Source organism: uncultured Deefgea sp. (assembly GCF_947072475.1).
Taxonomy (GTDB): Bacteria; Pseudomonadota; Gammaproteobacteria; order Burkholderiales; family Chitinibacteraceae; genus Deefgea.
The window spans coordinates 1-56,076 of sequence record NZ_CAMTIA010000009.1 but is presented as its reverse complement, the minus strand read 5'-3'; the positions used below and the strand labels follow the sequence as shown (position 1 = coordinate 56,076).

The following is a 56,076-nucleotide window of genomic DNA, read 5'->3' as shown; positions in this document are numbered from 1 at the left end:
CGCTTGATCTGCATTGCTCGTTGCGGCGGATGAAGATTGTGCCGTATTTGCTGCTTGTGCGGCCAAAGTGCCAACATGAGCAATTGCATTGCTTAGCGTTGCACTGGCGTGACGGATATCATCTAATTGCAGCGATTGATTATGCGTATTTTGGCTAACTGCATTCGATAGATCGCTAATTCGCTGTGTATCAGCCCGAGTTGCCGTGGCTGCCATGCTCGCTTGCGTGAGTACTTGCTGAAGTTGCTGTAAAAATCGGTTGATGGCGACGCTTAACTCACCGAGTTCATCTTGACTTTCAGGCATTCGCAGCGTGATCTCACCTTCGTGCAATCGTTTGGCAATTAATCCCATTCTCTGTAAAGTGCCCTGCAAACGTTTGGCAAAACCGAGTTGAGAAATGATGATTATCAAGCCTGCGCAGCCAATTGGAATCAGTACGCCCCAGATGAGTTGCTGAATATCTTGCTGGATGGTGCTTTCGCTGTGCTGTGCATCACTCACAATTTGGCGCATTAATTGGCTGATTTGTTCAAGTAGTGGGGACAAATCATTCCGGTAAAGTTGCTCTGGAATGGTGATGGCATCTTCGGGGCTGGTTTCGGCGATTTTAATCGCGCTGCGAAATTGAGTTAAATAGCGCTGCCAATTTTGGCTGAGTACTTGCTGCAAAGATTGCTGTTGAATCGGTGTGAGGGTAGGCGTTAATGCTTGTTGTAGGCTGTGGATTTGCTGCTCGGCTTGCTGTAATTGTGGCGTAGCATCGGGCTCCATAACTTCGAGCCGTGATAGCGTGAGCATGCTTGATTTCATTTGTGCAAGCTGAGCAATGCTGGTTTGTTTTTGTTGGTTTTCTAAAAAATGCAATCTAAGAGTATGGAGTTTCCAGCTGCAAAATAGCGCCGCAGTGAGTAGTGCGGCCAAGGTGATGGCGCTAACATATTTAAGTTGTGTGGCAATCTTCATGTAACGGGCTTCGGCGTTCTGGCGTGAGGGTCCGTAGCATAAGTCGCTGGTGTTACACCAAAATGACAAATAGGTAGTTAATGCATGGGTATTTACATGTAGCCCTTGTTTATAAAGCGTTGCAGTCATATACCCTATAAAAAAGGCCGCATAAGCGGCCTTTTTCTACGTCATGATTGCTTAACCGAACTTACCTGTAATGTAGTCTTCGGTCGCTTTTACTTTGGGTGCGGTAAAGATCGTATCGGTTTCACCCATTTCAATCATTTCACCCAAATACATATACGCGGTGTAGTCAGAAATCCGTGCCGCTTGTTGCATATTGTGCGTCACAATGGCGATGGTGTAGTCTTTTTTGAGCTCATGAATGAGCTCTTCAACGTGCGCTGTTGAGATTGGGTCGAGTGCCGAGGTCGGTTCGTCGAGCAAGAGGATCTCAGGTTTTACGGCAACGGCGCGGGCGATGCACAGACGTTGTTGTTGACCGCCAGAAAGACCTAAACCAGATTGCTTGAGCTTGTCTTTAACTTCATTCCACAGCGCGGCTTTAGTGAGCGCCCACTCAATGCGATCATCCATTTCTGATTTGCTCAGTGTTTCATAGAGCTTTACGCCGAATGCCACATTGTCATAGATCGACATTGGAAATGGGGTTGGTTTTTGAAAAACCATGCCGACTTTAGCGCGTAGCATATTCAAGTCGACGCTAGACTCTAAAATATTTTGTCCATTGAGAATGATTTCGCCTTCGGCGCGCAATTTGGGGTAAAGGTCATACATCCGGTTGAAAGTACGAAGCAAGGTTGACTTGCCGCAGCCAGAAGGGCCGATAAAGGCAGTCACTTTGCCGGCTAAAATCTCTAAGTTGATGTTTTTAAGTGCGTGAAAGTTGCCGTAGTAAAAATTCAAATTTTTGACTGTCAAGCCAGCTTTATGTTGAGTGCTCATGAATGATTGTCCGTTCAAAGTCTAAATTAGTGTTGTTTGGGTTGGCGAAGCATGACGCGGGCAATAATATTCATGCCGAGAACAAACAAGCCAATTAAGAGTGCGCCTGCCCAAGCTAATTGATGCCATTCTGCGTAAGGGCTCATCGCAAATTGGAAAATCACCACGGGTAAGTTCGCCATAGGTTGATTCATATTTGAGTAGAACTGGTTATTCAGTGCGGTAAATAACAGCGGGGCGGTTTCACCCAAGATGCGAGCAACTGCTAGCAAGATGCCAGTGGCTACGCCTGATTTTGCTGCTTTGAGCGTGACAAATAACACCATTTTCCATTGTGGTGCACCAAGGGCATAGGCCGCCTCGCGCATGGCCGTCGGCACTAAAAGCAGCATGTTTTCTGTGGTTCTTAGTACCACAGGAATCACCAAAATAGCCAAAGCAAACGAACCGGCCCAGCCTGAAAAATGCCCAACTTGTGTGACGTAAATTTCAAATACAAACAGGCCAATCACAATCGATGGTGCAGACAGTAAGATGTCGTTGATAAAGCGAGTCGTCGGCGCTAACCAGCCTTTTTTACCAAATTCAGCAAGGTAAGTTCCGGCTAAGATGCCGATTGGCGTGCCAATCAAAACACCGACGGCGGACATCTGCAAACTGCCCAAAATCGCATTGGCTAAGCCACCTTGGCTGCCCGGAGCCGGGGTCGTTTGGGTGAATGTTTGTAATGTTAAGCCGGCAATCCCGTTGGAAAACAGCGTGTACATAATCCAAAACAGCCAAAACAAACCAAATGCCATGGCGATCATTGAGAGGATCAGGCTGACGTGGTTGATGAGGCGGCGGCGTAGATAAAGGCTAGGGTTTAAATTATTCATGACCGATCCTTAAGAATGTGAGCCTTCATTGCGGTTGAGGCGCAAGAGGAGCAGTTTAGAAAGGACCAAAACAACAAAGGTAATAAAGAACAGTAAGAGTCCCAGTTCAATCAGTGACGAGGTGTAAAGCTCGCCATGTGCTTCGGTGAATTCATTGGCCAGTGTGGCTGAAATGGTCGTGGCGGGGTCAAACAATGAATTCATGTCATTCATTGAGTTACCAATCACAAAAGTGATCGCCATGGTTTCGCCCAATGCACGGCCTAGACCGAGCATAATGCCGCCGATAATCCCGGTTTTGGTATAGGGAACGACGATATTCCAAACGACCTCCCAAGTCGTGCCGCCAAGGCCGTATGCGGATTCTTTGAGTAGCGGTGGTACCACTTCAAAGACGTCACGCATGACCGAGGTCACAAAGGGGATGACCATAATCGATAAGATTAAGCCGCCAGTAAACATACCAATGCCCATTGGAGGGCCGTCAAATAAAGGGCCTAAGATAGGAACACCGGCGGTGACCTCGGTAATCCAAGGTTGCACATGATCGGCAAATAAAGGCGCAAAAACAAATAGACCCCACATGCCGTAAATAATCGATGGCACGCCAGCGAGTAATTCAATACAAATCCCCAGCGGCCGGCGCAGCCAAACGGGTGAGAGTTCAGTCAGGAAAATGGCAATACCAAAACTGATCGGTACAGCAACAACCAAGGCAATTGCTGAGGAAATTAATGTGCCACGAATCGATGGCCAGGCACCAAATTGATCGGTCACTGGATTCCAGTCGCTGGAAGAAATAAATCCGAGGCCAAAGGCTTTGATGCTCGGTAGGGCACCATAGAGCAAAGAAATAATAATACCGCTCAATAGAGCAAGTACAAAAAAAGCAAAGAAACGGGTGCTATTGACAAAGAATGCATCTTGCAGTCGTTGTGTTTTCATCCGTTGCGACATATTAGACATCAGTAATTCTCCGGTCCTCCAAAACTTAGAAACTAACAAGCACACTACTTATGGGGCAGTGTGCTTGTTTTCTGCGCGCGAATTGTATCTCTGCGCAATTCAATCGGGGGAATTATTTCCAGATTGGATTTTTGCCATCACTGAGTTGTGTTTTCCAGTTGGACTTGATCATTGCAACCACATTGTCCGGCATTGGGATGTAGTCCAGTTCAAGAGACACTTTGTCTGCGTCCGCGCCATAAGCCCAGTCGAAGAATTTAAGCACTTCTACGCCTTGCGTTGGTTTGTCTTGTTTTTTGTGCATCAGGATGAACGTTGGGCTAGCAATAGGCCAAGCTTCTTTGCCTGGTGCATTAGTTGTTACAAGGAACATGCCTGGTGCATTTTTCCAGTCGGCGCTGGCGGCGGCGGCTTTAAATGATTCTTCTGACGGCTGAACAAATGCACCCGAGCTATTAGATAGTTGTGTATGTGAGAGTTTGTTTTGCTTGGCGTAAACAAACTCAACGTAACCAATAGCACCTTTAATACGTTGTACGTAATTCGCTACGCCTTCATTGCCTTTACCACCCACACCGGCTGGCCATTGCACTGAGCTATTTGAACCAACTTTTTCTTTCCACTCTGGCGACACTTGCGACAGATAGTTGGTAAAGAGGAAAGTGGTACCAGAGCCGTCAGAGCGGCGAACAACAGTAATGTTTTGTGCAGGCAAGGCAACACCTGGATTGAGCGCCGCAACAGCGGGGTCATTCCATTTTTTAACTTTGCCTAAGTAAATGTCGCTCAGCAAGGTGGCTGATAGTTTGAGTTGACCCGGTGTAATACCGGCAATATTGACGACAGGAACAACACCACCCAAGACGGTTGGGAATTGAATTAACCCATCTTTGTCTAGATCTGACGGCTTAAGGGGCATATCTGTCGCGCCAAAATCAACGGTTTTGGCTTGGATTTGCTTGATGCCACCACCCGAACCAATAGATTGGTAGTTCATACCGTTACCCGTTTTGGCTTTGTACATCTCGGCCCATTTTGCATAGAGCGGGTACGGAAAGGTTGCACCTGCGCCGGTAATGTCGGCTGCAATTACTTGGCTAAAAAGACCGGCAGTCAAACCTGCGGTAACGAGCATTTTGTGAACTAAAGTCATAATCAGTTAAATCCCTTGGGTTTGTCTGAGTGTGTATGTATTGAACAAGGCGCATCGTAATCGTTTAATGTTTCCGAATTATTACAAAAAGCAATGTGCTGGCGTGTTGCCTTAAATTTGATGTTTGAATTGGCGTGGCTTTTGCTTTGGCGCTAAAAACATGCGGGGATCTGAGGGCTTAGGCTGCTGGTTTGAGCGTGATTGTCTTTACGATGTTTGTGGTGTTTGGGTTTTAGCGTTTGACGTTGCTTGACTGGGAACGTTACCATTTCTACTGTTGATAGGGATAAAGTAAATATGGCAAAGCAACTTGTGGTGGGTAATTGGAAGCTGCATGGCAGTATTGGTCAGGTTAAATCGGTTTTGGGTGAGATCGCTCAAGCTAAGTTGCAGGCCAATGTGGGGGTTTGTGTGCCGTATCCATACGTGATGCTGGCAAGGCAAATTCTTCACAATACCCATGTGCAGTGTGGCGCTCAAGACGTTAGCCAGTATCACATTGGCGCATATACGGGTGAGGTGTCATCAGGGATGCTGGCCGATATTGGCTGTGAAATGGTGATTGTTGGTCATTCTGAGCGTCGACGATTATTTGGTGAGACGACAGAGCAAGCTGGTGTTAAAATGCGCGCTGCTCTAGATGCCGGTTTGTTTGGCATTTACTGTGTGGGTGAGTCCGCAGAGCAGCGACGTGAAGGTCGCGCAGAAGAAGTTGTTGCGGCTCAGTTACAGGTATTACAAAATTTACCAGTTGGTTTGTATGCTGTGGCGTATGAGCCATCTTGGGCTGTAGGTAGTGGCATGGTTGCCTCCAGTGAGCAGATTTCGCCGATGCACGCATTGATTAAAAATCAATTAGATGAACGAGTTAAAGTTCTCTATGGCGGCAGCGTGAAGTCGAATAATGCAGAGTCAATTTTGGCTGTGCAGCATGTCGATGGGGTGTTGGTGGGGGGTGCAGCACTCTCCGCCTTCGAATTTGTAGAGATTTGCAAAGCAGCGCGCTGATGGTACAATTCACGCCGCTCTTGAGATGAGAAAATAATGGACTTTATTACCAGTTTAGTGCTTACCGTAAATGTGATTTCTGCTATCGCTGTCATTGTATTGGTGTTGATGCAGCATGGTAAAGGTGCCGATATGGGAGCTGCATTTGGTAGCGGATCGGCCGGTAGTGTGTTTGGTTCGAGTGGCTCGGCCAATTTTTTAAGCCGTACTACTGGCGTTTGTGCAACAGTTTTTTTTGTGACGTCGATGGCCTTGGTTTTGTTGACGGCACCAAAACAAACTGCCTCAATTATGTCAACGGTTCAACCTGCTACGGTCGCATCTCAAGTTGAAGGGCAAAAAATTCCTGATTAAATCCATGCGATTGCATATGATTTTATTGGTATATCTAAGTTTAGTGACCACATGGCTGTGGACTTGCTGACTTAGAGCTTCAAATACGCTGGGAAATCCCAGCGTTTCTATGTAATAAAAATAACAATAAGCTGTCTAGCATTTTTGTAATACTCTGAACTGGGGATTTTCATGCTGCAAAACTATTTCCCCATCCTGCTTTTTCTGTTGGTTGGTTTACTCGTGGGCGTTATTCCACTGGTGCTCGGCTACGGGGTGAGTAAGGCTTTGGGAACGGCTCGGCCAGATACGGCAAAAAACTCACCTTACGAATGTGGTTTTGAAGCATTCGAAGATGCACGTATGCAATTTGATGTGCGTTATTACTTGGTGGCCATTTTGTTTATCTTGTTTGATTTGGAAGTTGCATTTTTAGTTCCTTGGGCCGTTGTGCTTAAAGAATTGGGGATGTTCGGCTTTTTGTCGATGATGATTTTCTTGGCCATTCTGGTGGTCGGCTTCGTCTACGAATGGATGAAGGGCGCTCTAGAGTGGGAGTGAGGCAAATGGAATCGCAAGAAAAAGGGTTTGTTACCACCACGGTGGATATGGTCATCAATAGTGCTCGTACGGGCTCTTTATGGCCAATGACATTTGGTTTGGCTTGCTGTGCGGTAGAGATGATGCACGCAGGTGCTGCACGTTATGACTTGGATCGCTTTGGTGTGGTGTTTCGACCTTCGCCACGGCAATCGGACTTAATGATTGTGGCAGGAACCTTGTGTAATAAAATGGCTCCAGCATTACGTAAAGTTTACGACCAGATGCCAGAGCCGCGCTGGGTGATTTCGATGGGGTCCTGTGCCAATGGGGGTGGGTATTATCATTACTCGTATTCTGTTGTGCGTGGTTGTGATCGCATTGTTCCGGTAGATATTTATGTTCCTGGCTGTCCTCCGACAGCTGAAGCGCTCTTGTACGGCATTATTCAGTTGCAAAACAAGATTAAGCGTACCAATACCATTGCGCGCTCGTGAGGTGAACTGTGGCGAATAAGTTAGAAACGCTCATGGATAGTCTGCGGACTGTTTTAGGTGAGGCAAAAATGGCTTCTCTAAAAAACGCGCTGGATGAAGTGACGCTAGAAGTACCGGCAAGCGAGTGGTCTGAGGTGGCTTTATTGCTACGCGATGATGCACTGTTGCAATTTGAACAATTAATTGATGCCTGTGGTGTTGATTATAGTACGTATAAAGATGGGGTATGGGAGGGCGCTCGCTTTGCGACGGTTTATCATTTTCTTTCTTACAAATACAATGTACGCTTACGTGTAAGGGTGTTTTGTATTGATGATGCCTTTCCAGTGGTGAATTCCGTGGTTGATGTTTGGCCTGCGATCAATTGGTTTGAGCGTGAGTCGTTCGACTTATACGGCATCATTTATCAAGGCCATCCAGACCTGCGACGCTTGCTGACAGATTATGGCTTTGTTGGTCATCCATTCCGTAAAGACTTCCCACTGTCTGGCTTTGTTGAAATGCGTTATGACGCTGAACAGGCACGTGTGATCTATCAGCCTGTAACCATCGAGCCGCGTGAAATAACACCGCGCATTATCCGCGAGGAGAACTACGGTGGCAGCTGAAATCCGTAATTACACATTAAATTTTGGTCCACAACATCCGGCAGCGCATGGTGTATTGCGTTTGGTGCTGGAGTTGGATGGTGAAGTGGTTGAGCGTGCTGATCCGCACATTGGTCTCTTACATCGCGGCACAGAAAAATTAGCTGAAAGTAAAACCTACATCCAGTCTTTGCCTTATATGGACCGTCTTGACTATGTGTCAATGATGTCCAATGAGCATGCCTACTGTATGGCAATTGAGAAACTGCTCAATTTAGATGTGCCAATTCGAGCTCAATATATTCGCGTTATGTTTGATGAAATTACGCGGATTTTGAATCATTTGTTGTGGATTGGTGCACATGGTATTGATTGTGGCGCAATGACTATTTTCCTTTACGCTTTCCGTGAGCGTGAAGATTTAATGGATTGTTACGAAGCAGTTTCTGGCGCACGCATGCATGCAGCATATTATCGTCCGGGCGGCGTCTATCGCGACTTGCCGGATGAAATGCCAAAATATCAAGCTTCGAAAATCCGTAATGCAGCGGCCATTAAGCGTTTAAATTCTAATCGCGAAGGCAGTTTGCTCGACTTTATCGAAGACTTCACTAATCGATTCCCGAAGTATGTTGATGAGTACGAAACTTTGCTAACAGATAATCGTATCTGGAAGCAGCGTACTGTGGGTATTGGTGTGGTATCGCCTGAGCGAGCATTGGCATTGGGCTTTACTGGTGCGATGTTGCGTGGTTCTGGTATTGAATGGGATTTGCGTAAAAAACAACCGTATGAAGTCTACGACAAGATGGATTTTGATATCCCTGTCGGCAAAAATGGGGATTGTTACGATCGTTATTTGGTCCGTGTTGAAGAAATGCGCCAATCGAACCGCATCATCAAGCAGTGCGTGCAATGGTTAAAAGAAAATCCAGGTCCGGTTATTACGACTAACCATAAAGTAGCGCCACCTTCGCGAGAAGGCATGAAGTCAAATATGGAAGACTTGATTCACCACTTTAAGTTGTTTACTGAAGGTATGCATGTGCCAGAAGGTGAGGCATATGCTGCGATTGAGCACCCTAAGGGTGAGTTTGGTATTTATATGATTTCTGATGGTGCAAATAAACCATACCGAATGAAAATTAGAGCGCCTGGTTATGTTCATTTATCTGCTTTAGATGAAATGTCACGCGGGCACATGATTTCTGACGTTGTTGCAATTATTGGTACGCAAGATATCGTATTTGGGGAGATTGATCGCTAATGTCTTTACACAATCTTCTGTCAGTAGATTCAATTGAGCAAATTGATCGTGAAGTAGCCAAATATCCAGCAGAACAATCTCGCTCTGCGGTGATGGGGGCTTTGCGAATTGCTCAAGTTGAAAAGCGCTCTTTATCTAATGAGTTGGTTGAAGCGATTGCGATATATTTAAATATTGCACCGCTCGCTGCTTATGAAGTCGCGACTTTTTATAATATGTACGACATGAAGCCGGTTGGTAAGTACAAGCTTACGGTTTGTACTAATCTGCCCTGTGCTTTGTCGGGGGGCTATACCACGGCTAATTATTTGAAGCAAAAGCTGGGTATTGGCTTTAACGAAACAACTGCCGATGGAAAATTCACTTTGAAAGAAGGTGAATGCATGGGCGCCTGTGGTTATGCACCTGTAATGCTGGTGAATAACCACAGCATGTGTAATCACATGACGCCAGAAGCCATTGATAAAAAACTGGCGGAGCTCGAATAATGACCGTCTATGTAAAAGGCGTCGTGTTCGAGGGCGTCGAATTTGAAGATCCAAATTGCTGGCACCTTGACGAATACGTTAAGCGTGGCGGCTATGCGGCGTTGAAAAAAATCATTAATGACAAAATCACTCAAGATGAAATCATTGCTGAGATGAAAACTTCAGGTTTGCGCGGCCGTGGCGGCGCAGGTTTCCCTACGGGGCTGAAGTGGTCTTTCATGCCGCGCAGTTTTCCAGGTCAAAAATATTTGGTATGCAATACCGATGAAGGTGAGCCTGGTACCTTTAAAGATCTCGATATTCAAGTGTATAACCCACATGCTTTGATTGAAGGCATGATTATTGGTGCTTACGCTATGGGTATTTCTGTTGGGTATAACTATATCCATGGTGAAATCTTTGAAGCCTATGAGCGTTTTGAAATCGCCCTTGAGCAAGCGCGTGCCGCAGGCTTTTTAGGCGACAATATTTTGGGCTCTGATTTCTGTTTCCAGCTACATGCGCATCATGGTTATGGCGCCTATATCTGTGGTGAAGAAACTGCTTTGCTTGAGTCATTGGAAGGCAAAAAAGGACAGCCGCGCTTTAAGCCGCCGTTTCCTGCCTCTTATGGTTTATACGGCAAGCCAACAACGATTAATAACACCGAAACGTTCGCCTCAGTACCATACATTATCCGCGAAGGCGGCCAGAAGTTCCTTGAGCTAGGTAAACCGAATAACGGTGGCACTAAATTATTCTCGGTTTCTGGTCATGTTAATCGTCCGGGTAATTATGAGATTCCACTCGGAACGCCATTTTCTGAATTATTAGAAATGTGCGGTGGTATGCGTGACGGCAAGAAATTGAAAGCGGTGATTCCTGGTGGCTCATCGGCACCGGTATTGCCTGCTGACATCATGATGCAATGCACCATGGATTACGATTCTATTGCTAAAGCAGGCTCAATGTTGGGTTCTGGTGCTGTGATCGTGATGGACGAAACAGTCAGTATGGTGAGCGCATTAGAGCGATTGTCGTATTTCTATCACGAAGAATCATGTGGTCAATGTACGCCTTGCCGTGAAGGTACTGGTTGGTTGTATCGTGTGGTGCATCGTATCGCGCATGGCGAAGGTCGTATGGAAGACCTCGATTTGCTATCGCGTGTTGGTGATAACATCGCTGGCCGCACAATTTGTGCGTTAGGTGATGCTGCAGTTTTCCCTGTGCGTGGAATGTTGAAACACTTCCGCCATGAATTCGAGGATTTGATTAATCAATCTCAGTCATCCAAGCCTTTGTAATTGGGTCGTCTGAAATTAGTCGAGTTTTCTTTTGAATTATTGCCTTTGAATCGAGTCGAGCATGTTGGAAATCGAAATCGACGGTAAAAAATTGACAGTCCCTGGTGGTAGCACTGTGATGGACGCAGCCAATTCAATTGGTGTGCACATCCCACATTTTTGCTATCACAAGAAACTCTCAATTGCCGCAAGCTGCCGTATGTGTCTAGTTCAGGTTGAAAAAGCACCCAAGCCTTTGCCGGCCTGTGCAACACCTGTTACTGATGGCATGAAAGTTTGGACCCATTCTGATCAAGCGGTTACCGCACAGAAAGGGGTAATGGAATTTTTGCTGATTAATCACCCATTGGATTGTCCAATTTGTGATCAAGGCGGTGAATGCTCTTTGCAAGATCTGGCTGTTGGCTATGGCCAAACTGGCTCTGAATACGCAGAAGAAAAGCGTGTTGTTGCCAATAAAGATCTTGGACCTTTGATTTCAACGGATATGACGCGCTGTATTCATTGCAGCCGTTGCGTTCGCTTTACTGAAGAAATCGCCGGTTTCCAAGAATTAGGCATGGCCAATCGCGGAGAGTTTACCGAAGTAATGCCATTTATTGGCAAAACGGTGAATTCAGAGATTTCTGGTAACGTGATCGATTTGTGTCCGGTTGGCGCTTTAACCAGCAAGCCATTCCGTTACACCGCGCGCACGTGGGAATTATCTCGCCGTAAATCGGTGAGTGCACACGATGGCTTGGGTTCTAACTTGGTTGTACAAGTTAAGAACAATAAAGTAATGCGTGTATTGCCGCTAGAAAACGAAGCAATCAATGAATGCTGGTTATCGGATCGCGATCGTTATTCGTACGAAGCGTTGAATTCGGAAGAGCGCCTGACTAAGCCGATGCTCAAGCAAGGCGGTGTTTGGCAAGAAACCGATTGGCAAACGGCACTTGAATATGTTGCTAATGGTTTAAAGCAAGTGATTGCTGAACATGGCAAAAACAGTGTTGCTGCTGTTGCATCGCCAAACTCAACGGTTGAAGAGTTATTTGCTTTACGTAAAGTGATGGCCGGTTTGGGTGTGGAGTCGGTGCAGGCATTGGCTCGTAGTGCTGATTTTTCGCTAAAAACGCAAGGCGCTCAATGGTTAGGGCAGTCATTGCTTGAGCTGTCACAAAATGAAGCTGTTTTGTTGGTGGGCTCCACATTGCGTAAAGAGCAGCCATTATTGGCGCAGCGTTTACGTCAATCGGTGAAAAAAGGCTTGCAGCTATCCGCTGTCAATGCGCATTCAGATGAAATGTTGACCAAACTGGTTGGCGAAGTTGTCGTGCGTCCGGACCAGCTGGTGGAAGGCTTATTACAAGTTATTCAAGCATTTGTTGAGTTGAAATCAGTACCAGTACCCAATGGCGTTGATTTATCGAATGTGTTGGTTTCTGATGCCGCACGTGCGATTGCTTTGAGTTTTGATGGCAAAGCCAAAACCGCCATTTTATTGGGTAATGTGGCCCAAACTAATGCGCGTTATGCTGAAATTTACGCCGCTGCAACTGCGCTAGCCGTGCTAACCGGCGCGACATTGGGTGTGCCAGCCATGGCCGCCAATAGTGTTGGTGCGCAATTAGTTGGCGCGGATCTCGGTGGGGATGTGTTTGGTGCAGGGTCATTGGCAGACGCTAAAAAAGCGTACGTATTTTTAGGTGTTGAGCCTGAATATGATGCACACAACGGTGCTCATGCTATGGCCGCAGCAAAAAATGCAGAGATGGTGGTGGTGATGTCACCGTTCCAAAGCTGCGCCATGGACTATGCCGATGTGATTTTACCGATCTCTCCATTTAGCGAAACATCAGGTACGTTCGTGAATATGGAAGGTAAAGCGCAAAGCTTTAATGGTGTAGTTCGACCATTGGGCGAGACGCGTCCAGCGTGGAAAGTATTCCGAGTACTCGGCAATCTATTTGGATTCTCTGGTTTTGAATACAACTCATCAGAAGAAATTCGCGATGAAGCGCTAGCTGGTGAAATTGCGCCGCGCTTAAGTAATGCCGTAGTAAGTACGCACGCTGTGCGTGCACAAGCTGCACAGGGTTTAGTTCGCTTCGGTGAAGTGCCTTTGTATCAGGTTGACGCTATGGTTCGTCGTTCACCAAGTTTACAAGCCACTCAAGATGCTTTGCTCGCCAGCACTTTACGTGCAAATACGGCGACACTGGCTAAATTGGGCTTGGTGGTTGATGGTCAAGCCATTGTTCAGCAAGAGCAGGGTAGTGCCACATTATTGGTGGCGCTCGATGATGGCTTACTTGACGATGTAATTCGCGTTGCTGCTTCGCATCCATTGACTCGTAATTTGGGTGATATGGTTGGCGCTGTTGAAGTGCTGAAGGCTTAAGGGGCAGAACATGGAATTTCTACAAAGTTATTTGGGTTATGACATCGCTTTTGTCGTTTGGACGCTACTCAAGATTGTTTTGATTGTGGCGCCGATTATGGGGGCCGTGGCTTATTTAACGCTGGCAGAACGTAAAGTGATCGGTTTTATGCAAATCCGGATTGGCCCTAATCGGGTTGGTCCTTTCGGTCTGCTACAACCGGTTGCTGATGGCGTAAAGCTGTTGTTAAAAGAAATTATTGCACCTAGCGCTGCTGATAAGAAGCTGTTCTTTTTAGCTCCCATCATGGTATTGGTTCCTGCGCTAGGCGCATGGGCGGTTGTGCCGTTTTACCCTGGGTATGTATTGGCCGATGTGAATGTAGGTTTGCTCTACGTGATGGCCATTACTTCAATGGGTGTTTACGGTGTGATCTTGGCAGGATGGGCGTCTAATTCGAAATATGCTTTCTTGGGCGGTATGCGTGCAGCTGCTCAAGTAATCTCTTACGAGTTGGCAATGGGTTTTGCGCTGGTTGGCGTGATTATGGTTTCAGGTAGTTTGAACCTCACCGCGATTGTTGAGCAGCAAGGTCAGGGTATGGCCGGTGGCTCGCTCTTATCGTGGAATTTGATCCCGCTGTTACCACTGTTTGTGGTGTATTTCATCGCAGGTGTTGCTGAAACTAATCGTGCACCATTTGACGTGACTGAAGGTGAATCTGAGATTGTTGCTGGACACATGGTTGAGTATTCAGGCATGGGTTTTGCGCTGTTCTTCTTGGCTGAATACGCCAATATGATTTTGATTTCAGCCATGGCTTCGGTGATGTTCTTGGGTGGTTGGTTATCACCATTCCCAGCGTCAATTCCAGTTCTTGGCGCTGCGAGCCCGCTGTGGTGGGTGTTGAAAGTTGCATTTTTGCTGTTCTGCTTCTTGTGGTTCCGCGCAACATTTCCGCGATATCGTTACGATCAATTAATGCGCCTAGGTTGGAAGATCTTTATTCCAGTAACTTTGGTTTGGATTGTCTTGGTGGGTGCTTGGATGCAGACCCCTTGGTCGATCTGGTAATGGAAAAGGACTTACGCCATGGATAAAATTTTATATTTCTTTAAAACCTTCTTGCTGGTTGAATTGGTGAAGGGCTTGTTATTAACGGGTCGTCACTTTTTCCAGCGCAAGATTACTGTGCAATTTCCTGAGGAAAAAACACCGTATAGCCCGCGTTTTCGTGGTTTACATGCCCAGCGCCGCTACGCCAATGGCGAAGAGCGTTGTATTGCTTGCAAATTGTGTGAAGCGGTTTGCCCAGCTATGGCGATTACGATTGAATCAGAGGCGCGTCCGGACGATAAAACTCGTCGTACCAGCCGTTATGATATTGACCTGACTAAATGTATTTTTTGCGGTTTTTGTGAAGAAGCCTGTCCGGTTGATGCGATTGTAGAAACGCATATTTATGAATATCACGGTGAAAAACGTGGCGATTTGTATTACACCAAGCCAATGTTGTTGGCAGTCGGTGATAAATACGAAGCTGAAATCGCTGAACGCAAAGCTGCTGATGCTAAGTATCGCTAGGAATAAAATATGACTTTAGCGCTTTTTTATATCTTTGCTGCAGTGCTGATTTTTGCCGCATTTCGTGTGATTACAGCTAAGAACCCAGTGCATGCCGTGCTGTATTTGGTATTGTCGTTCTTTAATAGCGCCGTATTGTGGATGCTGATTAAAGCTGAGTTTTTGGCGGTTTCACTGATTGTGATTTATGTCGGTGCGGTAATGGTGTTGTTCTTGTTTGTGGTGATGATGCTGGATATTAACTTCGAAGCGTTACGCAAGAGCTTTTGGAAGTTTTTACCGGTGGCAGGCACCGTTGCAATCATTATGTTGATTGAAATGGTGATGATTCTGTCGCATCGCGCAGCGCAAATTGATGAGTCTCGGTTGCTTGAGCCAAGTTTTAATACGGCCTCAGCTGAAACCTTGGGGATGTTAATTTACACCCAGTATTTCTTACCTTTCCAGTTGTCGGCAGTGTTGCTGTTGGTTGGGATGATTGCAGCGATTGCACTGACATTACGCAAGCGTAAGAATACCAAGTATATCAATCCGGGTGAGCAAGTTCGTGTCAAACGCGACGATCGCTTACGGATTGTAAAAATGGCGTCCGAGCCAAAAGATTCGGCAAGTGATGCCCAGTCTACCGATCAACCTGCAGCCTAATTGGCCTAGATAAGAGTTTAGGGAGGATATGTGCTTACACTGACTCATTACCTTGTGTTGGGCGCAATTATGTTTGCGACCAGCGTGTTTGGCATTTTCATGAACCGCAAAAATCTAATCGTATTGCTAATGGCAATCGAATTGATGTTGTTGTCTGTGAATATGAATTTCATCGCGTTTTCGCAGTTTTTGGGCGATACCGGTGGCCAGATTTTCGTCTTCTTTATCCTAACCGTTGCTGCAGCCGAATCGGCTATTGGCCTCGCTATCTTGGTGGTGCTCTTCCGTAATTTACGGTCGATTAACGTCGAAGATTTGGATAGCCTGAAGGGTTAAACCGGACAACATAGAATCGGACAAGAATACCAATGGATATGAAATCGATTTATCTGCTTATACCGCTAGCGCCATTATTGGGCTCGCTAATCGCTGGTTTGTTTGGCTGGGCGATTGGCCGTCGAGCGGCACATATTGCAACGATTGCAGGCGTTGCTGCGTCGTTTGCTTTGTCGGCGTATACCTTAAATTATTTGCTCAATGGTGGCGAATCTTTTAATGGCAATCTCTACACATGGCTTTCAGTCAATGGCGTGGATTTGAATATCGGCTTTTTGGTTGATAATCTCACCGCAATGATGATGTGTGTTGTCACTTTTGTCTCGCTGATGGTGCATATCTACACCATTGGTTACATGAAAGATGACCCTGGTTATCAGCGTTTTTTTAGTTACATCTCATTGTTTACTTTCTCAATGTTAATGCTCGTCATGAGTAATAACTTTGTGCAGCTGTTTTTTGGCTGGGAAGCGGTGGGTTTAGTATCGTACCTGTTGATTGGTTTTTGGTTTAAACGGCCAACTGCTACCTTTGCAAACTTGAAAGCCTTTTTGGTTAATCGCGTAGGTGACTTAGGTTTCTTGCTCGGGATCGGTTTGGTATTGGCTCATTTTGGTACTCTGGATTACGCCGAGGTGTTTGCAAAAGCGCCTGAACTTAAAGATGCGACGATTAGCTTGTTTGCTGGTACGCCATGGTCATTGATGACGGTGACTTGCATCTTGCTGTTTATTGGTGCGATGGGTAAATCAGCGCAATTTCCTTTGCATGTTTGGTTGCCAGATTCAATGGAAGGCCCAACACCAATTTCAGCATTGATCCATGCCGCAACAATGGTGACTGCCGGTATCTTTATGGTTTCACGGATGTCTCCGTTGTTTGAGATGTCTGATACCGCGCTCAATTTTGTATTGGTGATTGGTGCAATAACCGCGCTATTTATGGGTTTCCTCGGGATTATCCAGAACGATATTAAACGAGTTGTAGCGTATTCGACGTTGTCGCAGCTGGGCTATATGACGGTGGCCTTGGGTGTTTCGGCGTATTCAGTGGCGTTGATGCATTTGATGACGCACGCATTCTTTAAGGCTTTGCTATTCCTTGCTGCGGGTTCGGTGATTATGGGTATGCACCATGACCAAAATATCCGCAATATGGGTGGTTTGCGTAAATATATGCCGATTACGTGGATCACGTCGTTGATTGGGTCATTAGCTTTGATTGGCACGCCATTTTTCTCGGGTTTCTATTCAAAAGATTCAATTATTCTTGCGGTTGAAGCGTCTAAATTGCCTGGTGCTGGATTTGCTTATTTTGCTGTCGTTGCTGGCGTATTTGTTACGGCATTTTATTCTTTCCGGATGTATTTCTTGGTTTTCCACGGCAAAGAGCAGTGGATGCAAAAGAAAGATACGCACCATGGTCATGATGCCAATGATGATCACGATCATCACCACGGTTTGGGGCCGAATGACAAGCCGCACGAGTCGCCATGGGTTGTTACTTTGCCATTGATTTTGCTGGCGATTCCTTCGGTGATTGTTGGGTATATCGCAATTAGCCCGATGTTGGCCGGGGACTTCTTTAAAGATGTGTTGACGGTTGATCTTGAAGCGCACCCAGCAATGTCGGCGGTGGTTCACCATGCGCATGATGCGATGGGTATGGCGACTCATGCGTTTGTCACATTGCCATTTTGGTTGGCTTTTGCTGGTGTGGCTACTGCATGGTTGTTCTATATGAAGGCACCGCAACTTCCTGCTGCATGTGATCGATTCTTTACTGCGATTGGCGTTAGAAAACTGCTTGAAGAAAAGTATTACATGGATCATTTGTACATCAATGTGTTTACTGCGGGTGCCCGCGCGCTGGGTACGGTGCTTTGGAAAGTGGGTGATACATTGTTGATTGATGGTCTGTTGGTGAATGGGACTGCAAAGCTTGTTGGCGTGTTCTCGGGTCTTCTTCGTCGCCTGCAAACTGGATACATCTACCATTACGCTTTTGCAATGATTATTGGCGCCTTGCTGCTGATGACTTGGTGGTTGGGTGGCGTACTCACTTTGCCGTGATTGGTGTTGCTTCGCTTTTTTTGATGACGACAGATTTAATACATAACAAGTAGGTTAAATATGACGGGTAATCTCCTCAGCCTTGCAATCTGGCTGCCCATTGTGGCAGGTTTGATTGTACTTGCTACGGGTAGCGATAAAAATGCTCCCGCAGCGCGCTGGCTGGCGCTGATGGGCGCTTTGGTTTCTTTTTTGGTTACGATTCCGCTTTACACTGGCTTTGATACGTTTCACGGCGGTATGCAATTCACGGAAATGAAGCCGTGGGTTGAAAGCTTGAATATTAACTATCACCTCGGCGTAGATGGTTTATCTATGCTGTTTGTGATTTTGAATAGTTTTACCACTTTATTGGTGGTATTGGCTGGCTGGCAAGTGATTCAAAAGCGTGTAGCGCAATACATGGCTGCATTTTTGATCATGTCTGGCTTAATCAATGGCGCATTTGCGGCCATGGATGCTATTTTGTTTTACGCCTTCTTTGAGGCCATGCTGATCCCAATGTACTTGATTATTGGTGTCTGGGGTGGTGCTCGTCGTGTGTATGCATCGGTTAAGTTCTTCTTGTATACCTTGCTGGGCTCTTTGTTGACTTTGGTAGCGTTTGTTTATCTGTACTATCAAAGTGGCGGTAGTTTTGAGATTGCTGCATTCCAACGCTTGCCGTTGACAATGGGCGCGCAAACCATGCTGTTGATTGCATTCTTTTTTGCCTTTGCGGTGAAGGTGCCAATGTGGCCAGTGCATACCTGGTTACCAGATGCTCACGTTGAAGCGCCAACAGGTGGTTCGATGGTGTTGGCTGCAATTACTTTGAAGCTGGGTGCTTACGGTTTCTTGCGGTTTGTATTGCCGATTCTGCCCGATGCTTCACGCGAATATGCCTGGCTCATGGTTACTCTGTCATTGATCGCCGTTGTTTACATCGGTATGGTGGCTTTGGTTCAAACAGACATGAAAAAGCTAATTGCTTATTCATCAATCTCACACATGGGTTTTGTTACGCTGGGCTTCTTTATGTTCGGCGGTGCTAGCGGTAATCAATTGAATTCATGGGCCGTTGAAGGCGCATTAGTGCAAATGATTTCTCACGGTTTTATTTCTGCGGCAATGTTCTTCTGTGTTGGCGTAATGTATGACCGTGTTCATAGCCGTAAGATTGCTGATTACGGTGGTGTAGCTAACAAAATGCCAATTTTTGCTTCATTCATGATGTTGTTTGCGATGGCTAATTCAGGTTTGCCAGCGACTTCGGGATTTGTGGGTGAGTTTATGGTGATCTTGGGCGCGGTACAGGTTAATTTCTGGTATGCCGTTGCTGGTGCTACAACTTTGATTTTTGGTGCTGCTTATACGCTTTGGATGTACAAACGCGTTCTGTTTGGTGAAGTTGCAAATCAAAATGTAGCTGAGCTTAAGGATGTCAATAAACGTGAATTTTTAATTCTAGCGGTGTTAGCCATCGCCGTTTTAGGAATGGGTTTATATCCTGCGCCGTTTACCGAGGTGATGCACCAGTCAGTGAATGATCTGATTTGGCAAGCTTCACAGACCAAGCTTAATTAATCCTTATTATAAGAAATAGGCTAGAACCATGACCTGGACCAGTCTTAATGCATGGGTGGCGGCACCAGAAATTTTCCTTCTGTGTGCAACTTGCGCCATTCTTTTGCTTGACCTTTTTATTAGTGATGCCAAACGGCATCTGACTTATGTAATGACCTTGGCGACTTTGGCAATCACTTTTGCTTTAGTGTTAATGGGGCATGAGCCGCAAGCGCGTCTCGCATTTAATGGCTTGTACTTAGTTGATCCAATCGCAGATTTTGCAAAATTGGCAATGATTGTCGGTGTGGCTTTAGTGCTAATCTACGGTCGTAGCTATGCAATGGCGCGTGGCTTGTTTCGTGGTGAATTATTTACCCTCACCTTGTTCTCATTATTGGGAATGATGGTGATGGCGTCATCGGTTAATTTCTTGGCGTTGTATGTAGGCCTAGAATTAATGTCTTTGTCGGTGTATGCCTTGGTGGCTTTAAATCGTGAGTCATTTGCCTCGACAGAAGCCGCGATGAAGTACTTCGTTTTGGGGGCTTTGGCTTCAGGCATGCTGTTGTATGGTGTGTCGATGTTGTATGGCTCTACGGGCTCTTTGGATATTTTTGCCGTGTCGCATGCAATTCAAACGGGGCAGGCGAATAATTTATTAGCGGTATTTGCCATTGTATTCATTGTTACCGGCTTAGGATTTAAGTTTGGTGCGGTGCCATTTCATATGTGGGTTCCTGATGTTTATCAAGGAGCACCAACGCCGATTACTCAACTGATTGCATCGGCACCTAAAGCCGCAGTGTTTGTGTTTTCTCTGCGTATTTTAGCGCAGGCTTTAGAGGGCTTTGCGCCGGATTGGCGTGGTATGTTGATGGTGTTGGCGGTATTGTCGATGGGCTTAGGTAATATTACGGCCATCTCTCAAACCAATATTAAACGGATGCTTGGCTATTCGACCATTTCACATATGGGCTTTGTCTTGTTGGGTCTATTGGTGGCCAGTCCGGCCGGTTATTCAGCGTCATTTTTCTATGTCGTTTCTTATATATTAATGAGTGCTGCCGCATTTGGTGTCGTTATGTTGCTGTCTCGGCAAGGGTTTGAAGCCGATCAGATTGAAGATTTGAAGGGCCTAAACCAGCGTAGTCCGTGGTTTGCTGCAATGATGTTGTTTACCATGTTCTCTATGGCGGGTATTCCGATTTTCTTGGGCTTTTTTGCTAAGTTAGCCATCTTGAAAGTTGTTGTGGATATGGGCTTGGTTCCGCTGGCTGTGATTGCCGTAGTGTTTTCTCTGATTGGTGCGTTTTATTATCTGCGAATTGTTAAAGTGATGTACTTTGATGATGCTGTTGATCAATCGCCACTGATTGCTGGGAATGATGCCAAGCTCGTATTGTCGATCAATTGTTTGTTACTTCTCGTGCTAGGGTTTATGCCTGACGGCCTGATGAACTTACTTTCTGATGCGGTGTCACAATCATTCACTTCGCTACCATACTAATGCAATGCAAAACTTCTTGTTAATTGTTGGGTTGGCTGCTTTGGCGGCTAACCTGCCTTTTTTCTCTGAAAAAGGGTTCTTTTTTTGGAAATTTAAGGCTGAGGCCAAATCCTTTGGCTGGCGTCTATTAGAGCTTAGCGTCTTTTATGTGTTATTGGCTGGGGTCGCTTATCTTTTAGAATCACGTGTCAGCTCGGTTCACTCACAAAACTGGCCGTTTTATGTGAGTACCTTTGCGCTGTTTGTGGTTTTTGCTTGGCCGGGCTTTGTTTGGCGTTATTTTTGGCGAAAACCAGGCATTTAGTCATAAATAATGTGGTTCTTTGCTTGCCAAAACGTTAAATGATATTTATTATGTTGCTTCTTTAGGCGCGTAGCTCATCTGGTTAGAGCGCTTCCTTGACATGGAAGAGGTAGTTGGTTCGAATCCAATCGTGCCTACCAATAATTCGAGATCAAATCTATGCAATTCGTTACTACGATACCCGGGTGTATTTTGGGGTAGCCGTACATAGATTGGATATAAAAGTGCGGCTAGGCCGCACTTTTTTTTTGGTTTTTTTGAGTAAATATTGTCTCGGCTTGCCGAGTAACTGATTTAGGCGATGAATATGCCAGCGATTACACTTCCTGATGGTTCAGTGCGTCAATATGATGATGCAGTTTCTGTATATGATGTGGCCCATAGCATTTCCCCGGGCTTGGCTCGTGCCGCACTCGCTGGCAAGGTGAATGGCCAGTTAGTTGATACGCGTTATGTGATGGAACAAGATGCTTCACTGCATATCATTACAGATAAAGATGCAGAAGGGCTTGATGTGATTCGTCACTCGACTGCGCATTTGTTGGCCTACGCCGTTAAGCAGCTCTATCCAACAGCACAAGTCACGATTGGTCCAGTGATTGAAAATGGTTTTTATTATGATTTCGCTTATGAGCGTCCGTTTACACTGGATGATTTAGCGGCGATTGAAAAGAAAATGACCGAGCTGGTCAAAAAAGATATTCAAGTTGAGCGCTATGAATTAAGTCGCGATGACGCGATTACGTATTTCAAAGGCATTGGCGAAAACTACAAGGCTGAAATTATTGAATCTATTCCTGCAGATCAAGTGTTGAGCTTGTATCGCGAGGGGGATTTTACTGACCTTTGCCGTGGACCTCACGTGCCATCAACTGGAAAGCTCAAAGTATTTAAGTTGATGAAAGTGGCCGGCGCTTATTGGCGCGGTGATAGTAAAAATGAAATGCTAACCCGGGTATATGGCACTGCGTTTGCTAAGAAGGAAGATCTAGCGCAATACCTTCATATGCTCGAAGAGGCTGAAAAGCGTGATCACCGTAAATTAGGCAAGCAGCTTGATTTGTTTCATATGCAAGATGAAGCACCGGGCATGGTCTTTTGGCATCCTAAGGGCTGGACGCTTTGGCAAATTATTGAGCAGTACATGCGTGCCAAATTAAATCGCCATGGCTATCAGGAAATTCGTACGCCGATGGTGATGGATCGTACGTTGTGGGAAAAATCAGGGCATTGGGAAAACTATCACGACGGGATGTTTACTACCGAGTCTGAAAAGCGCGACTACGCGATTAAACCGATGAATTGCCCGGGGCACGTACAAGTCTTTAATCAAGGTTTGCGTTCATACCGTGATTTGCCGTTGCGTTATGCTGAATTTGGCTCTTGTCACCGTAATGAGCCATCGGGTTCTTTACATGGGATTATGCGGGTGCGTGGCTTTGTGCAAGATGATGCGCACATTTTCTGTACTGAAGATCAAGTTCAGCAAGAGGCGGCCGCATTTATTGATTTGCTTAAAGAGGTTTATGCCGATTTTGGCTTTGATGATATTTTGGTTAAACTTTCAACTCGACCTGAAAAACGCATTGGTACTGAGGCATCTTGGGATCGCGCGGAGGCCGCTTTGGCTGCCGCTTTAGATTCAAAGGGCTTGGACTTTGAGTACTTGCCAGGTGAGGGTGCTTTTTATGGTCCTAAGATTGAATTTACATTAAAGGATTGCTTGGGCCGGCTGTGGCAATGTGGTACTTTGCAGATCGACCCTAATTTGCCAGAGCGTTTAGGTGCTGAGTATGTTGGTGAGGATAACGCCAAGCATCACCCGATTATGTTGCATCGCGCGGTGCTGGGCTCTTTAGAGCGTTTTATTGGTATCTTGATCGAAAACCATGCTGGTGCATTTCCGGCTTGGTTAGCGCCTGTGCAGCTGGTAGTGATGAATATTTCTGAGTCGCAACGTGAATATGCGCAAAAAACGGCTGATTTATTGAATCAAAACGGACTTCGTGCATCAGTGGACTTGAGAAATGAGAAGATTACCTATAAAATCCGCGAACATAGCTTGCAACGTCTTCCTTATCAGCTCATTGTAGGGGATAAGGAACGTGAAGCAGGTTTGGTGGCCGTGCGTAACCGCAGTGGTGAAGACTTAGGGCAAATGACAGTGGAAGCGCTGATTGCGCTGGTAAAAGCTGATTTGCCTAAGGTTTAACGCTTGCAGGTGCACGGTTTTGTTTTTGAATGACTTGGAGTAATAACAATAGCTGCTCAAGATAAAGGCCCGCGTATTAATGGTGAAATCACCGCGCGTGAAATTCGTTTGCAAGGTGTGGAAGGCGAACAACTCGGTATCGTCTCCCTGAATCAAGCCCTTCAACTGGCTGAAGAGGCAGAGGTAGATCTGGTAGAGATCGCGCCGAATGCTCAGCCTCCGGTTTGCCGATTGATGGATTACGGTAAATTCCGGTACGAAGAGGCTAAGAAAAAGCACGCTGCCAAGCTCAAGCAAAAGCAGGTACAGGTTAAAGAAATTAAGCTGCGCCCGAGCACGGATGAAAACGATTATCAAGTTAAATTGCGTGGTGCAATTCGCTTCTTAAATGAAGGCGACAAGTGCAAATTTACTTTACGCTTCCGTGGTCGTGAGATGGCTCACCAAGAGATTGGTATGGCACAACTCAAACGAGTTGAGGCTGACTTGGCTGAATTGGCTGTAGTTGAGCAATATCCGAAGCTCGAAGGTCGCCAGATGGTGATGATGCTTGGACCTAAGAAAAAAGTATAACGGGTTGGCGACTACACCTGTTAAAGCCAATGTAGTTATTGGCTGGTAGTCGCGGTGGGGTGGCGGGTATTAAGTTCGATTGGCAACAATAGACGCCCTTTTGCCTAATCTAATAAGCTCATTTGAGCTAAGGCTAGTTGGAGTAAGTAATGCCTAAAATGAAAACCAAGAGTAGTGCTAAAAAGCGCTTCAAAGTACTTGGCGGTGGTGGTGTAAAGCGTAGTCACGCTTTCAAACGCCACATCTTGACCAAGAAAACGACTAAAACTAAACGCCAATTGCGCGGTACTTCTATGGTCGATGCGTCGAACATGAAGTCTGTTCGTGCAATGCTGCCATACGCTTAACCAAGGAGATAAACTATGCCTCGCGTTAAACGTGGTGTCACCGCTCGAGCTCGTCATAAGAAAGTCTTAGCCCTGGCTAAAGGCTATCGTGGTCGTCGTAAAAATGTCTATCGTGTCGCTAAACAAGCGGTCATGAAGGCAGGTCAATATGCATACCGTGATCGTCGTCAGAAAAAACGTCAGTTCCGTCAACTCTGGATTGCACGTATTAACGCTGCTTCCCGTGAGTGTGGTCTGGCATACAGCCGCTTCATGAATGGCTTGAAAAAAGCCGGTATTGAAGTTGACCGTAAAGTTTTGGCCGACATGGCAATCTTTGACAAGCCAGCTTTTGCTGCGTTTGTTGAACAAGCTAAAGCAAGCCTGACTGCTTAATCGGTACTGCCGGTAATGAGGGAGGCTTTCAGCCTCCCTTTTTTATTCACTGTTTTTTCGTGAAAAAATTAAATTTAATGGACTGCGTAGTCTATTTTGTTTAGCTTTTTCTCTCCTCACTACTTATCGGGCCTAAAACATGGTTGCAAATATGCAAGCCTTGCTTGACGCTGGTTTGGCCGCACTTGATGCGACAAATGATCCAGTTGAACTCGAAATTGTCAAAGCGCATTACATCGGAAAACAAGGTCAGATTACTGCCTTGATGAAACTGCTGGCCGCAATGCCTGCTGATGAAAAAAAAGCGTTTGGCGCGCAAGTCAATCAAACCAAGCAAGCTTTTGAAGCCGCACTGAACGCCAAGCGTGATGGTATTGCTGCAGAAAAATTAGCAGCACAACTCGCCGCTGAAGCTTTAGATGTCTCCTTGCCAGGTCGTGGGCATGCTAAAGGTGGTTTGCATCCAGTCACGTTAGTGCAGCAACGGATTGAGGCTTTGTTTGGTAGCATGGGTTTTGCTGTTGCCGATGGCCCCGAAATTGAAAATGATTTTCATAATTTCGAAGCCCTCAACATTCCAAAAAATCATCCTGCACGCGCGATGCAAGACACTTTTTATATTGAAAGTGAAGGCGAGCCTTTGGTCTTGCGCACGCATACCAGCCCGATTCAAGTTCGCTATATGCTGGATAATGAACCACCCATTAAGATTATCGCGCCAGGCCGCGTTTATCGTGTGGACTCTGATGCAACCCATTCTCCAATGTTCCATCAAATGGAAGGCTTGTGGGTAGAAGAGGGCGTGTCTTTTGCTGATTTAAAAAGTGTCATCGTTGACTTTTTGCGGCGCTTTTTCGAGCGCGATGATCTCGAAGTTCGTTTCCGTCCGTCGTTCTTTCCATTTACTGAGCCATCAGCTGAAATCGACGTGAAATGGTCGAAAGGCTGGATGGAAGTGGGCGGTTGCGGCATGGTGCATCCGAATGTTTTAAAAAGTGTGAATATTGATTCAGAAAAATATACCGGTTTTGCTTTTGGCATTGGTTTGGATCGATTTGCGATGCTGTACTACGGCGTGAATGATTTGCGGTTGTTTTTTGAAAACGACGTGTCTTTCTTGTCCCAATTCAAATAAGCGGAGCATCAATCATGCAATTTTCAGAACAATGGCTGCGTAGCTGGGTTAATCCAGCGCTTAATTCAGACGAACTTGCGCATTTGTTGACGATGGCAGGTTTAGAAGTCGAAGAAAATGAAGCCGCAGCACCCGCATTTTCTGATGTGTTTGTCGCAGAAGTACTGAGTGTAAGCAAGCATCCTGATGCCGATCGCTTAAATGTATGTAGCGTCAATGTGGGTGAAGCTGAGCCACTGCAAATCGTTTGTGGCGCACCGAATGTGGCCGCAGGCTTAAAAGTGCCGTGTGCCCGTATCGGTGCGGTATTGCCGGGCAACTTTAAAATTAAAAAAGCCAAAGTTCGCGGCATTGAATCATCGGGCATGTTGTGCTCGGGTGATGAGATGGGTATTGCTTCGGACATCGATGGTTTATATGAGCTACCGAGCGATGCCCCTGTGGGTATGCCGATTCGCGAATTTTTGGCGCTTGATGATCGTTTGTTGACCTTAAAACTCACACCGAATCGCACTGATTGCTTATCAATTCGTGGTATTGCGCGTGAAGTTGCTGCTTTAACTAAAGCAAGCTTAAGCCCTGTTGTCATTGAAACAGCTGCGGTTAATACCGATGCCACAATTGCCGTTGCATTGAACGCCGCCGAGGCTTGCCCACGCTATGCGGGCCGTCTTATTCAAGGCATCAACCAAGCTGCGGCAACACCTGACTGGATGAAGCAGCGCTTAGAGCGCTCGGGTATTCGTTCGATCTCGGCGATTGTTGATATTACAAATTACGTTTTGCTAGAGCTTGGTCAACCGATGCACGCGTTTGACGCGGCTAAGTTGTCCGGTGGCGTGCAAGTTCGCTTTGCTAAAGCCGGTGAATCCATCACCTTGCTGAACGAAAAAGAACTGAAGCTGAGTGATGATTTGCTGGTGATTGCTGATGATCGTGAAGTGTTGGCACTGGCCGGCATCATGGGCGGTTTGGCGTCGAGCGTGACCGAAAGCACCCAAGATATTTTCTTAGAGTCGGCCTTTTTTGCGCCAGACGTTATTGCCGGTAAAGCGCGTCGTTTTGGCTTTTCTTCAGATTCGAGCCACCGTTTTGAGCGCGGCATTGATTTTGGCAATGTGCGTCAAGCGCTCGAGCGTGCTACGCAATTGGTCGTCGATATTTGTGGCGGTCAAGTTGGCCCAGTGACGGAGCAATTAACCACCTTGCCTGCGCGGACACCGGTTGCATTGCGCGTGAGCCGTGTGGCTAAAGTGCTCGGTATTAGCTTGCCTGCAACTGAAATTATGGCGATGTTGCAAGGCCTTGGTTTAGCATGTGAATTGGCATCAGATGTCATTACCGTAACACCGCCGTCGTATCGCTTTGATATTGAAATTGAAGAAGACTTGATCGAAGAAGTGGCGCGTGTTTTTGGCTATGACAATATCCCAGTCAGCCCATCACTAGCGCGGATGAGTATGTTGCCGCAAGCGGGTGATCGCCGTAGTAAGAATGTTTTAAAATCAATTCTTGCTTCACGTAATTATCAAGAAACCATTTCTTACGCATTTGTGGAAGAAAAATGGGAAACAGATTTCGCTGCAAATAGCGCACCGATTCGCTTGATGAATCCAATTGCCAGCCAAATGAGCGTGATGCGCTCAACCTTGATTGGTGGTTTAGTCGCCGGTTTGCAACACAATTTAAATCGAAAACAAGACCGTGTTCGTTTGTTTGAACTCGCTCGCGTCTTTCAAGGCGTTGCGGCACATCAACAACCAGAACGAATGGCTGCGTTAGCATGGGGCAATCGTTTTGCCGAGCAATGGGGTGTAGCCAAAGAACGTGTTGATTTCTATGATATAAAAGCCGATGTGGAAGCACTACTTGCGCCACGGGTTGCTCAATATCGTCGAGTCAATCATCCTGCGCTTCACCCTGGTCGTTCAGCTGAAGTGGTGTTGGATGGCGAAGTAATTGGTGTGCTCGGTGAAGTACACCCGCAGTGGGTGCAGTCCTATGGCTTGGCCTTTGCACCGGTTGTTTTTGAGCTTTCGGTTGCCGCATTGACTCAAGTGGCGAAGTTGCAAGCAGAACCGATTGCTAAATTTCAAGTGGTACGCCGAGATTTGGCATTGTTAATGGATGAGTCCCTCGCTGCAGGCACCTTGTTGTTAGCATTTGAAAGTTTAAAATCACCGATTATTTCATCAGTAGAAGTTTTCGATGTTTATCGTGGTAAAGGTTTGCCAGATGGTAAAAAGAGTCTTGCATTCAAAATCTTGCTGCAAGATACTTTAAAAACTTTGACTGATGAAGAAATCGATATAGCAGTAGCAAAATTACTCCAGAAGGCAGAGGAATGCGGCGCGATCTTGAGAGCATAATGCAGTACGAAACAAGCACATTAACACTGACAAAAGCAGACCTTGCCGATATGTTATTCGACAAGGTGGGTTTGAATAAGCGCGAAGCCAAAGATATGGTGGAATCTTTTTTTGATGAAGTCCGTGCTTCATTATCAGAAGGCGATACCGTTAAATTATCTGGCTTTGGCAATTTCCAACTTCGTGATAAACCGCAGCGTCCAGGACGTAACCCTAAAACCGGTGAAGAAATCCCAATTTCTGCACGGCGCGTGGTTACATTTCATGCAAGTCAAAAGCTGAAGGGAATGGTCGAAATCCATTATGCAAAGCTCCAGCAGCGTTATTCCAACCAGTGATTTGCCATCAATCCCAGCAAAGCGCTACTTCACCATTGGTGAAGTTAGCGAATTATGTGGTGTAAAACCCCATGTTTTGCGGTATTGGGAGCAAGAGTTTACGCAACTTAAGCCGGTAAAACGGCGTGGTAATCGACGCTACTATCAGCATCACGAAGTGCTGCTAATTCGCCGAATTCGCTCTTTGCTGTATGAGCAAGGATTTACCATTAGTGGGGCGCGTAATCAATTGGGTGTGTCGATGGTTGAAGTTGGCGACTACGGTCGTGGTGAAGTCAGTTTGACCGAAGTTCGCCATGAGTTAGAGGATTTGCTGGCATGGCTTGAACAGTAAGTTTGTTTGGGTTAATATACGGCCTCTCGGAATATAGCGCAGCCTGGTAGCGCACTTGGATGGGGTCCAAGGGGTCGCGAGTTCGAATCCCGCTATTCCGACCAATCAAATCAATGGGTTACAGCTTTACGGCTGTAACCCATTTTTTCTTTGTGCCAATTCTGTGCGTTTATGGTTGCACTTGGCGTGAGCTAGGGTGAGCCAGTAATGCTCGATTTAAGTTTTTCCTCTGCTTTCCATCCGCCTTGTTATTTTCTCCATTCCTTTGCGTAGGACCCCCATCCTTGCTTCAAGGTGATTAAAGGCCTGTGCTGATTGCTGTGCTTGTTCTTGATAGAGTCGATTATAGGTTTTCCAGTGCATGCCTTTGGGCTTACCGCCTTAGCCGTTCATGTAGCCCGCTGGCAGGCCTAATTTCTTCCTAACTGTGTTTGCTCGCCTAAATTGCAGGCCGAAGTGCCTAGTCTTATTTTGCAATTTACGTCTTGCCATTCCCCATCGCGCTTGATGCGGTATTGCAGTGTAATCGCGTTCTCTGCAACGATGGCTGAGATGCTGGCTATACGTTCAGCGTTGCGAGTCCAAGACCAATCAAAGCCACTCCCTGTGAGTAGTCCATCACGTTGCCAACGGCGTATATCCACATAACGATAGTTTTGTGTTTTAGCTTTTCCGCTGTGTGAGTGCCAGCCACTGCCAATTCCACCCATTTTATTTCGCCGTTTTATACGAAATCATTTGTGAAATTTCTGTAGTACCTGTCCAATTTTACAGGAAGTTGATTGCATGGTTTGCTTGGTTGCTTCTGATGGCAACTAGGCTTGTTCCGTTGCGGCAAAGCGTTTTCAGTCGTTTTGCATAGCGTTTGAAATGCAGTAAATCATCATTTTTCTTGTGCTTGCTCTCTGGAATATGTTCTCCGAATTTGGCGAGAGCTAAAGGCATCAGTAATGTAGAGATGATAATGTCTGCGATTTGTAGCCCCACATGACTATTGCTATTGCCAAAAGTGGGCGGTAGGTGGAAGCGTGGAAATGTGTTTTTCTGCTCCCACATGGCTAAAGAAATAGGTTGTGCAACTTTGCCATTGATTTCTGTGCCCCTAAAGTCGGCTACGATCAGGCCATCACTCAATTCTTTATCCAAGAGTTGATGATAATTTTTAGCGATTCGCATCATCGCATCTGCGTATAGCTGGGTGCCATTAAACTTATCATCAGGCACTTTGATGATGACTTGGCCATACAGTTCTGCGCCGTGGGCGTTCAAAGTGTCCAGAAGTAGATGGGCGAGTTTATGTGCTTTGCCCGCGTCTAATTTATTCCCTTCGCGAATTGCCCGCCGCAGATCAGCGCCTTTTAGCTCGTTGAGTGCATCTTGATGACGGGAATTTGGCCTAGTTTCGCCATACAAATACAGCTGTTTGATTTTGATAAATTGACGACCAATCGAATCTAAAGCCTCTTTCGGTAGAGCAAGGCCAGCGATGATAAGGGCAGGTTGAATTTCTGTGTTATTTGCTGGCAAATAGCCTGGGCAGCCAGCTTCATCGATATAGCAGATGTGCATATTGAGTTCTCATAAAGTAATCGTTAGAAAGCAGCTAGTCGCTTTTTTTCAAAGCGAAGAAATGATGTGAAAACACACCAATTTCCTGCGCATGCCATCGCGGTCATGCACGATTACTCCACCAATATGCAACGCAAGCGTTGTGGAGCGTCCTTCTTAGGGACTGTCACTGTGCTCGCTTGAGTCATCAGTGCTGCAGTTTGCTAATGCAAAACTGTGCTTACCTCGTTGTTGCTGCGAGGTGTCCTTCTCAGGGACTGGTAGTGGTACATAACTGTAACCGAACTACTACAAATTGGCGTTTGCCAAATCTGCATTTCACTCGTACTTGCTACGAGTTGCCTTGCTTAGGGCTGGCGATGCTGAGTGATAAGTCAAGCAGAGCCGCACAAGATCTTAAATCATATGTGCGCAAGCATCATTCAAATCCGAAGAAAAAATGATGTGTCCTTCTTCAGAACTGCCATATCATCACAATTCGTGAATAAATATGGTGCGGGTTTTCTTATTGGAAAAACCACGAAACTAGCTGAATCGAACTATAAGCGAACTGAAACATAATCTGCAAGCGTATCTAATAAGACAGTGCGTAAACCGAACATAAGATGGCAATATCTAAGAGGGTGTACAGCAGGCGGAGTAAGTAAAATGCCAAAAAGCGGCTGACTGCCCCGGCTCGCGGGGTGGCGTTTGTGTTTTTAATTAGGCATGTATTGTTCCTCCAATACGATAACGGCACCTTGGTCGGGCGAACGTCTAGCGGTTTGCCTTTCTGGTGGTCGTCGATCTTGTAAAAGCTAAACGCGAACAAACTGCATTGATTGCGGCCACCGTGGCGGGTGCGAATGAGCCAGCCTTTATCCTCTAGCTCTTTCAGCGACTTGGCCAAGGTCGCTTTGCTGCGCCATCCTCTAGGCTGCATCAGCGTCCATGCTGCCGATAAATAGCCATTGCGATTCGGGTGCCACTGGCTGGCTAGATCGAAAATCAATTTCACGGCATAGGGGCTGAGTGCGGCAAATTCATCGGACGTAATCACGACCATCGGTAGGGGCATGAATAAACCTTTTTCACGCCCCTCCTTTAGATCGCGCAGCGCAGCAGCTTTTTGTTTGCTGCCAGCCATCGCTAACCCTCCAGCAAGCCAACAGGTAAGAATAAGCTTTTGAATATCGCCAGCTTGGCTTTGACTGCTTGATAGGCTTGTTTATGATCCGCGCCAGTCGCGAGGGCATATTGCACGCTCTCGGCTGCCAGTACATAGCAGCAGCCCAGCGTGGTGAGTTGCGCTGTACTGAGGTTGGAGCGCTGCCCTTTGTCGATGCCGATGGTTTTATTCACCAGCTTTTCAAGGTTGATATGGTACATCTTAGCGGGCGTGCTGCTGCCGTGTTGCTGGGCATATTCCGCAAGCTGGCTTGCTGCTTGGTGTGCATGGCGATACGAGGGCAGGTATTGCTGATCTCGTGCCGCGAGTGTGCGGCGTGCTTCGCCAAATGCTTGGATCAATCGGGTTTTCATGGCGCGAATCTCAGGCGTATTGCGGGTATAGGTCAGCACCAGCATGCCTTGATCTTCATTCAGCAATGCAAACCGTTCAGGTCTGCCGCCTAGCTTTTGAGCTTTTGCGCTTTCAAAGCGCATTACTCCTAATGCCATATAGTCGCTTTGGTGTAGCTCAATACGGCGTAATAGGTGGCGATGCTGCACGCCCAACTTGTTCGCCAATAGTCGCGAATCAATCAATGGCTCGATATTGCTGCCGATCAATTGCAAATCGTGCTCAGGTACAGGGATTAAATAAGCCATGATTATTGCTCCTTCTTTAGGCGGCGTTTGATGAGGGAGTAATGCGCAATGCCGAAATGCTCGCGCCCATCACGGTCGACGGTGCGGCGGCGTTCAACGTGGATTTCTGCGCCTTGGTCGACTAGCTCCATCACGCGGCCAGCGGGGTGCAATACGTTATACAAGTCACGCAATTCAAAGGTGTTTTTGGTGCCTGTCAGTAAAGCTTGCTCGGTTCGATCTTGTTGCGCGACTCGGTCGGTGCGCTTATGCTGGCGGTTTTGTTTTGGGTCGTCACTGCCGTTGAGGTGCTGGCGATTGCTCAAGTTTTAGCCCTCCCGTTTTGCGGGTAGGCAGCGGGCAAGATAAGCATGCAAGCTGACTGCGGGGATTGCGCTGGCATTGGTCGACAGTTTGACCAATTCGAGTTCGCCTTGTTTAACGAGGCGATAGATCGTGGCGCGGCTCAATCCGAGCGTGGTGACTGCGGCATTGATTCGGTACATCAGGGGTGTGGCTGCTAAGGGCATAAAGCCTCCATACGTTGGTTTAACGTGGTGCATCAGGGCGATGCATAGGAGGCATTTGAAATCAGGAAGGAATAATGAAGTGTAGAACTACTTTTCTAAGGCGTAGTTTTACGCCGTTATTTACTAATTCGTTCACTGCCAAGTTTTATATAGTCAGCGAGAATCGGGCTTGAAATTGCTTTGGGATAGCCCTTTATTTCTAGGTCCTTGATCAGTTTTTCGGCAGCCCCTCGTGGTTGTTTTAATTCGTCAAAACTTAAATTTAACCCAGCGAGTAATGCAACAGCCTCCAGTAACTTATTTTCTTTTTGCTTTGGAATTTTACGTTCCTCTGCTGATGCGTCGACTTGTTGCAGTCCTGCACTTTGTTCTTGATTCAATGCTTCACCGCTAGCTAGTCGATTAAATTCCGCAGCTGAAATATATAAATCTTCAGGGGCTATTTTCCTTTGATCGCTTGGAAAACTATAAGTTGAGTCCGGTACAGCTTCAAAGTCTTCGTTATATTCATATTTTAATGGTCTGAAGTATTTTGTTTGCTTTTGAGTTGTATATTTCGATAGTGCTACTAAGCCATTAAAGCCAATGACGTACATGTCACTAAAAAACAGGTGTTCATTTTTTAGTGATCTGACTTGTTTTGGGCGTAGAGGTAGAAAGTCCACATCGACGAGGCCTTCAGGTAACTCATTTACATTTAATTTAACATCAGCAAATGACATTTCTAGGTCTGAAATGCGCCATAAAATTTCAAGTCGTGAGGTTTCACCTAGATGAATTAAATACTCATAGCTCGTATTTAGCTTTTCAGCTGATTCATGAAGTGTGTAAAACCAGCGAGGGAAATTGTCTTCAAGCTTCTTAAGCGGCTTAGATTTTGTCATGTCATTTTTTACTCAAATGAATGGATTGATTAGGCGGCATGACGTCCAAACGAAATCACATTATTTGCCTCGGTATTGGCAAATAAGGACAGACGTTCACCCAGCAAAATAAACGCCTCCCTTTGCTCGGCTTCTTGCCGTTGCAGTTGGTAGGTGCGTTTGATTTTGTTTTCTTCTTTGTGATTTAAACACTTTTCGATGATATGCGGTGCAATACCGAGTTCGCCCATGAGCGTGGCGGCGGTGCGGCGTAGGTCGTGCGGTGTCCACTTGCCACTCGATAACACTAAGGCCTGCGTATTTTGACTGCGGGCACTCATGGTAGTGGTTTGGTTGTCGCTAATTTGCTTTTAAATGTCGCGGCAAAAATCATGCGAGCCGCATGATGGGCTGCTTCGGCTTCTTGTTCAAGCTCGGCCAGTTTTTGCTGCTGCTGTTGATCGAGGATGGACAGCTGATCTGCTGTGGCTAAGTCTTGGCGGGCTTTCGCTGGATCAATACTCTTGGCAAGTTGTAATCACACCAGCCTCTTGCGGTGCTGAGGCGACGCTCGTCAGACGTGGCTTCAAAACAATAAATAGAGCGCGTCATTCTGTGATTGCCCTTTGAAGGGGCGGTATCGCTTTGACTCGGTATAAAAATTGTATTTATTTAATCTGGCGCCACTTTAAGTGGTCGAGTTTTACTTGTTTGTCGTTTTTTAAATACATCATTACCGCGCATTCTAGCCCTTGGGTGAGCTGAAGTTTTTGTGGTTTATTGTCGTGATGTGTAAGTTTGAATCTGGATTAGTAAGATGCTGTAGAAATGAAATGTTCTTTATAAAAGAGATGAACTGGCTAAATAGGCCAATCTTGCGCTGATTTGCCATTGGCATAATAGAGCGCCAATTTCTTACTTGTTTCTGACTTGTGCCGATTGTTGAGTTGGTGCTGAGCTGACTTAGGGATAGCCCTAGGCTTGTTAAACATGAGTTTGATTCGTAGCATGAAGCTTGTTTCTCAACGACAGAGCATCGGGCTTTGGGTTGCGGTGAACCATAACAAGACGGGAGATTTACATGAATACTTCGCTGCCACGGGCTAGTTGTCCATTTGCTGTTTTGCTGCTGACCTCTTTACTCGCCGCATGCGGTGGCGGTAGTGATGTCAGCATCCCACCGGACACCCGCAATATTAAAGAAGTCGTTTCCTTTGGTGATAGCCTCAGTGATGTGGGCACGTATAACCCGACGACAGCCGACGCAGATACGACGAATGATCAGCCATTGGGCTTGCGATTTACCACTAAGCCCATCCTCAAAGTCGACGGTAAGCCAGATCAGGCTACTCCGGGCGTTGTTTGGACTGAAGTGCTGGCAAATGAATATGGTTTATATCTCATTCCAAATCGCTTGGTTAATTTTAGTGGCATTAACCCAGCGACTGGTGCAGCTGTCGGCACAGTTGGCTCTATGGGTAAGATTTATGATTTTGGTGGCACCGCTTATGCAGAGGGTGGTGCAAGAATTGAAACTGAGCTGACGGTCAATGCCAAAGGTCAGCCGATTAATAATGGCGTGATCACAGTGGCACCTGGCGTTACATACCAATCGGCAACGGCATTATCGATTAAAGGCCAAATCGCCAAATACAAAGCGGCGCGTACCAGCTTTAATCCGAGCCAGCTGGTATTGATTCAAGGCGGTCCGAATGATTTCTTTGCTTTCTTAGGTGGTGTGGCCGAAGGTAAGATCGATCCCGCGACGGCGCAAACTGAAATTAGCAAGAATGCATTGGCCATGGTCACTCAGGTGAAAACCCTGGTTGCAATGGGCGCGACCAAGGTGGTGTATGCCAATATGCCTGATTTGGGCGTGACGCCACAGTTTGCACCAACGCCATTAAAAGGCTTGGCCACTTCGATTTCGACGGCGTACAACCAAGCGGTTGCAGCGGGCTTAGCGAACGAAATCGCCGCGAAGCAAGTGCTGATTTATAACACTGCTGGATTAGTGGCTACGGCCATTTCTAGCCCGGCAAGTTTTGGCTTGGTTAATACCAGCGCCATGGCGTGTAATAACGATACCACGCCATCCGCTACGCCTTTGCCGCCGAGTGTTGATCCAAGCAAAGTCTCTGCACTGACATGTAATCCTAAAACCTTGGTGGCAGTGAATGCAGATATTAATTATCTGTTTGCCGATGGTGTTCATCCTTCGGTTGCTGGGCACACGGCTTGGGGTAAAGCCGCCGCCGCGACGGGGATTGCTTCTGGTTACGTTAAATAATTTTTAGCGTATAAAAAACCGCGTTAGGCTCAAGGCTTGACGCGGTTTTTTTACGTTTAGAATTTTGCTTATTAGGGTTTGTCTTTGCCTTGGAATGGGTAGCGATTAATTTGCCTAAAGACGGCCAGCAGCTTGGCGAGTGCAGCCGGTAAAATTGGGGTATGAGCCAATTGCATGCTCTGCCCCTAATGCCGTTCACTTAAGCCAAGTGAGCGGCATTTTTTTCCTCTATTTCATTGCTGGTGTCGCTTTTGACGCAAAGGTACAGAGAAAATCAATCGAAAAGCCCTGAATTTCCTCCGCGCCTCTGCGCCTCTGCGTCAGGTTTTCAGGGTTTGTCGTTAAGTGAACTGTATTTATGCTCTGCCCCTGCATTTTGCGGACCAGCTTTGCTGGGGTATGGGTAAATAATACCTCAGTGACTGATGCTGCAGCTTGCTAAGTATTACGCTGCAATTACGTGGATTTTTTGGCGCTAATCAGGGGTGGTATTTTGTCGCAAAAAGAGAGGTTGATGGCTTAAGCATTGATTTTTATCAATGTTGCAATGCAGCATAAAGAGGATCTTGGCGAGCTTGTCTTTATCTTTTTGGAAAGCATCATGTCGTATCACGAAGTAGAAAACCTCGCCCTCACGCAACATACTGTGCCGCAACCTCCGATCTGGATTGAACTTTGGTTGGCGTACTTAGATGGTGAGGTCTAAGGCTGTAATCCGTATCGACCTCACGCCGCATTAAGCTGCATGGTTTAACGTTGCAAGGACGTCTTGTCCACGGCGCAAGATTAAAGAAGTATTGATGCCACCAAAGGCAAAATTATTGCTCATCGCATATTGGCAATTGAGCTCACGCCCAGTCACCGGTAAGTAATCGAGTGCACCACAAGCGGGGTCAACGGTATCGAGGTTGACATTACCCGCGTACCAGCCCCGATTGAGCATTTCGATGGTCATCCATGCTTCTAGTGCGCCGCATGCACCCAAGGTGTGACCAAAATACCCCTTGAGTGAACTAAAGGGCATGTGCGCACCAAAAACGCGGTTAGTCGCTTGGCTTTCTGCAATATCTCCTTGATCAGTGGCCGTGCCATGCGCATTTACATAACCGATGTCGCCGGCATTGAGCCCCGCATTGGCCAGCGCCAGCCGCATCGCCACTTCCATCGTGGCGGTTTCAGGTCGAGTCACATGCGCGCCGTCTGAGTTACAAGCAAAACCGACAATCTCGGCATGAATTCGCGCACCGCGCGCGAGCGCATGCTCGAGTTCTTCCAAAATCAGCGTGCCCGCACCTTCACCAATCACCAGACCATCGCGATGCGCATCAAAAGGGCGCGGCGTGGTGTGTGGTGCATCGTTTTGGGTGCTGGTGGCATAGAGGGTGTCAAACACCATGGCTTCAGTTGGGCAAAGCTCTTCAGCACCACCGGCAATCATCATTTGCTGTTGGCCATATTTGATCGCCTCATAGGCGTAACCAATGCCTTGGCTGCCCGAAGTGCAGGCGCTCGATGTGGGGATGACACGACCTTTAAGGCCAAAATACACCCCAATATTGACCGCCGAAGTGTGACTCATCATCCTGAGGTAAGAGTTGGCGCTTAGGCCGTTGACATCTTTTTCGATCAGCGCATAACCAAATTCGCGCACCGCATCCGTACTGCCAATCGATGAGCCATAGGCCACGCCCATGCTGCCATTTTGAATTAAGGGATTGCCCAGTAAGCCCGCATCCGCCAGCGCGTATTCGGACGCCAATACGGACATTTTGGCAACGCGGCCCATTGAGCGGGTTTGCTTACGGGTATAGTGCGCGGGCAGGGCAAAATCAGGAATAGGGCCCGCCAATAAGGTGTTAAGGTCTTGGTATTGCGCCCAGTCATCCATACGGCGGATGCCGGTTTTCCCTGCACGCATCGCCGCAGCAATGGTCGGCCAATCACCGCCCAAAGAAGAGATGCCGGCCATGCCGGTAACAACAACTCGTTTCATTTACGTCTTACCTAGGTAGTTACTCGCCATACAAGGAGTGTACCGCGACTCAATTGATTGTATTGCGACTTAAAATCAACATAATCCGCCATTCACTGCAATCACTTGCCGCGTGGTATACGCGGCACCCTCGCTCATCAGATAGCTCACCGCAGCGGCAACTTCTTCGGGCCGGCCCATTCTGGCCATTGGGATCATTTTTTTGATGTCTTCTAGCGCCGGTAAGTCTTGAATTATCTCGGTCTCGATCAGCCCCGGTGCCACACAATTGACGGTGATTTTTCGGCTGGCCAATTCGAGTGCCAGCGCCTTACACGCGCCGATTAAGCCGGCTTTGGCGGCGCTGTAATTGACTTGTCCTCGATTGCCAATCAAGCCCGACACCGAGGCAATCGCCACGATACGCCCGGTTTGACGCCGACGCACCATGGGCATAGATAGGGGATGCAGCACATTATAAAAGCCATCCAAATTGGTGCTGAGCACCAGATCCCAATCGTCGTCGCTCATCGCCGGAAACGCCGTATCCCGCGTAATGCCCGCGTTGATAATCACGCCGTATGGCGCGCCATGTGCGGCCACATCGGCTTCAATGGCCATGCGAGTTTGCGCGCGATCGGTCACATCAAAGCAGATCAATCGGGCCTGACGGCCTAGCGCGACAATCTGTTGTTGCAGCGCAAGCACGCTGTTTTGATTACGGTGGTAATGCAAAATCAAATCAAAACCATCGCTGGCCAATTTGAGCGCCATGGCGCGGCCAAGGCCACCGCTGGCGCCGGTAATTAAAATCGTATGCATGGTTGTTCGCTTAATTGCTTAAAAAGTCGCTTGGGTTTTCGGGTTGAAAGCCATTAATCCGCGCGTTCACTGCAATGACTTGCCCGTCGGTTGTTACGCCGTTCACGCTGGCGGCAAACACCGCCATGCCATTATCGCCCTTGATCACTTCGTTAACGCAAATCGTGAGCTGCGTGCCCGGTTTAAAGCAGGGCACATTGCTTGCAAAGTGCCGCGTGCCCAACAAAAAACCAATTTTTGGCGCTTGGCCGCTGCGCCGCGCATGGCAGCCATCAAGGGCGGCAATCGCTTGGGCCATGTATTCAATGGCGACATAAGCCGGCACACCGCCCAGTATCGGATCATTAAATAGGCTATCGGCTGGCACGGTCAGCGCCGCAGTCAGGCTGTGTGCATCAAATTGAATAATGCGATCGAGCAAAATCATTGGTGCGGCATGGGGCAAGACCTCATGCGGTAAATAGTGTGGGTGGTTCATATAGGGACTCGCTGCAAGATCAGGCTGACATTATTGCCGCCAAAGGCAAAGGAATTACTCATCGCCGTGTGCAGCGCATAGCTTTGTCCCGCTTGAGCCCAGTTCAGTGGGGGTAAGGCTGGGTCAAACCCGTTACCGTCATCATTGTTGCAAAAGGGGGCGGGCAGTTGTTGCAAAGGGTTGAGTGAGGGCTGCAACAGCAGCCAGCAAAACGCCGCTTCAATGGCACCAGCCGCCCCCAGGGTATGTCCTGTGAGCGATTTGGTGCTGCTGCTTGGCGGTAAATACCCAGCAAATACATCCCGCACCGCCACGCTTTCCATGGCATCATTTAATGGCGTTGCTGTGCCATGTAGGTTTAGGTAATCGATTTGCTTCGCGGGCAATGCCGCATCGTTGAGCGCGGCGCGCATGGCGGCGACTGCGCCATGTCCTTGCGGATGGGGCGCTGAAATATGATGTGCGTCGCTGCTGGCGCCGCAACCGAGTAGTTGCACAGGGCCACGCTCTCGGCTCATCAGCATCAGCGCAGCCGCTTCGCCGATATTGATGCCATCGCGCTTAGCATGAAACGGCTGGCATTGCGCTGCACTGATCGACTCTAATGCCGCAAAACCATTGAGTGTGAGCTGGCACAAGCTATCTACGCCACCGCAAATCACCACATCGACCAGACCCATGTTAAGCAGTCGGCGCGCGGCGATAAAGGCTCGGCCACTGCTGGAGCAGGCGGTCGAAATCACATACGCTGGGCCTTGAATTTGATACAGCTCGGCCAAAAACCGCGCCGGATCGGCCATTTCTTGGCGCAAATAACTGTAGTCTGCTGGTGCTGCTTCGCCACGCGCTAGCGCGGCGATGGCCGCTTCGCTTTCGGCTACGCCCGAGGTGCTGCTGCCTAAAATAATCGCCACACGCGCCGCGCCAAAGCGGGTAATGGCGGCGCGAATTTCGGCGTCAATTTGCTGGCTGGCGGCATACAGCAGTTGATTATTGCGACTGTGAAACTGCGCCCATTGCGGCGGCAACTTGGGTAATTGCGCCGACACCGCGCCAATCAAAGTTGGGCGATCAATCAGCGTACTTGGCGCTGGCGTCAAACCATGCTGACCGGCAAGCAGTGCGGTTATCGTTTCGGTGTGGCCAATACCGAGGGGGGATATCAGCCCAAGGCTGTTTAAATACGTGCTCATTCGGGCAATACCTCAATACTTAACCCATACTCGGGGCGCTTTAGCTCAATTTTTCCGGCGCTATGGCTGACTTCGGCGTATTTTTTGCCGCGATACCACCAATGCGTGACGCCGTTTTCGTGATGACGTTGCCAGTGCGCTGGCAGCACCGCGTTAATCGGCGCGTGGGTGATTTCAAAATCACGCCAAACTGCGTCCAGTGGCATGAACTTGGGCCACCAAGGGCCGGCCTCGGTGATGAGTTGATCGCCAACACGGGTGAGGCTAAATAAGCGTTGTCCGGTTGGGCTAATGGCGACCACGCGCAAGGTGTGGCCATCACTTTCGACTCGGGCGGTGAAAGCCAATGTTTGCTCGCCACTGTGGATGGTGAGTAACTCGCTTTGCGCGAGCGGCGTAAATTGCGCCACTGGCAGCAGGGGCGCGTGACTGCACGCCAGTAGCCAACTGCAAAGCCAAGCGATGCTCAGCCGATACCACCACAACTTGATGCTCGTATTCGCGGTGGACGCTGTCGGTAAATTGCGGTTAAGCGGCATGCGGTTTGTCGCCTTGCAACGGTAGTTCATCCGGATGACTGGCCGCGGTGGCCAGTCTGGCCATTGGTGCAAAAATAAACGCCAGCGTAACGCCAAATAACACCATCATGCCAAATGATTGCGCGGCCGGTAGGCTAGACATCGCCAACAGCCCAAACGACAGCAATGTGGTGCTTGAATCGAGTGTAACGCCGAGCATCGCTTGATGCGCTTCTTCGCCAGACTCGCGAAAAAAAATCGCGTAGTCGATACCCAGTGCCAGTACGATCAGCAAGGCAAAGGCCGAAAAGATGTTCAAGGTCATACCCAGTATGCCAAACAGCGCCAGCGCGCCCAGTGCCGCCAACACCGAAGGTAAAATAATCAGCGCAGCCCCGCGCCAGCCATGCCGTGGCGTCATCAATGCCGCCATCAGTAGCAAAGACAGCGCGGTGAGCAGCAAGGCAATATTGCGGTAGCGCGCCATGAGTTCGGATAAATCGTTCACTTTATCGACAAAGCGCACGCCATCGAGTGAAATACCCGCCAGCGCGGCTTTATCTTGGATATTGGACACCAAGAGCAAAGAGGCAAAACCGCGCTCAGTTTGCCCCAGCCAGAGCATCGCGTCGGCACGGCCTAAATCGCTATTGAGCCATTGCTCGATATTGACCGGCTGCGCTTGCGCCAATGCCGTTTGATCGGCGCGAATGGCCGTCTCAGACAAGCCCAGTTCGCGCAGCCAAGCGCTGTATTGCGGCGTGGAAAGCACGGTTTTTAAAACGTGCAGACGCTGCGCTTGGCTGGCGGTATCGGGTAGATGTTGCGATATTGAGCGGGTGGCGCTGATGGTGTTATTGGCCAGCAATGGATTGAGCTTGGCCAGTAGTGCTTGTTCACGCTGCAAAACTTGGTCTGCGCTGCGGCCTTCAATTAAGAAAAATTGACTCTCGGGCGCATGGCGAAACAAGTTTTTGATGCGCTGCTCCATTTGCCCCAGCGCCGGGTCAACCGTGTAAAAGCGCTGTAAATGATCATCGGCGCGCAATTGGCTTAAGCCATAGAGCAGGGGAATGAGTAAGAGTAAAAGATATTTTTTGCTGGGTATCAGCGTATAGGCTTTAAGCAATAAATCGGTAAGGCGCATACCCTTGGTGTTGGGGCGGTAGTTTTTTAGCAGGGTCGGGAAAGCCAGCACCACGGTTAAATAGGCGGCGATTAATCCACTGGCAGAAAAAACGGCAATTTCTCGCAAACCCGGAAAAGGCGCGATGGCCAGCGCCAAATAGCCGGTAACACTGGTTAACATGCCGTAAAACAGCGCTGGGCGTAATTGTTGGACGGCTTGGGCGATGGTCCAATCTTTGTCTGCGCCCAGACTGTCGGCAAAGCAATGCGTGCCGTAATCAATGGCGACACCAATCAAGCTGGCACCAAACACCAAGGTCATGACGTGAATGCTGCCCATGATCGACACGGTGGTAACAATGGCGACGCCAGTGGCAATCAGTAAGGGCAGTAAGCACAGCGCAATAGCCCAAACGCGGCGAAACGCCAACCACATTAATAAAATCGAGCCGATCCATGAACCGACACCAATGCGGCTGATTTCCGCTTTGGCTTTTTTGCTCGCCAGATCGCTATGCAGCGCAACGCCGGCGGCAAGCGCCTCCACGCCGCTGGCGGTTTGGGCGCTATGAATTGCAGCATAAATCGCTGTGGCGGTTGGTGCGGGGCCGGTTTTTTGTGGCGCTGTCTCATTTGACGCAGCCTCATCTGACGCGCTGTCGTCAAAAGCGCGGGTGTTGCTTTTGGCTTGAATCAGCACCCAAAATTTGTTTTCCCCGCGCAGCAATACCATGCCGCTGGCCGGATCAAAATCAACGCCGTCAGCAACTTGGCGGCCGATTAAATCGCCCGCCAAAAACAGCGGATCGCGCTCAAGTAGCGCGCTGCGTAAGTTGCCCAGTGGGCCGTAGAGCTGGGCGGCTTGTGCTTGTAAATAAGCGTCAAGCTCACCGGTTTGCAATTGCGCAATGGTGGCGGGGTGAGCCAGTGCGTAGCGAAACGCCGTGGCGCTGGCTAGCGCATCATTTCGCGGCTGGCGCAGCACCACGCTGGCAAAAGCCTGCGATTGCGTCAAGCTATTGGCCGCTTGCTCGGCGGCGGCCATCGCCGCTTCGCGGGTGGGCGCGCCGATCAGTAGTACATTGCGCTCACCCAATTGCTGCTCAAGTTGCTGTACTGCGGCCAGCACCACGGGGTCGCTCTCGCCAGCCGGTAGCATCGCCATCAAATTGGTTTGCAAGGGCAAGCCGCGTTGCAGTAGGGTGCTTAGCAAAATACCCAGTATCAGTATGCCGCTGCACCAGATATAAAATCTGGCTTTCTCTGATATACCTAGCGTCATTGGCGTAAGAACTGATTTTGTTCAGCGGTCGACAGCGCGCCAGCTGCTCGAACTTGGCTAAGCGTGTAATGCGTGCTGTCGCCGTTTTTTTCGGCGATGTCGATTTGCTGTAACACGCTCGCTCCAGTGAGGGTCAGCGTGTTGGCAAAGCTGGCAAAGAGTCCTGCTTTGGGTTTGAGTGTGAGCTGCCAGCGCTGGCCATCCACGTAGCCAGTGATGACAAAGTCCGCCTCTAAAGCCGCCCAATCACCGGCCACCAGCGCCATAAAAATCCGTGAAACGGCGCTATACGCCGGTTGCGATTTGGCATCGACGCGCACAATGGTTTTGCCATTGACGCTTTGAATCAGCGTATCGGCAGTGATGATGCTGTCCGAGGCATAGGGTTTTTCAATTTGCCACAGCAAACCTTGCTGCTTTAGATAGACAAATTGGCCGCTGGCGAGCAGCGGTTTGGAGAGCTTGGCGATGCGTTTTTCTTGGCGAAATTCACCGCGCAAGGTGTCTTTAACGCTAACGCGGGCTTTCACGTCGTCGAGTAAGGCGCTGTGCGCAGGCGCGACCAGTAATAGTAGCGCGAGAGCGAATGCTTGAAGGTTCATGGTTGGGCTAGTCCTGGTTTTTTCGGTCCTGACGTTTGCGGATCTAATTCTTGCAGCCCTAATTTCTCCCGCAGGATCTCTGGCGAAACAAAACACATTTCACCGCTACTGAGATCAACCGCCACTTGTGTGGTGTCGCCCTTGGTGAGCAATTGGCCGCTGGCCACATCGTGGATGCGATAGCTGATTTTTAAGCGGTTTTCCCATTCCACAATACTGGCGGTAACGCGCAGCGCTTGCTCAAAGCGGGCTGGGCGCGAATAGCGAACATGCAAATCAATCACCGGCCACGCGTAGCCAGACGCTCGCATGCCGGGATAGTCATAATCAAATTGGCGCAGTAGCGCGCTGCGGGCGAGCTCAAAATATTTAATGTAATGGCCGTGCCAAACGACTTCCATCACGTCGATATCATGAAACGCAGGGGTGATTTCAATACTGTGTGAGTGAATGGCGTGCATTAGGCAGCTCCAGGAACGCTGAGACTTTGCGCTTGAATTGCCGCAATCACCGCGCGCAAATCGGTGTCGAGCGCCCGATCTTCAACTAAATGCGCCGAAAAAGTACGAACTTCAGCCATAAAGGCATTCACCGCTGGCGCGCATTGCGCGGCGCTAAGCTCGCCTTGGGCGATGCGCAGTTCAACACCTTGGACTGCAGCCAAGGCATGGGCGGCGATGACTTGCTCGGTCAATTGCAATACCCGCAATGCGTCGCGCGCGGCAATGGTGCCCATGCTGACTTTGTCTTGATTGTGGCATTCGGTGGAGCGGCTAAATACGCTGGCCGGCATCGTTAGCTTAAGCGCCTCGGCGGTCCATGCTGAAGCGCCGATTTGCACGGCTTTAAAGCCATGATTAATGGCGCGTCGCTCGCCGGTGGCTCCCGATAGATTGCTCGGCAAACCATGGTTGTAGCGGGTGTCGACTAATAGTGCCAGCTGGCGATCCATTAAGTCGGCTAAATTGGCGACGCAGTTTTTTAAGCTGTCCATCGCAAAAGCAATATGCCCGCCGTAAAAATGCCCACCGTGTAACACATGCTCACCTTCGCCGTCGATAATCGGGTTGTCATTGGCGCTATTGAGCTCGTTTTCGATAAATTGGCGCAGCATCGGCAATACGTCAGCCAGGACGCCGATGACGTGCGGCGCGCAGCGGATTGAATAGCGATCTTGTAGCCGCAAGCCTTCGCGCGGTGCTTCGCCAGCGAGTAAATCGTCGTGTATCCACGCGGCGACTTCGTTTTGCCCCGGATGCGGTTTAACTGAAAACAGCTTGGCGTCAAAATGATAGCTATTGCCATCGGTGGCCAGTGAGGTGAGCGCAGTGAGGCGGGCGCATAATTTCACCAGATATTCCGCGCGGCGATAGGCAATACACGCCAGTGCCGTCATCACCGCCGTGCCATTCATTAAGGCCAAGCCTTCTTTGGGCGCTAGCGTGAGCGGGCTGATATTAAGTTCTGTGTATGCTTTTTGAGTGGGGTATGGCTGGCCATCTCGGTAAATATCTCGCTCCCCAGCCAATACTGCCGCGACGTAAGACAGCGGCGTTAAATCGCCACTGGCGCCGACAGAGCCTTCTTCGGGAATCACCGGCACGAGATTTTGGTTAATCAATGTCGCCAGTTGTTCCAGCAACACCCAGCGCACGCCAGAATAACCTTGCGCCAAAGACAGCAGTCGAACCGCCAAAATCGCGCGGCCGGTAAACTCATCAAAAAACGCCCCTAAACCACAACCGTGATACGTATACAGTTGGCGCGGTAATTCGGCGACCAAATGCGCGGGAATGGCCACCGTGCACGAGTCGCCGTAACCGGTGGTGACGCCATAAATTTCACCGTGCTCGGCGAGCAGCTGCTCGAGAAACTGACTGCCGGCATGCACGCGGCGGATGAAGGCGGCGTCGTTAGACAATTGCACGCCATGACCGGCCGCAACGGCGAGGATGTCTTCAATCGTGAGGCGTGCAGCGCCAAATTCAATACGGTCAGCAGGGCGATTCATAGGGGCAGCCAAAAAGAGTAAAAGTTATACCACTGCAAAGGCGCAAGCTGGCAGTAGTGAGCCAATCGGTCGGCGTAGCGCTGTGCTGATTGTTGTAGCCAAGGTTGCCGCGCTGCTCGGGCGATGGTTTGCGCTTCGCTGAGCGTTTCCAGATAAACATGCAGGCCATCGGCCGCTTTCAGACAAACCGCAAAAACCAGCGGGCATTGCATCAAGAGCGCCAGCAAATGCGGGCCTAGCGGCAGTGCAGCCGGCGCGCCCAGAAAATCGACGTTGAGCGTGCGGGTGTGGGTGTTGACCGGCACGCGATCGGCGGCAATCACCAGCCATTCCCCGCGCGCCACCCGCTCGGATAAGTCCGCCGCTAAGGCGGCGTTTAGATCTTCAACTTGAATTAGCCGCACCGAGTGAGTCCCGGCTTGCGCCGCCAAAATACGGTTAAATTGCTGCGCGTGTTGCGTATACACCAAGACATTGAGCGTGAGCTCGCTAATGTGTTCTGACAAAGCCTGCATTGCTTCGGTATTGCCTAAATGCGCTGTGAGCATAATGCCGCCTTGGCGCTGCGCCAATCGGGCTTGCATCATCGCTTGACCATGCATGTGCACTTGGTTTGGATTAAATTGCCCCGACCAAACGCGCAATTTGTCCAGCGTGGTGTCGGCAAAGCTCAAATAGTGTTGCCAACTCAATCGCAGCGATGGCGTGAACTTTAGCGCTGGTGCTGCCCGCTTTAATTGCCGCAAATAGTGTAATGAAGCGCGGCGAGCTGACGGGCCAAAGACAAAAAACCAAGCCAGTACTGGGTAAAGTATCAGTGCAAACAGCGGCCGACCGCCAAGACGGTAGGCGGCGAACATGCTTTTCATTCCCCAGAAGGCCATGCGCCCCCCGCGCTCGGTTTGCGCGCTCCAGCTCGATTTACTCATGTGCGAAACCAAGGGCGATTAAGTGCTGTAGTGGATTCATGCTCGAAACCAAGGGGCGATCAAGTGCTGTACTTGATTCATGTGCGAAACCAGCGCGCAATTAAGCGTGGACTGCGCCACAGCATGCCAAAAAACAGTTTGGCGTGTAGGCGTGAGATCAGCAGATTGTCGCGCCATAGCGCAAAGTGCGACACGCCATCGAGTGGATATTGCACTGGTGTGGGCAATTGCACGATGGGCACGTCGGCCCAGTACAGCCGCACCATGATTTCAATATCAAACTCCATGCGGCGGCCAAGTGCTTCGCGCTCGATCAGGGCGCAGCTTGCGGCCAGCGGGTAGACGCGAAAGCCGCACATGGCGTCTTGAATCTGCAATGACAAAGTGTTAATCCACACCCAAATATGCGTGGCATAGCGCCCGTACAAACGCCCCTTAGGTACGGAGGCATCGTAAATCGGTCGCCCGGCAATCAGCGCATTCGGTTGCGTCTGTGCAGTATGGATAAATTGCAAAATATCCGGGGTATGATGCTGGCCATCAGCATCAATCTGTATCGCGTGGCTATACCCTAGTTGCTTAGCCCAGCGTAATCCCGCCATGACTGCGCCGCCTTTGCCCAGATTGTGTGGTAAGTGCTGTACTTGCAGCCAATCGGCCTGCTGCGCCGCTAAAGTGCTGAGCGTATGGCGGCAAGCGGCGTTGCTACCGTCGTCAATCAGTAAGCAGGGCAGATTAAACGTGCGTAATGCCTCAAGCACCGCGCCAATGGCGTGCTCGTGGTTGTAAACCGGAATCAAAATACAAGGCTTAAAATCGCTCATGCGGCAAAAACCAATCGGCCTGAGGAATGGCTGCCTTGCTCGGAAGTAAAAGCAAACGTCACCCTTTGCCGCATTTCATCCCAAGTGAGCTGCAGCGTGAGCACGGTGTTGGGCCGGATGATTTGCTGAAATTTAATCACTTCCATCTGGCTAAATGCGCCGGGGATGGCAAAGTATTGACGCGCGAATTGGGCCGCCCAATGAATTTGCGTCACGCCGGGCAAAATCGGCGCATTGGGAAAGTGCCCCGCAAAATAGGCTATATCGGCGGCGATGAAGAGTTGCAATTGGCATTGTTCGTCGTCTTGCTGCAGCGACAGTGTTTGCGGCAGCAAGGCGGGCGACGCAAATAAAAGCTGTAAAGCGGCTGGCGTGGTTTTGCCTTGTGCATTGACCGGTAAAGCGGCCGCAAAGCGCCAGCGGCGCGGGATAGCCACGCGCTCGATGTCGCCGATTAAATGTTTTTTAAGTTGCTTGATGAGTGCGGTTTTTCCCAGTTGCACCAGTAGCGCAATGCCCGCTGCATTGAGCACGATGACGGCATTTAAACTTTGCCGACCTTGCGTTTCTGCAGCAAAAACCGCAGCGTCAGTGACTTCGGGTAAATGCTGTAAAGCCTGCTCGACGCGAGCGAGTGCAATGCGTTGTTCTTCGATTTTCGCAATGCGATCGAGCCGCCCTAAAAGCGTGAATCTGCCATCGGCGCTGATGCTGGCGGCGTCATCCATCACGACCCATTGATTGGGCAATAAATGTGCTGAGTTAATTTCAAGCGCGCCAGCGTCGTTAATGCGCAGCGCTACATTGGGCAGCGCTTGCCACGCTGTAGGCTGTTGCCGCCAAGCGACGCCGCCAGTTTCGGACGAGCCAAAAATCTCGGTGATGGGCATGCCGCTATAGTGGGCAATCCGCTGGGCAACTTCGGCGTTAAGTACGCCGGCAGATGAAAACAGCGCCGCCAAATGCGGCCGAGTTGCCGCCCACGGCTGCTGTTCAGTGAGCCGCTTGTAATGCGCGGGGCTGGCAATCCAGCTGACTTTGCCTGCCGCCTGACTCATTGCAAACAGCTGCTCGGGGAAAAATGCCGCCTCGGCAGCAAACACGCGGCCAAAGCTCACTGGCCAAATGATTCGAAACAATAAGCCATAAATATGTTGCTGGCTGACCGTCGCCACAATGACCGAATCGGCCATTTGCGCGCCAAATAGCGACTCTAATACGGCAACTTCAGTGAGCAGTTGCTGCAGCGTTTTATGAATCGCCTTGGGTTCACCACTGGAGCCCGAGGTATAAATCACCAGCTGACAAGCATCGGGCGCGTAGGGGGGGAGTTGTGCTGCCTGCTTAATTGACGCCGGTTCGCACAGTGCAGCAATGACTAAGCCCCATTGCGGCTCATCGGCGAGACGCAGTGTTGCTGGCGTGGCATTGATCCGCGTTTCATCACCGGGTAGATGCACGATTTTATCGGTTTGCCATGCGGCATACAGGGCGACGGCAAACCAATACGCGTCACGGCAAAATAGGCTGATTTCGCGCTCGTTATGCATCGCCAACGTGTGCGCCAGCGCCGCCACGTGCGCGCTAAATTCGCTGCTGCGGATCAGTCGACCTTGTTGTAATGCAAAGTCATAAGCAGGGGTATTGCGATCAAGCCATTTATTTATCATTGTTTGGTGCGAATACGCTGTCGCAGTATCCATTCTCCAGCCATCAAAGCGCCCATGAGCACATAGGCGATGCCGCCATTATATAAAGTCCAGTAATCCCAGCTGGCATAGCGTGCCGTCCACAGCGCGATGCTGCCGTTGAGCATAAAAAACCCACACCAGACTTGCGTCACTTTGCGGGTGTACGCCACGCCCGATGCCGGCAAATTAGGCTCGCTCAGTCTGGCTAGGCGCTCAATTACGCTCGGTCCGCGCCACAGGCTGTAGGCAAACACCGACAACATGGCCAGATTGATCAAGACCGGATAGTAGCGCAGCCAAGCTATATTGCCCTGCATATAGAGTATGCCAGCCAGAACCAATAAAATGGCGACTTGTAGTGGCATACCTGGGGTGTATCTGGCGCTGACGCCTCGAATAATGGCCAGCAAAATCAAACCCAGTGCCAAGGTGCTGATTGACACCTGTCCTAATGAAAAATACACCAAGAGCGGGTAGAGCAGCATCAATAGCCCGCTGATAAGGGTGAGGGTTTTTTTCATTGTGTGGTTGAAACTACGCTTGCAGCAGTTTATCCACCGTGTCGATGACGTCTTGCACGGTGCGAACTTGTTTGAAGTCGGCGGGGCTGATTTTTTTACCCACCAGCGTTTTGAGTTCTGCGGCCATATCCACCGCATCGATGCTGTCGATTTCTAAGTCGGCATACAATTGGGCATCAGGGGTGATGCGCGCTGGATTGATTTCAAATAGCGTAGCGATAATGTTCACGACCGCGTCGTGAATGGCTTTTTTGTCCATAAAATTTCTCTAATTGGGTGCGTACTTAAACTGCGCGTTGTGTGCTCACCAGCTCGGCCAAGGCGCGAATTGAGGCAAAGTGCCGGTAGTTTTCGGTCGAATCATTCTGCAATTTGATGTTGTAGCGTTTTTGTAAACCCACGCCCAATTCCAGCGCATCAATCGAATCCAGACCTAAGCCTTCATTAAATAAGGGTGCTTCAGCATCGATGTCATCGATGGTGATGTCTTCTAAATTCAGCGTTTCAATGACAAACAGTTTGATTTCGTTAATCAGCGGGTTATCCACGGTTTAATTCCTGCGTGTAAAGGTCGATAAGGTCACGATTGAGGCGACGCGCAGCAATCGGGTCGCTATTGGTTCGGCGATACGCGCTGGGGTCGATGTCGTCGAGTACGCGTAATGTCATGACAAAACGGCGGGGCGGTATCTTGTACCACTTTTCTTGCTTGGTCAAAGTGCTTGGGCTAACGGTAATCACCACTGGGGTTAATATTTTTGCGCCTTTGATGGCAATGGTGGCCGCGCCACGGTGTAATTGCAGGCTTTGGCCGGGCGTGCTGCGCGTGCCTTCGGGGAAAATAATCAAGCAGTCGCCTTGCGCTAGCGCGGCGACGCTGGCTTGAATCATGTGCTCGTTACTGTCGTTGGGTATAAACCCGGCGGCAGCAACGGGGCCAGCCACGCAAGGGTTGCGCCATAAACTACCTTTGACGACGCAATTGGGCGCATCGATCTGCGCCATGATAAACACCACGTCGAGCAAAGACGGATGATTGGCGATGACCAATTGCCCGGGTCGGCCGAGCCGATCTTGGCCTTCAATCTGCCAGTGCAGAATGCCTACAAACCGCATCCAGCGCATAAAGTAGGCAAAGATCCGATGAATAATTTGGCGCGCGCGCGTTTGCCTTTGCGCTTTGGGCGTGAGGCGATTCAGGACGGGAAACAATAAGCCCAGTAAAGCGCCGCCAATACCAAAACAGCTAAAGGTAATCACGGTCGCTATTTGGCGCTGAAGGGTGTTTATTTTTTGCGCCAGACTCATAAGCGAGTCCATTGCCAATTACATCGGGCTCCGGCGGTGATCAGCTGCGGCGCATCGCTATGCCACCATTGCAAAAATGCTAAATGCGTGGGATCCAGTATTGGGGCGTGGGTTTTGGGGATGGCGCTTAATTTTAAATTCGCGGGCTGGGTATTGATCAATCCAGCGAGCGCAAAGCGGGTCGTACTTTCTGATGCGTCGGGATTAAATATGGCGGGTACGGCTTCATCGGTGCACATCAGTAATACAGCTGGGTTGGCCTGATCGGCCAGTAGTGTGGCCGCCTCCAGTAAACCCATTGGCAGTGTGTCGATGCCGGCGCTGATGGCGCTGCATTCTGCGGTTTGTTGCGCTTGAATGCTCCATAAACCTTGAATGGCATTGTGAACTGAGTGGCTAAAGCGCGCGGGCGACAATAATTCATCTTTGGCTAAGGCTTGCAGCATCTGCGTGGTTTGTACGATTTCGCCATGGCGTGAGGCAAAAATACAGCGCAGCGCGGTTTTTTCTGGATTGATGTCGTGCGCCAGTTGCAAATTAATTCGCGCTAAGGGCGATAGGCGTCGGCGTTGCAATGGCGCAATAAAATCCAAACTTGGCACGTCATTGCGCGTTTCATGCCAACTACCAAGGCGTGAAAGATGAATTTGAATGGACCAATAGGGCGAGAGCATGACGAGGAAAACCAGAAAATCAAAACTAAAAATAAGGCGCAGTATGGGATGGGTTTAATGCATGCCGAGCCCCAATTTTGCCATAGTTTGCTATGACAAAGTCAATTTTGTGCTTTGAGCGCCGAGGCGCAATCGTGTTGGCGCAAGGGCGAGCTGCTGATCGAGCGAGGTAACTTGGTGAGTTATCTCGCCGCGACATCTGGTTCAATAGTTAGTTTTTCATCAGTCCTAACGCTTGTAAGCTGTCTTTGCTTAATTGAATGCGCTGGCTGAGTGGCTGTGTTTTGGCTTGATCGATATTGAGCGCAAAGCTATAGATCTTGCCGTCTTCTTCTAGCCAGCCGACAAACCAGCCAATATCTGATGGGCTGTCGCGGTAGAGCCCGGTTTTACCGAAGAGTGTCCAGCCTTTGCCCGATTCGAGTTGCATGATCTCGCGCACCGCGCTTTGTGCTGATTTCGGTAGCGGGAGTTGTTTTTGTGCGAGTCGAGCTAAAAATTGGCTTTGTTCAATCGGGCTGATTTTGAGTGGCCCTTTGAGCCAAAATTGATCGACTTGCTGCCCAATATCGGCATTGCCGTAATTGAGTTGACTCACATCACTTTGCATGGCGCTCAAGCCGATTTTTTTGGCCAGTTGCTGGTAGGCGGGCACGTTAGATACGCGCAGCGCTTCGCGTAAACCCATGTCATGCGCCCAGCTGGCTAAATAAACGGGTTGTCCATCGTAATGATAAAACACCTCATCCACACTGCTGACCGCCTTGGTACTGAGACCAATTAAGCTACTGGCGACTTTAAAAGTTGAGGCAGGAATAAAGCGCGTTGCAGCTCGCTCGTTATTGTGCCCGATGAGTCGCTGCTGGCTGACATCCAATATGGCGATGCTGCCTTGGATCTGGTTTTTCGCAAAGACAGCGGCGATTTGGCTGTTTTCTTCAAAACCCGATGCTTGTGGCGTGATCAAGGTTTGGGCTTGCGTGAGCCCAGTACAAAAAGTCAAAACCGCCAGTACGGCGGCAAAATGCGCAGCACGTTGGCGGCGTAATTTCACGCCCCAAAGGGCGGCGCGAATAGCTAGGCGGGCAGGCATGCGTGTGAATCCGATTCAGTCAAGTGGGCAAGAATCGGCATGGTAGCGCAGCGCATCGGGCATTAAAAGTAATAAAGTCAGCTGCAGGCCAAGATGTACGGGCGCGAGTTTAGTGCTGGCAGCCCGGGCCGCAATGATGTGGCGTGGGTGCGGCTGAGCTCACTGCGGCGGCTGCGCCTTTGATTTGTACGCTAACGGCGCTGAGCTGTTTTTGGTATTGTGCAGCAGCACAAGCGGGGCATTGGCTGAGCGCGGGGTCGCTGAGTTTTTGTAAGTGTTCACCATAGTGCGCGCAGGCGGCACAGCGATAGGCGTAGATGGGCATGGTTTTCTCTTTTTTTGGCGCGTTTAGGTCGGTTTGCTGACGAACTGTACCGCAGTCGCTGACAAATTAGCGAGTGTTGTTAGTGTTGCCTAGATCGGGAAAGCTTCAATAGGCACCGCGCATTCAATCCGTTATAAGCAGCAATCTCCCCTTTGGTTTTTACGCCGCCATGCTGACGCAGCAACTCTCTTTGGTTTTGCAATTATTGCAGCAAACTTGCATTTTCATGGTCATCGCTTGGCTATTGGCGCGAACGCCGTTGTTTACGCCCTTGATGCAAGTGACCATTCGCTTGCCGCATAAACTCACGTGCTATTTAGTGTTTTCGGGGTTTTGTGTCCTTGGCACGTATTTGGGGCTCAAGGTGGATGACTCGATTGCCAATATTCGCGCCATCGGTGCGGTGTTGGGTGGCTTGTTGGGCGGGCCTTCAGTGGGTTTGGCGGTGGGCTTTACGGGTGGGCTGCATCGCTACTCCCTCGGTGGGCCGACGGATGTGGCGTGTATGATTTCAACGATTTGCGAAGGCTTGTTCGGCGGCTTGGTGCATCGCGCCTTGATCCGTCGTGGGCGAGTGGATTTGTTGTTTCAGCCTATGCTGGTCGGGATTGTGACTTTGCTGGCTGAAATGCTGCAGATGGGGGTGATCCTCGCGGCAACAAGGCCGTATTCGGTGGCGTATGGCGTGGTCAATAGCGTGGCCTTGCCGATGCTGATTGCCAATAGCGTGGGTGCGGCAATGTTTATGCGCTTATTGCTCGATCGGCGGGCGATGGCCGAGCAGTATTCGAGTGCTTTTTCAGCGCGTGCTTTGCGAATTGCGGCAAGAACTGAGGGTTTATTTCGGAGCAGCTTTAACGAAGCCAATTCAATGCGCGTGGCGCAGATTATTTCGGAAGAAACCGGGGTTGGCGCTGTAGCCATTACCGATAGAGAAAAACTACTGGCCTTTACCGGCACGGGCTCAGACCATCATTTGCCCGGCACGCCCATTACTTCCAAACATACGCAAGATGCGATTCGTGATAATCGGGTGGTGTACGCCGATGGCAATGAGATTGCCTATAAGTGCTCAATTCATCCCGAATGCCGCCTTGGCTCAACCTTGGTGATTCCATTGCAAGACGCCGATGATCAAGTGATTGGTACCATTAAGTTGTATGAGCCTAAGGGGCGTTTATTTGCCAAGCTTAACCGAACCTTGGGTGAAGGCATTGCCAAACTATTGTCGCGGCAAATTCTCACTGGCCGGATCGAGGCGCAGCGCGCATTGCTAGCGCAGGCCGAGATTAAATTGCTGCATGCACAGGTCAATCCGCATTTTTTGTTTAATGCGCTCAATACCTTAAATGCGGTGATTCGGATCGATCCGGCACGAGCGCGAATTTTGGTGCAGCATTTATCGACTTTTTTTCGTAAAAACCTCAAGCGACCTGATGGCACCGCCACGTTGGCTGATGAAATTGAACATGTGAATGCCTATCTGCAAATTGAATTAGCGCGCTTTGCCGAGCGTTTGCAGGTTGAGGTCGATATCGCACCGCAATTTAGTCAGGTAGGCTTGCCGGCTTTTTCATTGCAGCCCTTGGTCGAAAATGCGATTAAACATGGCACTTCGCAACTACTGGGTGCCGGGAAAATACGGCTGTATGCTGAGCCCGCCAGTAAGGGCAACACTTTGCTGTTGCACGTTGAAGATAATGCCGGTCTTTACAATGCATTGCGAAAAAGTAGTGATGGGATGGGGATGAGCTTGGTCGATCGGCGCTTAAAAGCGCAGTTTGGTCCAGAGTACGGCTTGAGCGTAGCGCATGAGCCCGAGCAATTTACCCGCATTAGTTTAAGTCTGCCGTGGGTGGCTGAGGAATTGTTGGTCGTTGAGTCATTGTTGGCGGTGGAGAAATTGTGATGCAGGCTTTATTGGTGGATGATGAACCGTTGGCGCGCGATGAATTGCGCTGTTTACTCGAGGATGCGGGTATTGACGTGGTGGGTGAGGCGAGCAATGCCATCGAGGCGATGCAAATGATTTATCGTTTGCGCCCAGATGTGGTGTTTTTGGATATTCAAATGCCGAGGATCTCCGGCTTGGAATTGGTCGGCATGCTCGATCCCGATAAAATACCGCAGATCGTCTTTGTGACGGCATTTGACGAGCATGCAGTAAAGGCGTTTGAAGAGCATGCATTTGATTATTTACTCAAGCCAGTACTCGCCAGTCGATTGAATAAAACCTTGGCGCGCTTAACCAAGCAAAATAGCGCTGTGCTCGATTACCAGTTAATTGCGCCACGGCAAGCTCTAAGGCAGTTGCCGTGTCATCGACATGATCGGATTTTATTATTGCCGCTGGACGAAGTTGATTACGTGGTAGCTCGTTTATCTGGCGTGTATTTGGTGACGCAAGATGGTACAGAGCATTTTACTGAGCTGACGTTGAAAGTTTTGGAAGAAAAAACCGGCTTGCTACGCTGCCATCGGCAATATCTGGTCCACCCCGAAAAAGTGGCGCAAATTGTGTTGGGCGAAACCGGCGGCGGCGAGGTGATTACACGTGCTGGACTCAATGTACCAGTGAGCCGACGGTTTTTAAAACCGCTGAAAGCGCAGTTGGGCGTTTTGTTTTAGCTTGAAGTGATTTAAAGAATGCTTTTAAAGGTATATATCGCTAGGCTTTGACCGATCAAGTGCTTGGCGATATAC

The 56,076-nt window shown here is 49.0% G+C and carries 60 protein-coding genes and 2 tRNA genes (1 of these 62 only partly in view); 30 read left to right on the top strand and 32 right to left on the bottom strand.

Annotated features, from left to right (window positions below):
• The 5 genes from Q0V82_RS05200 to pstS form a co-directional block, all read right to left on the bottom strand.
• Positions 1 to 966 carry the 5' portion of a methyl-accepting chemotaxis protein gene (locus tag Q0V82_RS05200; protein ID WP_297573219.1) on the bottom strand. 636 nt of this gene lie to the left of the window's left edge, so the window shows 966 of its 1,602 coding nt (coding positions 1-966); its start codon is at positions 964 to 966; its stop codon lies beyond the left edge, outside the window.
• Between the two features lie 180 nt (positions 967 to 1,146).
• Positions 1,147 to 1,914, bottom strand: a complete 768-nt coding sequence (pstB, locus tag Q0V82_RS05195; RefSeq protein ID WP_221022725.1) for a phosphate ABC transporter ATP-binding protein PstB — start codon at positions 1,912 to 1,914, stop codon at positions 1,147 to 1,149.
• Between the two features lie 26 nt (positions 1,915 to 1,940).
• Positions 1,941 to 2,792, bottom strand: coding sequence for a phosphate ABC transporter permease PstA (gene pstA / locus Q0V82_RS05190; protein WP_297573214.1), 852 nt, complete (start codon positions 2,790 to 2,792; stop codon positions 1,941 to 1,943).
• 9 nt (positions 2,793 to 2,801) lie between these two features.
• A complete protein-coding gene (gene pstC / locus Q0V82_RS05185) occupies positions 2,802 to 3,758 on the bottom strand; it encodes a phosphate ABC transporter permease subunit PstC (protein WP_297573212.1) in 957 nt (318 codons plus the stop codon).
• A gap of 112 nt (positions 3,759 to 3,870) precedes the next feature.
• Complete coding sequence (pstS, locus tag Q0V82_RS05180) at positions 3,871 to 4,911, bottom strand: phosphate ABC transporter substrate-binding protein PstS (RefSeq protein ID WP_297573210.1); 1,041 nt, start codon at positions 4,909 to 4,911, stop codon at positions 3,871 to 3,873.
• 297 nt (positions 4,912 to 5,208) lie between these two features.
• Between pstS and tpiA the strand changes: the two genes are divergently transcribed.
• From tpiA to Q0V82_RS05045, 27 genes are all read left to right on the top strand, one after another.
• Positions 5,209 to 5,919: a triose-phosphate isomerase gene (gene tpiA, locus Q0V82_RS05175; RefSeq protein ID WP_173533760.1), complete on the top strand. Its 711-nt coding sequence runs from the start codon at positions 5,209 to 5,211 to the stop codon at positions 5,917 to 5,919.
• A gap of 36 nt (positions 5,920 to 5,955) precedes the next feature.
• The gene (gene secG / locus Q0V82_RS05170; RefSeq protein ID WP_297573207.1) at positions 5,956 to 6,273 is read left to right on the top strand and encodes a preprotein translocase subunit SecG; all 318 of its coding nucleotides are present in this window, start codon (positions 5,956 to 5,958) and stop codon (positions 6,271 to 6,273) included.
• Between the two features lie 171 nt (positions 6,274 to 6,444).
• Entirely contained in the window at positions 6,445 to 6,813 is a 369-nt protein-coding gene (gene ndhC, locus Q0V82_RS05165) for an NADH-quinone oxidoreductase subunit A (RefSeq protein WP_297573204.1), read from the top strand.
• Positions 6,814 to 6,818: 5 nt separating this feature from the next.
• A complete protein-coding gene (locus Q0V82_RS05160) occupies positions 6,819 to 7,289 on the top strand; it encodes an NADH-quinone oxidoreductase subunit B family protein (protein WP_226763159.1) in 471 nt (156 codons plus the stop codon).
• Between the two features lie 32 nt (positions 7,290 to 7,321).
• A complete protein-coding gene (locus Q0V82_RS05155) occupies positions 7,322 to 7,897 on the top strand; it encodes an NADH-quinone oxidoreductase subunit C (RefSeq protein ID WP_297573198.1) in 576 nt (191 codons plus the stop codon).
• Positions 7,887 to 9,143 (top strand): NADH-quinone oxidoreductase subunit D, encoded by a 1,257-nt coding sequence (locus tag Q0V82_RS05150; protein ID WP_297573196.1) that lies wholly within the window; start codon positions 7,887 to 7,889, stop codon positions 9,141 to 9,143. Before Q0V82_RS05155 ends, Q0V82_RS05150 begins: the two co-directional genes overlap by 11 nt.
• Positions 9,143 to 9,631, top strand: a complete 489-nt coding sequence (nuoE, locus tag Q0V82_RS05145) for an NADH-quinone oxidoreductase subunit NuoE (protein WP_226763156.1) — start codon at positions 9,143 to 9,145, stop codon at positions 9,629 to 9,631. Before Q0V82_RS05150 ends, nuoE begins: the two co-directional genes overlap by 1 nt.
• Entirely contained in the window at positions 9,631 to 10,917 is a 1,287-nt protein-coding gene (gene nuoF / locus Q0V82_RS05140) for an NADH-quinone oxidoreductase subunit NuoF (protein WP_297573193.1), read from the top strand. The genes nuoE and nuoF overlap by 1 nt, the downstream gene beginning before the upstream one ends.
• 61 nt (positions 10,918 to 10,978) lie before the next feature.
• The gene (nuoG, locus tag Q0V82_RS05135) at positions 10,979 to 13,303 is read left to right on the top strand and encodes an NADH-quinone oxidoreductase subunit NuoG (protein WP_297573191.1); all 2,325 of its coding nucleotides are present in this window, start codon (positions 10,979 to 10,981) and stop codon (positions 13,301 to 13,303) included.
• 10 nt (positions 13,304 to 13,313) lie between these two features.
• Positions 13,314 to 14,357, top strand: coding sequence for an NADH-quinone oxidoreductase subunit NuoH (gene nuoH, locus Q0V82_RS05130; protein ID WP_221022734.1), 1,044 nt, complete (start codon positions 13,314 to 13,316; stop codon positions 14,355 to 14,357).
• Between the two features lie 18 nt (positions 14,358 to 14,375).
• Positions 14,376 to 14,867 carry an NADH-quinone oxidoreductase subunit NuoI gene (nuoI, locus tag Q0V82_RS05125; RefSeq protein ID WP_173533770.1) on the top strand — a complete coding sequence of 164 codons (492 nt, stop codon included), beginning with the start codon at positions 14,376 to 14,378 and terminating at the stop codon, positions 14,865 to 14,867.
• Between the two features lie 9 nt (positions 14,868 to 14,876).
• Positions 14,877 to 15,512: an NADH-quinone oxidoreductase subunit J gene (locus Q0V82_RS05120; protein WP_297573187.1), complete on the top strand. Its 636-nt coding sequence runs from the start codon at positions 14,877 to 14,879 to the stop codon at positions 15,510 to 15,512.
• A gap of 30 nt (positions 15,513 to 15,542) precedes the next feature.
• On the top strand, positions 15,543 to 15,848 hold the full coding sequence (nuoK, locus tag Q0V82_RS05115) for an NADH-quinone oxidoreductase subunit NuoK (protein ID WP_226763152.1): 306 nt from the start codon (positions 15,543 to 15,545) through the stop codon (positions 15,846 to 15,848).
• Between the two features lie 32 nt (positions 15,849 to 15,880).
• Positions 15,881 to 17,920: an NADH-quinone oxidoreductase subunit L gene (gene nuoL / locus Q0V82_RS05110; RefSeq protein WP_297573184.1), complete on the top strand. Its 2,040-nt coding sequence runs from the start codon at positions 15,881 to 15,883 to the stop codon at positions 17,918 to 17,920.
• Between the two features lie 60 nt (positions 17,921 to 17,980).
• On the top strand, positions 17,981 to 19,486 hold the full coding sequence (locus tag Q0V82_RS05105; RefSeq protein ID WP_297573182.1) for an NADH-quinone oxidoreductase subunit M: 1,506 nt from the start codon (positions 17,981 to 17,983) through the stop codon (positions 19,484 to 19,486).
• A 28-nt stretch (positions 19,487 to 19,514) separates the two neighbouring features.
• Entirely contained in the window at positions 19,515 to 20,975 is a 1,461-nt protein-coding gene (gene nuoN / locus Q0V82_RS05100; protein ID WP_297573180.1) for an NADH-quinone oxidoreductase subunit NuoN, read from the top strand.
• Complete coding sequence (locus Q0V82_RS05095) at positions 20,938 to 21,279, top strand: DUF2818 family protein (protein ID WP_308445217.1); 342 nt, start codon at positions 20,938 to 20,940, stop codon at positions 21,277 to 21,279. The genes nuoN and Q0V82_RS05095 overlap by 38 nt, the downstream gene beginning before the upstream one ends.
• 63 nt (positions 21,280 to 21,342) lie before the next feature.
• Positions 21,343 to 21,419 (top strand) — tRNA-Val (locus Q0V82_RS05090).
• Between the two features lie 167 nt (positions 21,420 to 21,586).
• Positions 21,587 to 23,491 (top strand): threonine--tRNA ligase, encoded by a 1,905-nt coding sequence (gene thrS, locus Q0V82_RS05085; protein ID WP_297573178.1) that lies wholly within the window; start codon positions 21,587 to 21,589, stop codon positions 23,489 to 23,491.
• Positions 23,492 to 23,539: 48 nt separating this feature from the next.
• Complete coding sequence (gene infC / locus Q0V82_RS05080; RefSeq protein ID WP_203564288.1) at positions 23,540 to 24,064, top strand: translation initiation factor IF-3; 525 nt, start codon at positions 23,540 to 23,542, stop codon at positions 24,062 to 24,064.
• Positions 24,065 to 24,213: 149 nt separating this feature from the next.
• Positions 24,214 to 24,411, top strand: coding sequence for a 50S ribosomal protein L35 (rpmI, locus tag Q0V82_RS05075; protein ID WP_297573177.1), 198 nt, complete (start codon positions 24,214 to 24,216; stop codon positions 24,409 to 24,411).
• Between the two features lie 15 nt (positions 24,412 to 24,426).
• Positions 24,427 to 24,786: a 50S ribosomal protein L20 gene (gene rplT, locus Q0V82_RS05070; protein ID WP_226763146.1), complete on the top strand. Its 360-nt coding sequence runs from the start codon at positions 24,427 to 24,429 to the stop codon at positions 24,784 to 24,786.
• A gap of 139 nt (positions 24,787 to 24,925) precedes the next feature.
• Positions 24,926 to 25,921 carry a phenylalanine--tRNA ligase subunit alpha gene (gene pheS, locus Q0V82_RS05065; protein ID WP_182075092.1) on the top strand — a complete coding sequence of 332 codons (996 nt, stop codon included), beginning with the start codon at positions 24,926 to 24,928 and terminating at the stop codon, positions 25,919 to 25,921.
• 14 nt (positions 25,922 to 25,935) lie between these two features.
• Positions 25,936 to 28,290, top strand: coding sequence for a phenylalanine--tRNA ligase subunit beta (pheT, locus tag Q0V82_RS05060; protein WP_297573176.1), 2,355 nt, complete (start codon positions 25,936 to 25,938; stop codon positions 28,288 to 28,290).
• Positions 28,290 to 28,628: an integration host factor subunit alpha gene (locus Q0V82_RS05055; protein WP_182075091.1), complete on the top strand. Its 339-nt coding sequence runs from the start codon at positions 28,290 to 28,292 to the stop codon at positions 28,626 to 28,628. The genes pheT and Q0V82_RS05055 overlap by 1 nt, the downstream gene beginning before the upstream one ends.
• A complete protein-coding gene (locus tag Q0V82_RS05050) occupies positions 28,594 to 28,962 on the top strand; it encodes a MerR family transcriptional regulator (RefSeq protein WP_297573174.1) in 369 nt (122 codons plus the stop codon). The genes Q0V82_RS05055 and Q0V82_RS05050 overlap by 35 nt, the downstream gene beginning before the upstream one ends.
• A 27-nt stretch (positions 28,963 to 28,989) precedes the next feature.
• Positions 28,990 to 29,066: transfer RNA gene (locus Q0V82_RS05045), tRNA-Pro, on the top strand.
• A 306-nt stretch (positions 29,067 to 29,372) separates the two neighbouring features.
• Here the strand turns inward: Q0V82_RS05045 and Q0V82_RS05040 are convergent.
• From Q0V82_RS05040 to Q0V82_RS05005, 8 genes are all read right to left on the bottom strand, one after another.
• Positions 29,373 to 29,672 (bottom strand): hypothetical protein, encoded by a 300-nt coding sequence (locus tag Q0V82_RS05040; protein ID WP_297573173.1) that lies wholly within the window; start codon positions 29,670 to 29,672, stop codon positions 29,373 to 29,375.
• Between the two features lie 58 nt (positions 29,673 to 29,730).
• Positions 29,731 to 30,531, bottom strand: coding sequence for a DUF3800 domain-containing protein (locus Q0V82_RS05035; protein WP_297573171.1), 801 nt, complete (start codon positions 30,529 to 30,531; stop codon positions 29,731 to 29,733).
• Between the two features lie 574 nt (positions 30,532 to 31,105).
• On the bottom strand, positions 31,106 to 31,657 hold the full coding sequence (locus tag Q0V82_RS05030) for a hypothetical protein (protein ID WP_297573169.1): 552 nt from the start codon (positions 31,655 to 31,657) through the stop codon (positions 31,106 to 31,108).
• Between the two features lie 2 nt (positions 31,658 to 31,659).
• On the bottom strand, positions 31,660 to 32,340 hold the full coding sequence (locus Q0V82_RS05025; protein ID WP_297573167.1) for a Rha family transcriptional regulator: 681 nt from the start codon (positions 32,338 to 32,340) through the stop codon (positions 31,660 to 31,662).
• A 2-nt stretch (positions 32,341 to 32,342) separates the two neighbouring features.
• Complete coding sequence (locus Q0V82_RS05020) at positions 32,343 to 32,645, bottom strand: helix-turn-helix domain-containing protein (RefSeq protein WP_297573165.1); 303 nt, start codon at positions 32,643 to 32,645, stop codon at positions 32,343 to 32,345.
• A 3-nt stretch (positions 32,646 to 32,648) separates the two neighbouring features.
• Positions 32,649 to 32,849, bottom strand: coding sequence for an AlpA family transcriptional regulator (locus tag Q0V82_RS05015; protein WP_297573163.1), 201 nt, complete (start codon positions 32,847 to 32,849; stop codon positions 32,649 to 32,651).
• A 116-nt stretch (positions 32,850 to 32,965) separates the two neighbouring features.
• On the bottom strand, positions 32,966 to 33,733 hold the full coding sequence (locus Q0V82_RS05010) for a hypothetical protein (protein WP_297573162.1): 768 nt from the start codon (positions 33,731 to 33,733) through the stop codon (positions 32,966 to 32,968).
• A gap of 29 nt (positions 33,734 to 33,762) precedes the next feature.
• Positions 33,763 to 34,077, bottom strand: coding sequence for a tyrosine-type recombinase/integrase (locus Q0V82_RS05005; protein ID WP_297573262.1), 315 nt, complete (start codon positions 34,075 to 34,077; stop codon positions 33,763 to 33,765).
• A 716-nt stretch (positions 34,078 to 34,793) separates the two neighbouring features.
• Here Q0V82_RS05005 and Q0V82_RS05000 point away from each other — a divergent pair.
• Complete coding sequence (locus Q0V82_RS05000; RefSeq protein ID WP_297573160.1) at positions 34,794 to 36,002, top strand: SGNH/GDSL hydrolase family protein; 1,209 nt, start codon at positions 34,794 to 34,796, stop codon at positions 36,000 to 36,002.
• Positions 36,003 to 36,738: 736 nt separating this feature from the next.
• Here Q0V82_RS05000 and Q0V82_RS04995 read toward each other — a convergent pair.
• The 19 genes from Q0V82_RS04995 to Q0V82_RS04905 form a co-directional block, all read right to left on the bottom strand.
• Positions 36,739 to 37,995: a beta-ketoacyl-ACP synthase gene (locus tag Q0V82_RS04995; protein WP_297573159.1), complete on the bottom strand. Its 1,257-nt coding sequence runs from the start codon at positions 37,993 to 37,995 to the stop codon at positions 36,739 to 36,741.
• Between the two features lie 75 nt (positions 37,996 to 38,070).
• Positions 38,071 to 38,796, bottom strand: coding sequence for a 3-oxoacyl-ACP reductase FabG (gene fabG, locus Q0V82_RS04990; protein WP_297573158.1), 726 nt, complete (start codon positions 38,794 to 38,796; stop codon positions 38,071 to 38,073).
• A 10-nt stretch (positions 38,797 to 38,806) separates the two neighbouring features.
• Complete coding sequence (locus Q0V82_RS04985; RefSeq protein WP_297573157.1) at positions 38,807 to 39,274, bottom strand: hypothetical protein; 468 nt, start codon at positions 39,272 to 39,274, stop codon at positions 38,807 to 38,809.
• Entirely contained in the window at positions 39,271 to 40,467 is a 1,197-nt protein-coding gene (locus Q0V82_RS04980) for a beta-ketoacyl-[acyl-carrier-protein] synthase family protein (RefSeq protein WP_297573156.1), read from the bottom strand. The genes Q0V82_RS04985 and Q0V82_RS04980 overlap by 4 nt, the downstream gene beginning before the upstream one ends.
• Entirely contained in the window at positions 40,464 to 41,006 is a 543-nt protein-coding gene (locus tag Q0V82_RS04975; RefSeq protein ID WP_297573155.1) for a DUF3261 domain-containing protein, read from the bottom strand. The genes Q0V82_RS04980 and Q0V82_RS04975 overlap by 4 nt, the downstream gene beginning before the upstream one ends.
• Complete coding sequence (locus tag Q0V82_RS04970) at positions 40,996 to 43,395, bottom strand: MMPL family transporter (protein ID WP_297573154.1); 2,400 nt, start codon at positions 43,393 to 43,395, stop codon at positions 40,996 to 40,998. Before Q0V82_RS04970 ends, Q0V82_RS04975 begins: the two co-directional genes overlap by 11 nt.
• Complete coding sequence (locus Q0V82_RS04965) at positions 43,392 to 43,997, bottom strand: outer membrane lipoprotein carrier protein LolA (RefSeq protein ID WP_297573153.1); 606 nt, start codon at positions 43,995 to 43,997, stop codon at positions 43,392 to 43,394. Before Q0V82_RS04965 ends, Q0V82_RS04970 begins: the two co-directional genes overlap by 4 nt.
• Positions 43,994 to 44,458: a thioesterase family protein gene (locus tag Q0V82_RS04960; protein WP_297573152.1), complete on the bottom strand. Its 465-nt coding sequence runs from the start codon at positions 44,456 to 44,458 to the stop codon at positions 43,994 to 43,996. The genes Q0V82_RS04965 and Q0V82_RS04960 overlap by 4 nt, the downstream gene beginning before the upstream one ends.
• Positions 44,458 to 46,008, bottom strand: a complete 1,551-nt coding sequence (hutH, locus tag Q0V82_RS04955; RefSeq protein WP_297573151.1) for a histidine ammonia-lyase — start codon at positions 46,006 to 46,008, stop codon at positions 44,458 to 44,460. The genes Q0V82_RS04960 and hutH overlap by 1 nt, the downstream gene beginning before the upstream one ends.
• Entirely contained in the window at positions 46,005 to 46,937 is a 933-nt protein-coding gene (locus Q0V82_RS04950; protein ID WP_297573150.1) for an acyltransferase, read from the bottom strand. The genes hutH and Q0V82_RS04950 overlap by 4 nt, the downstream gene beginning before the upstream one ends.
• Before the next feature lie 77 nt (positions 46,938 to 47,014).
• Complete coding sequence (locus Q0V82_RS04945) at positions 47,015 to 47,761, bottom strand: glycosyltransferase family 2 protein (protein WP_297573149.1); 747 nt, start codon at positions 47,759 to 47,761, stop codon at positions 47,015 to 47,017.
• Positions 47,758 to 49,431, bottom strand: coding sequence for an AMP-binding protein (locus Q0V82_RS04940; protein WP_297573148.1), 1,674 nt, complete (start codon positions 49,429 to 49,431; stop codon positions 47,758 to 47,760). Before Q0V82_RS04940 ends, Q0V82_RS04945 begins: the two co-directional genes overlap by 4 nt.
• Positions 49,428 to 49,973: a hypothetical protein gene (locus Q0V82_RS04935; RefSeq protein WP_297573147.1), complete on the bottom strand. Its 546-nt coding sequence runs from the start codon at positions 49,971 to 49,973 to the stop codon at positions 49,428 to 49,430. The genes Q0V82_RS04940 and Q0V82_RS04935 overlap by 4 nt, the downstream gene beginning before the upstream one ends.
• 13 nt (positions 49,974 to 49,986) lie before the next feature.
• Positions 49,987 to 50,232 carry an acyl carrier protein gene (locus tag Q0V82_RS04930; protein WP_297573146.1) on the bottom strand — a complete coding sequence of 82 codons (246 nt, stop codon included), beginning with the start codon at positions 50,230 to 50,232 and terminating at the stop codon, positions 49,987 to 49,989.
• A 25-nt stretch (positions 50,233 to 50,257) separates the two neighbouring features.
• Positions 50,258 to 50,521, bottom strand: a complete 264-nt coding sequence (locus tag Q0V82_RS04925) for a phosphopantetheine-binding protein (protein ID WP_297573145.1) — start codon at positions 50,519 to 50,521, stop codon at positions 50,258 to 50,260.
• A complete protein-coding gene (locus Q0V82_RS04920; protein ID WP_297573144.1) occupies positions 50,514 to 51,281 on the bottom strand; it encodes a 1-acyl-sn-glycerol-3-phosphate acyltransferase in 768 nt (255 codons plus the stop codon). Before Q0V82_RS04920 ends, Q0V82_RS04925 begins: the two co-directional genes overlap by 8 nt.
• Positions 51,278 to 51,955, bottom strand: coding sequence for a beta-ketoacyl synthase chain length factor (locus Q0V82_RS04915; protein WP_297573143.1), 678 nt, complete (start codon positions 51,953 to 51,955; stop codon positions 51,278 to 51,280). Before Q0V82_RS04915 ends, Q0V82_RS04920 begins: the two co-directional genes overlap by 4 nt.
• Positions 51,956 to 52,166: 211 nt before the next feature.
• Complete coding sequence (gene blaOXA, locus Q0V82_RS04910; RefSeq protein ID WP_297573142.1) at positions 52,167 to 53,048, bottom strand: class D beta-lactamase; 882 nt, start codon at positions 53,046 to 53,048, stop codon at positions 52,167 to 52,169.
• A 109-nt stretch (positions 53,049 to 53,157) separates the two neighbouring features.
• A complete protein-coding gene (locus tag Q0V82_RS04905; RefSeq protein WP_297573141.1) occupies positions 53,158 to 53,373 on the bottom strand; it encodes a zinc ribbon domain-containing protein in 216 nt (71 codons plus the stop codon).
• 169 nt (positions 53,374 to 53,542) lie between these two features.
• On the opposite strand from Q0V82_RS04905, the gene Q0V82_RS04900 reads away from it, so the two are divergent.
• Both Q0V82_RS04900 and btsR read left to right on the top strand, forming a co-directional pair.
• Entirely contained in the window at positions 53,543 to 55,282 is a 1,740-nt protein-coding gene (locus Q0V82_RS04900) for a sensor histidine kinase (RefSeq protein WP_297573140.1), read from the top strand.
• Entirely contained in the window at positions 55,282 to 56,001 is a 720-nt protein-coding gene (gene btsR, locus Q0V82_RS04895; RefSeq protein WP_297573139.1) for a two-component system response regulator BtsR, read from the top strand. The genes Q0V82_RS04900 and btsR overlap by 1 nt, the downstream gene beginning before the upstream one ends.
• The last annotated feature ends 75 nt before the right edge of the window (positions 56,002 to 56,076 follow it).

Excerpts from the sequence above, each read along its gene's own strand:
- pstB (WP_221022725.1), bottom strand. The coding sequence starts at position 1,914 with ATGAGCACTCAACATAAAGCTGGCTTGACAGTCAAAAATTTGAATTTT.
- pstA (WP_297573214.1), bottom strand. The coding sequence starts at position 2,792 with ATGAATAATTTAAACCCTAGCCTTTATCTACGCCGCCGCCTCATCAAC.
- pstC (WP_297573212.1), bottom strand. The coding sequence starts at position 3,758 with ATGTCTAATATGTCGCAACGGATGAAAACACAACGACTGCAAGATGCA.
- pstS (WP_297573210.1), bottom strand. The coding sequence starts at position 4,911 with ATGACTTTAGTTCACAAAATGCTCGTTACCGCAGGTTTGACTGCCGGT.
- tpiA (WP_173533760.1), top strand. The coding sequence starts at position 5,209 with ATGGCAAAGCAACTTGTGGTGGGTAATTGGAAGCTGCATGGCAGTATT.
- secG (WP_297573207.1), top strand. The coding sequence starts at position 5,956 with ATGGACTTTATTACCAGTTTAGTGCTTACCGTAAATGTGATTTCTGCT.
- ndhC (WP_297573204.1), top strand. The coding sequence starts at position 6,445 with ATGCTGCAAAACTATTTCCCCATCCTGCTTTTTCTGTTGGTTGGTTTA.
- Q0V82_RS05160 (WP_226763159.1), top strand. The coding sequence starts at position 6,819 with ATGGAATCGCAAGAAAAAGGGTTTGTTACCACCACGGTGGATATGGTC.
- Q0V82_RS05155 (WP_297573198.1), top strand. The coding sequence starts at position 7,322 with ATGGATAGTCTGCGGACTGTTTTAGGTGAGGCAAAAATGGCTTCTCTA.
- nuoE (WP_226763156.1), top strand. The coding sequence starts at position 9,143 with ATGTCTTTACACAATCTTCTGTCAGTAGATTCAATTGAGCAAATTGAT.
- nuoF (WP_297573193.1), top strand. The coding sequence starts at position 9,631 with ATGACCGTCTATGTAAAAGGCGTCGTGTTCGAGGGCGTCGAATTTGAA.
- nuoG (WP_297573191.1), top strand. The coding sequence starts at position 10,979 with ATGTTGGAAATCGAAATCGACGGTAAAAAATTGACAGTCCCTGGTGGT.
- nuoH (WP_221022734.1), top strand. The coding sequence starts at position 13,314 with ATGGAATTTCTACAAAGTTATTTGGGTTATGACATCGCTTTTGTCGTT.
- nuoI (WP_173533770.1), top strand. The coding sequence starts at position 14,376 with ATGGATAAAATTTTATATTTCTTTAAAACCTTCTTGCTGGTTGAATTG.
- Q0V82_RS05120 (WP_297573187.1), top strand. The coding sequence starts at position 14,877 with ATGACTTTAGCGCTTTTTTATATCTTTGCTGCAGTGCTGATTTTTGCC.
- nuoL (WP_297573184.1), top strand. The coding sequence starts at position 15,881 with ATGGATATGAAATCGATTTATCTGCTTATACCGCTAGCGCCATTATTG.
- Q0V82_RS05105 (WP_297573182.1), top strand. The coding sequence starts at position 17,981 with ATGACGGGTAATCTCCTCAGCCTTGCAATCTGGCTGCCCATTGTGGCA.
- nuoN (WP_297573180.1), top strand. The coding sequence starts at position 19,515 with ATGACCTGGACCAGTCTTAATGCATGGGTGGCGGCACCAGAAATTTTC.
- Q0V82_RS05095 (WP_308445217.1), top strand. The coding sequence starts at position 20,938 with ATGCGGTGTCACAATCATTCACTTCGCTACCATACTAATGCAATGCAA.
- thrS (WP_297573178.1), top strand. The coding sequence starts at position 21,587 with ATGCCAGCGATTACACTTCCTGATGGTTCAGTGCGTCAATATGATGAT.
- rpmI (WP_297573177.1), top strand. The coding sequence starts at position 24,214 with ATGCCTAAAATGAAAACCAAGAGTAGTGCTAAAAAGCGCTTCAAAGTA.
- rplT (WP_226763146.1), top strand. The coding sequence starts at position 24,427 with ATGCCTCGCGTTAAACGTGGTGTCACCGCTCGAGCTCGTCATAAGAAA.
- pheS (WP_182075092.1), top strand. The coding sequence starts at position 24,926 with ATGGTTGCAAATATGCAAGCCTTGCTTGACGCTGGTTTGGCCGCACTT.
- pheT (WP_297573176.1), top strand. The coding sequence starts at position 25,936 with ATGCAATTTTCAGAACAATGGCTGCGTAGCTGGGTTAATCCAGCGCTT.
- Q0V82_RS05055 (WP_182075091.1), top strand. The coding sequence starts at position 28,290 with ATGCAGTACGAAACAAGCACATTAACACTGACAAAAGCAGACCTTGCC.
- Q0V82_RS05050 (WP_297573174.1), top strand. The coding sequence starts at position 28,594 with ATGCAAAGCTCCAGCAGCGTTATTCCAACCAGTGATTTGCCATCAATC.
- Q0V82_RS05040 (WP_297573173.1), bottom strand. The coding sequence starts at position 29,672 with ATGGGTGGAATTGGCAGTGGCTGGCACTCACACAGCGGAAAAGCTAAA.
- Q0V82_RS05035 (WP_297573171.1), bottom strand. The coding sequence starts at position 30,531 with ATGCACATCTGCTATATCGATGAAGCTGGCTGCCCAGGCTATTTGCCA.
- Q0V82_RS05030 (WP_297573169.1), bottom strand. The coding sequence starts at position 31,657 with ATGGCTGGCAGCAAACAAAAAGCTGCTGCGCTGCGCGATCTAAAGGAG.
- Q0V82_RS05025 (WP_297573167.1), bottom strand. The coding sequence starts at position 32,340 with ATGGCTTATTTAATCCCTGTACCTGAGCACGATTTGCAATTGATCGGC.
- Q0V82_RS05015 (WP_297573163.1), bottom strand. The coding sequence starts at position 32,849 with ATGCCCTTAGCAGCCACACCCCTGATGTACCGAATCAATGCCGCAGTC.
- Q0V82_RS05010 (WP_297573162.1), bottom strand. The coding sequence starts at position 33,733 with ATGACAAAATCTAAGCCGCTTAAGAAGCTTGAAGACAATTTCCCTCGC.
- Q0V82_RS05000 (WP_297573160.1), top strand. The coding sequence starts at position 34,794 with ATGAATACTTCGCTGCCACGGGCTAGTTGTCCATTTGCTGTTTTGCTG.
- Q0V82_RS04995 (WP_297573159.1), bottom strand. The coding sequence starts at position 37,995 with ATGAAACGAGTTGTTGTTACCGGCATGGCCGGCATCTCTTCTTTGGGC.
- fabG (WP_297573158.1), bottom strand. The coding sequence starts at position 38,796 with ATGCATACGATTTTAATTACCGGCGCCAGCGGTGGCCTTGGCCGCGCC.
- Q0V82_RS04985 (WP_297573157.1), bottom strand. The coding sequence starts at position 39,274 with ATGAACCACCCACACTATTTACCGCATGAGGTCTTGCCCCATGCCGCA.
- Q0V82_RS04980 (WP_297573156.1), bottom strand. The coding sequence starts at position 40,467 with ATGAGCACGTATTTAAACAGCCTTGGGCTGATATCCCCCCTCGGTATT.
- Q0V82_RS04975 (WP_297573155.1), bottom strand. The coding sequence starts at position 41,006 with ATGCCGCTTAACCGCAATTTACCGACAGCGTCCACCGCGAATACGAGC.
- Q0V82_RS04970 (WP_297573154.1), bottom strand. The coding sequence starts at position 43,395 with ATGACGCTAGGTATATCAGAGAAAGCCAGATTTTATATCTGGTGCAGC.
- Q0V82_RS04965 (WP_297573153.1), bottom strand. The coding sequence starts at position 43,997 with ATGAACCTTCAAGCATTCGCTCTCGCGCTACTATTACTGGTCGCGCCT.
- Q0V82_RS04960 (WP_297573152.1), bottom strand. The coding sequence starts at position 44,458 with ATGCACGCCATTCACTCACACAGTATTGAAATCACCCCTGCGTTTCAT.
- hutH (WP_297573151.1), bottom strand. The coding sequence starts at position 46,008 with ATGAATCGCCCTGCTGACCGTATTGAATTTGGCGCTGCACGCCTCACG.
- Q0V82_RS04950 (WP_297573150.1), bottom strand. The coding sequence starts at position 46,937 with ATGAGTAAATCGAGCTGGAGCGCGCAAACCGAGCGCGGGGGGCGCATG.
- Q0V82_RS04945 (WP_297573149.1), bottom strand. The coding sequence starts at position 47,761 with ATGAGCGATTTTAAGCCTTGTATTTTGATTCCGGTTTACAACCACGAG.
- Q0V82_RS04940 (WP_297573148.1), bottom strand. The coding sequence starts at position 49,431 with ATGATAAATAAATGGCTTGATCGCAATACCCCTGCTTATGACTTTGCA.
- Q0V82_RS04935 (WP_297573147.1), bottom strand. The coding sequence starts at position 49,973 with ATGAAAAAAACCCTCACCCTTATCAGCGGGCTATTGATGCTGCTCTAC.
- Q0V82_RS04930 (WP_297573146.1), bottom strand. The coding sequence starts at position 50,232 with ATGGACAAAAAAGCCATTCACGACGCGGTCGTGAACATTATCGCTACG.
- Q0V82_RS04920 (WP_297573144.1), bottom strand. The coding sequence starts at position 51,281 with ATGAGTCTGGCGCAAAAAATAAACACCCTTCAGCGCCAAATAGCGACC.
- Q0V82_RS04915 (WP_297573143.1), bottom strand. The coding sequence starts at position 51,955 with ATGCTCTCGCCCTATTGGTCCATTCAAATTCATCTTTCACGCCTTGGT.
- blaOXA (WP_297573142.1), bottom strand. The coding sequence starts at position 53,048 with ATGCCTGCCCGCCTAGCTATTCGCGCCGCCCTTTGGGGCGTGAAATTA.
- Q0V82_RS04905 (WP_297573141.1), bottom strand. The coding sequence starts at position 53,373 with ATGCCCATCTACGCCTATCGCTGTGCCGCCTGCGCGCACTATGGTGAA.
- Q0V82_RS04900 (WP_297573140.1), top strand. The coding sequence starts at position 53,543 with ATGCTGACGCAGCAACTCTCTTTGGTTTTGCAATTATTGCAGCAAACT.
- btsR (WP_297573139.1), top strand. The coding sequence starts at position 55,282 with ATGCAGGCTTTATTGGTGGATGATGAACCGTTGGCGCGCGATGAATTG.